A 56,208-nucleotide genomic window follows, 5' to 3' on the forward strand; every position below is an offset into this window, starting at 1 on the left:
ACGGCGTGCGGATGCGCGCGCCGCCAAGGACTGGGCCACCGCGGACGCGGTGCGGGACCGGCTGGCCGAGGCCGGTATCGAGGTCACCGACACCCCCGATGGTGCGCAATGGGCGTTGAAGGGTGAGGCGTGATGGCAGGCAATTCCAAGCGTAGGGGTGCGATTCGCAAGGACGGCACCAAGAAGGGGCAGACCGTCGGCTCCGGCGGTCAGCGCCGCCGCGGCCTCGAGGCTCGCGGTGCAACCCCGAAAGCCGTTGACCGGCCTTATCATCCGGCGCACAAGCGCGCGAAGGCGGCGTCGAAATCGGCGGCAGGACGCGGTGGCGCACGAGCCAAGGACGAGGGTCCCGAGTACGTGCTGGGACGTAACCCGGTGGTGGAATGCCTGCGCGCTGGTGTCCCGGCGACCGCCCTCTACATCGCGACCAACTCCGAACCCGACGAGCGTGTGGCCGAAGCGGTCAAGATCGCAGGCGACTCGGCGATCTCCATCCTCGAGGTCGGCAAACCCGAGCTGGATCGACTGTCCACCAACGGGATGCACCAGGGCATCGCCTTACAGGTGCCCGAGTACGAGTACACCCATCCCGACGACCTGATGGCGCAGGCGAAGGCGAGCGGCACCCCGCCGCTGCTGGTCGCACTCGACAACATCACCGATCCCCGCAACCTGGGTGCGGTGATCCGCTCGGTGGCCGCGTTCGGTGGCCACGGCGTGGTGATCCCCGCGCGCCGCAGCGCCAGTGTGACGGCCGTCGCCTGGCGGACCAGTGCCGGTGCCGCCGCGCGTCTCCCGGTCGCCCGGGCCACCAATCTGACTCGCACGCTGAAGGATTGGGCCGAATCGGGTGCGCAGCTCGTCGGCCTCGACGCCGATGGAGACGTCACGCTCGACGACTACGACGGCAGCGGTCCGACCGTCATCGTGGTCGGCTCGGAGGGCAAGGGCCTGTCCCGGCTCGTCCGCGAGAGCTGTGATTCGATCCTGTCCATCCCGATGGCCGGCGACGTCGAGAGTCTCAACGCCTCGGTCGCGGCCGGTGTGGTCCTCGCCGAGTTCGCCCGACAACGGCGCGGATAGTCCCATCGGCGAGGGGCGGTTCGGTCAGCCCGAAGCCCCGACCGCCACTCCGGCTGCACTCAGCGCCGCCCTCACCGCCTGTGCGTGATGCACGGCTCCCGGGGTGTCGCCGTGCAGGCACACCGACTCCGCCTCGACACCGATCCGGGTCCCGTCGATCGCCGTGATCCGGCCGGTCGTGACGAGTTCGACGACGCGGCGGGCGATCTCGGCGGTGTCGGACAGCACCGCCCCGTCCTCGACGCGGGGGACCAGGGTGCCCTGCGGGGTGTATGCGCGGTCGGCGAAGGCCTCGGTGACGGTCGCGAGGCCGGCGCGTCGCGCCCGGGCGAGTACCTCGGAGCCGGGTAGTCCCATGACCGCGAGTCCGGCGTCGACGTCACGGACCGCGGCTATGACCGCATCCGCCTGCTGTTCGTGGTGGACGACCGTGTTGTACAGCGCGCCATGGGGTTTCACATATGTCACCCGCCCACCGACCGAACGTGCCAGGGCGTCGAGCGCACCGATCTGGTAGACGAGATCGGCGATCAGGTCGGACGTCGTCATCTCCATGAACCGGCGTCCGAAACCGCTCCGGTCGGGGTAGGACACCTGGGCGCCGATCCGCACCCCGGCCGCCACCGCGGCCCGGCACGTCGCGTGCAGATCGGCGGGGGTTCCGGCGTGGAAACCGCAGGCCACGTTCGCGCTGGTGACGATCTCCAGCATCGCGGCGTCGTCGCCGACGCCCTCCCCGAGGTCGGCGTTGAGATCGATGAGGCCGCCGCCGGAGTTCATGAGGGCATTCTAGGGCGCTGTCGCGGCGCCGTGCCCCGGCGATCGCCGGCCGTCAAGGGGGTAGACGAACCGCCCGTTTCGTCTACGGTGGAGACATGGCATTACTGGACAGTAAGGTGACCACCCGCAACGGCGTGGTCGAGGGCGCGCGCGGAAAGCGGCTGCGCCGGGGGACCATCAGCTGGCGCGGAATCCCCTTCGCCGCGCCGCCGGTCGCACATCGCCGATTCCGTGCACCCGAGCCGGCCCACGACTGGCCGGGCGTGCGCGATTGCACGAAGATCGGCAAGGCGGCGATCCAGGAGAAGCGGTTCACGGCGATCGCGCCCGGCAAGTTCGCGCCGATGGCCGAGGACTGCCTGACCCTCAACGTGTACTCGCCGGACTCGGCGTCGTCGACGCCTCGCCCCGTCATGGTCTTCATCCACGGTGGGGCCTTCATCCTGGGAACCGCGGCGACACCGCTGTACGACGGCGCATTCCTCGCCCGCGCCCAAGACGTCGTGGTCGTGACCGTGCAGTACCGTTTCGGCCCGTTCGGTTTCCTCGATCTGAGCCAGTTCGCCACCGACGACCGTCCGTTCGACACCAACGTCGGCCTCCGCGACCAGATCGCGGCCCTGCAGTGGGTTCAGGACAACATCAACGCGTTCGGCGGAGACGCGGGCAACGTGACGGTGTTCGGGGAGAGCGCCGGCGGGTCGTCGGTGCTGTCGCTGTTGTCGGCACCGTCGACCACCGGACTGTTCCACCGGGCGATCGCCCAGAGTCCGGCGCCGGAGCTCATCGTCGAACAAGATGCCGCGACGGTCTACGCCGACGAGTTCGTCCGCCTCCTGCGCGACCCGCAGCGGCGCTCGAGCTCGTTCGAGCGGCACGAACCACCCGTGGACACAGCCGAGGCGCAACGCCTCCTCACCGCACCGAATCCGGCGTTGCTGCTGGAAGCCGGAAACAAACTGATGCGTTTCGCGACGAAGACGGCCGGGGGCTCGATTCCGTTCGCCCCCGTCGTCGACGGCGAATTGCTCCCACGGTCCCCGCTCGCCGCGGCCGCCGGCGGCCTCACCCAGCCGGTGCCGCTGGTGATCGGCAGCAACCGGGACGAGGCGAATCTCTTCGCGAAGCTCTGGAACGTTCTTCCCGACGCCGAGCGGACACTCATGCGGGTCGAGGACGACGAGGTCCGCAAGGAGATCGCCTCGCATTACGAGGACGGCGACCGCGACCGCATCCGGCTGGCGGGTGACTCGATCTTCTGGGCGCCGATGACCGCCTTTGCCGACGGCCACAGCGCCGTGGCGCCGACCTACGTGTACCGCTACGACTATCAGACGAAGATCCTGGAAGCGACCGGCTTCGGGGCGACGCACGCCACCGAGCTGTTCAGCGTCTTCGGTGCCTACCGAGCGCCGATGGGCGCCGGACTGGCGGTGGCGGACTGGCCGGGCAGCGGGCGGGTGACCCAGAACGTCCAGGGCCGATGGGGCGCGTTCGCGCGCACCGGCGACCCCGGACTCGGCTGGCCCGCCTTCACCACCGACGAGCGCAAGGTCCTCGTGCTCGACGACCCCGACCATGTCGAGGCCGACCCCGATACCCTGCGCCGTCAGGCCTGGTATCGGGTGCACTCGCCGGCCTGACCCTTCGAGGCTCGTCGCTTGCGCTCCTCGCACCTCAGGGAGCGGGGGTCGGCCGGGGTCTCGCACCGTTGGAGCGGGGGTCGGCCGGGGTCTCGCACCGTTGGAGCGGGGGGTCGGCCGGGTCTCGCACCGTCAGGAGCTGGTGTCAGCCGAAGTCCCACACCGACGGCGGGTCGGCCGCGAGGAACGACAGCACGAGCGGGTTGAACAGTTCTGGCGACTCCACCGGCAGGATGTGGGTGCCCGGGATGACCGCCAGACGGGCGTGCGGCAGCGTCCGGGACAGCTCGAGTGCGTGCTCGATGCGCACCAGACCACGGTCGGCGACGACGACCAGGGTCGGTGCCTCGACGCCGGCGAAGCCCGCCACCTCGAAGTCGGGTTCCCTGGTGAGCATGCGGACCGCCTTGTCGTACACCACCGGAAAGTGGTCGGGTCCGTCCGGCGACGTGTCGTCGTAGTAGATGCGCAGGTACTCCACCGTCATGGGATCGCGGCGGGCGACCCGGGCGATGAACTCGTCGGCCGTGCGGCCGTCGTTGTTGAGGTAACCGCCGACGAAGACGAGCCTGCTGACGAGGTCCGGCCGGGTCCGCGCGACGAGCAGCGCGACGGCGGCGCCGTCGGCCCAGCCCACCAGGTTCGCCGGGCGGCCGACGACCTCGTCGAGGTAGCGGATGGTCCGTTCGACGATCGTGTCGAAGCTGAACTCGCCCGGAAGGTCGGGGCTGTGGCCGTGGCCGGGGCGCTCGGGCACGAAGATCTGCAATCCGGCGTCGAGGAAGGCGCCGATCTGGGTACCCCACGACGACGCCGAGGCGAACAGTCCGTGCAGCAGTACCGTGGGCGGTCCGGTCGGTTCGCCCGCGGTGAAGTGCCACACGGTCGTGCCGGCGAGGTCGACGTATTCACCGCCGTCGACGCGTTCGCCGGCGTGCACATGCCGCATGTCGCTCCTCGAGTTCGCCCGGATGTCTCGACCTCCGCCATGGTCTCAGAGTTCGACCCGGGTTCGGGCGAACGTTCGCGAATCGACACCGCGGACCGCGGGCGCCGGCAGCCGAGACCGCGGCGCGCCGAAAGGTGTCCGTTTCTCGATCATCCGACAAGTTTTTCTGCGGGGCGGTGCACGGGTCGGGAACACGACGCCGTCGCGTTCTCGATCCCGAAAACCCGAGTCGGGATCGAGGAGACACGTGCCCGCGGTGTGGAGCTACGCCCGCAGCACGAGGTCGGCGGCGTTGCGCTCCCACCCCGACACCCACGCGGACATCCCGCAGGACCTGTTGACGCGCTACACCGAGCTGACCGTCACCTACAACCACGCCGCCGTCCGCGAACAGTGCGGTGAGGGTGTGCGCAGCTCGCTGAGTCTCGACTCGTCCGGTGAGGTCCGGTCCGACCCGCCGACCCGTCCACACCCGGAGGCTTCGCGTCGCTTGAGCCTCGCAGTCCCCAGAGCCTCCGGCGAGTACGGGCAGCACCAGCTGACGATGCCGGGCCGCCGCGGCGAAGACCCGGTCGAGCGGAGCGAAGTCGAGCAGGCCGCTGCGCCCGTGCACCGCGAAGGACGAATAGACGTTGAACCGGGTCAGCGCACGCGGGGGCAGTTTCGCGAAGTACGCGTCGAGGTCGACCTCGGCTCCGCACCCCTCGTTGACCGCCCAGTCGGTGCCCAACTGATAGGCGTTGAATCCGGCGGGCCACCAAGGTCTTCCGTCGAGAACCAGGCCGTCCGGGGTCGCCTGGACCCGCTGCGAGGGCACCGGCCGCAGGGGTCCCGGATCCGGGGTGCGAGCACATCCCGAGAGACACACGAGGACCCCGACGATCGCGGTGACCAGCACGGCGAGCGTTCGCGTCCAGGTGCGTCGGTGGACCACAGATGCAGGCTACTCGTCACCTAGGGTGGCGGTATGTTGTCGGGGTTGGACTGGTCGGGGTCGCACGAGCGCACCGCGCGGCACCGTGCGCGGCGGGCAGCCCGGCGGGGACTCCTCGTCGTGGCCGCCCTGGTGTTGGTGACGCCGATGTCCGCGTGCGGGCAGGAGACGCCGAACTTCCCGACCGCGACGTCGTCGACCTCGGCGGGCTCGCCGATCACCAGCGCGCCCACCACCTCGCCGTACGGACAGGAGTCGTCGGCTCCCGCGCCGATCGTCTACCGCCCGCCCTACATCGACCGGGTCGAATGGACCGACACCGCGGTCGGGCCGAGCCTCTCGGTGTTCCCCACGACCTCCGGCCGCTACACCACCGACGCCGGTGCGATGGCCGCCGCGTGGGCGGAGGTGCTCGACCTCGATGCCACCGCCGACACCCCCGGCATGCAGGCGCAGTTCGACTGCCACTGGCGGTTCGCCCGCATCATCGAGCCCGAGAAGCCCAGCTGGAACCTCGAACCCGGCCGCCCCGTCGTCACCGAGGAGGACATGGTCGGCGCCGGCTGCAACCCCGGCTTCGCCGAGGAATGACCCGTCAGCGCGTGCGATGCACGCCGTGCCTCTAGCGCGTGCGATGCACGCGGCGGTTCCCTAGGATGCGGCACACCGCGTAGATCACGAACGAGATGATCGTGACGAACACCGACACCGGCAGCTTCGGGGCCAGCGACATCAGCAGTCCGCCCACGGAGGCGACCTCGGCGAAGATCACCGAGAGGATCAGCGCCCGGGCCGGGCTCGCGGTGACCCGCGCGGCCGCCGCCCCCGGTGTGATCATCAGCGACATCACGAGCAGCGCGCCGATGATCTGCACACCCTGCGCGGCGGCGAGCCCCATGATGATCGCGAAGACCACCGACAGCGTCCGGATCGGCACGCCCTGCGCCTGGGCCACCCGCGGGTCCGTCGACGCGAACAGCAGCGGCCGGTAGATCACCGCGAGCACCGCGACGACTATGGCGGTGGTGATCGCGATCGCCACCAGGCCGTTGATGCCGACGCTGACCACCTGACCGGTCAGCAGCGCGAACCCGGTGCCGATGCGCCCGTAGAGGGCGAGGAACAGTACGCCGATCCCGAGACCGAACGCCATCACGACGCCGATCACCGAATCTCGTTCGCGCGCCCGGTTGCCGAGAAAACCGAACACCGCCGCGGCGATCACGGCACCGATCACGCCGCCGAGGTTGACGCTGAATCCGATGAGCAGCGCCGCGGCGGCACCCGTCACCGACAACTCACTCGCACCGTGCACCGCGAACGACATCTGCCGCGCGACGATCAGCGGGCCGAGCAGGCCACCGAGGAGACCGAGCAGCACCATCGCGAGCAGCGCCTGCTGCATGAAGTCGTACCCGAGCAGGTCGACGGTCGTCGAGAAGTCCCAGAGGTCGCTGAACTGACGTTCGGCGGCCGACACCGTCGTGATCACGCGAGTCCGCCCGGGAGTCCGGTCGTGGTGGTGCCCGGCGTCGCATCCGCACAGTGGTGGGCGTCCTCGCCGCCGATCACGACGAGACGGCCGTTGACGCGCAGCACCTCGACGTCGCTGCCGTAGAGCTCGCTGAGCGTCTCGGTGGTCATCACCTCGTGTGGCGCGCCGATGCGGAACCGGCCGTCGACGAGATAGAGCACGCGGTCGACGTAGGGGAGTATCGGGTTGATCTCGTGGGTCACGAAGACGACCGCGGTCCCCGCCTCGCGGCGGCGACGGTCGATGAGTTCCACGACCACCTGCTGGTTGGTGGGGTCGAGACTGGCGAGGGGTTCGTCGCACAGCAGGAGGTCGGGGTCGCTCACGACGGCCTGTGCCACGCGCAACCGCTGCTGCTCACCGCCGGAGAGAACACCCAGCGGTGCGTCGGCGTAGGGCAGTGCGTCCACGGCGCCGAGCGCGCGGTCGACCAGCTCGCGTCGGCGCGCCCGTCCCCGCACGCCGATGCCCCAGCGGCCGCCGTCGACGCCGAAGCCGACGAGGTCGCGACCGCGGATCGCCATCGGGTCCGCGTCGTCGTCGGCGTGCTGCTGCGGTATGTAGCCGATCGCATCAGTGGTGGCGACGGTCCCACGGTCGAGTGCGTACTGGCGCAGCAGGACGCGAAGAAACGAGGTCTTTCCGGAACCATTGGGGCCGAGGACTGCGACGAACTCGCCGGGTTCGATGATCAGGTCGAGCCCGTCCCACAGGACGCGGTCGCCGAACCCGAGTCGCGCGCCCGCGAAGGCGACGACCGGTTCCGGCTCGGCGTGCACGGCCGTCACCTGGTTCCGGAGGCCAGCGCCCCGGTGAGGGCGTCGATCTGGCCGTTCTGCCACACCACGTAGTCGGTGACGCCGTCGGGCAGGGTCTCGGTGAACTTCACGACCGGAACGCCCGCCGAACCCGCGACGTCGAGCATCGCCTGCGTCACAGGGTCCACCGCCTGGGTGTTGTAGATCAGCACCTTGGCCCGGCGATCGGCGAGGATGTCCTGCAGCGCGGCACGGTCGGCGGCGGCGGGGGACTGTCCCTCCTCCACGGCCTGGGTGAACCCGGCGGGTGCGATGTCGACGAGTCCGGCCTCGGTCAGCATGTAACCGGCGAGCGGTTCTGTCTGGGCGACCTCGGTGCCCTCGTGCTGCTGCCGGATGGTCGTGAGCTTCGCACGCAGGCCGTCGATGCCCGTGGTGAACTTCTCGGCGTTGGCGCGGTAGGTCTCCGCATTGCCCGGATCCTGCTCGGCCAGCGCGTCGGCGACCTTGTCGGCCACCTGGGCGACGACCGGGAGGTCGTAGAAGACGTGCTCGTTCTGGTCGCCGTGCGCGTGATCGTGGGCCCCGCCGGAGTGCTCCTCTGCGGAGTGGTCACCGCCGGCACCGTGGTCCGCGTGCTCCTCGCCCTCCGCCTCGGCGGCATGCTCGTCACCGCCGAGCAGCGAGTAGGCGTCGACCGCGGTGGCGTCGGAGTTCGCCGCAGCCTCCTCCATGTAGGAGTCGTAGTGGCCGCCGTTGAAGACGAGGATGTCCGCGTCGGCGATCGTCGCGGTGTCCGCGGCCGACGGCTCGAACTCGTGCGGGTCACCGTCGGCGTTGTCGTACAGCGCCGTCACCTGTGCCTTGTCCCCGGCCACCGCTGCCGCCACCGAACCCCAGACGTTGGTCGACGCCACCACGGTGGGCGGGCCGTCGCTGCCGCCGGAGTCGCTCGAGCAGCCGGACAGGACCAACGCGGCGGTGGACAGAACGCCGGCCGCGGCCAGCAGTGATTTCCTCATCGAGCACCTTTACGCAAATGACAATCGTTACCGAAAGCAGTCTAGGGGATGGCTCGGACGGGCGTGCGGGGAGTGGTCCGCCGTGAGGGTCTGCGCCGGAATCCGCGGCGTTCTCTATGGTGGAGACCATGACCTCGAGCCCCCCGTCGTCGTCCAGGGTGCCGCGGCGTGTCGCACTGATCTCCGTGCACACCTCGCCGCTGGCGCAGCCGGGCACCGGCGATGCGGGCGGGATGAACGTCTACGTCTGGCAGACGGCACTCCGCCTGGCCCGGCGCGGTGTCGAGGTCGAGATCTTCACCCGGGCGACCTCGTCGGCCGACGCCCCGTCGGTCGTCGCGGCACCGGGGGTCACGGTCCGTCACGTGGTCGCCGGCCCGTTCGAGGGTCTCGACAAACGAGACCTGCCCGCCCAGCTCTGCGCGTTCACCGCAGGCGTGTTGCGGGCGGAGGCCGCACAGGCGCCCGGTCACTACGACCTGATCCATTCGCACTATTGGCTCTCCGGCCAGGTGGGCTGGCTCGCGCGCGATCGGTGGGGCGTCCCGCTGGTGCACACCGCGCACACGCTCGCCGCCGTCAAGAACGCCGCGCTCGCCGAGGGTGACACCGCCGAGCCGCAACTGCGGGTCATCGGTGAGCAGCAGGTCGTCGGTGAGGCCGACCGGCTCGTCGCGAACACGGAAACCGAAGCGGCCGAGTTGCTCTCGATGTACGACGCCGACCCGGCCCGGATCGACGTGGTGACCCCGGGCGCCGATCTCGACTGCTACACACCGGGATCCGCCTCCGCGGCGCGGGCGGCACTCGACCTCGACCCCGACGAGACGATCGTGACGTTCGTCGGCCGCATCCAGCCGCTCAAGGCCCCCGATCTCCTCGTGGCGGCGGTCGCGCCGCTGATCTCCGAGGCCGCCTCGACCGGACGCAGGCTGCGTCTGCTCGTGGTCGGCGGACCCTCGGGGTCCGGACTCCAGCGACCGACCGCGCTGATGGATCAGGTCGCCGCACTCGGGATCGCGGACTCGGTCACGTTCCTCCCGCCCCAGCCGGCGGATCGCCTGGCGCAGGTGTACCGGGCGTCGGATGTGGTTGCGGTCCCCAGTCATTCGGAGAGTTTCGGCCTCGTCGCGATCGAGGCGCAGGCATGCGGGACGCCGGTCATCGCCGCCAACGTCGGCGGTCTCGGGGTCGCGGTCGACGACGGGCGGACGGGGGTCCTGGTCAACGGGCACGCGGTCGGCGACTGGACCAATGCGCTCGAAAAGCTTCTCGCGCAACCCGATCGTCTGGTCGAACTCGGTGCCAATGCGCGTCGGCACGCCGAACAGTTCTCGTGGGAACACACCGTGGACCAGCTCCTCGACAGCTACGGACGCGCGATGGCGTCGTTCGACGCCCGCCGGGGCGCCGATCAGTCGGGAGCCGGTGCGGCTGCGGGGGCCTCGTCGCGTATGCGTCGCCGATGGCGGCGCCGGCGCCGACGCGTCACCGTCTGATCCGCCGGACGTCGCGACGACGAGTATCCGAGTTTTTCCACAGAGAGGACACCCGTGAGCCGCACCGAGGTCGTCGACCTGCTCGAGAAGACGCTGGACCGCAACGAGATCGCCTACACGCGCAAGGGTGGCGGCGGCGCCGATGTCGACCACGTCGTCGTCGAGTTGCCCGGCGAGCGCAAGCTCAAGACGACGGTGCTGTTGACCGCCAGCGAACACGGCGTCCGGGTGGAGGCGTTCGTGTGCCGGCGCCCGGACGAGAACCACGCCGGCGTCTTCAAGTACCTGCTCAAACGCAACCGTCGCCTCTACGGCGTGGCCTACACCATCGACAACACCGGTGACATCTACCTGATCGGTCGGATCTCGGCCGACGGGCTCACCGCCGACGAGGTCGACCGTGTCCTCGGGCAGGTGCTCGAAGCCGCCGACGGCGACTTCAACACCCTCCTCGAACTCGGCTTCCTCGCGTCCATCCAGCGTGAATGGGCGTGGCGGGTCTCGCGGGGCGAGTCCCTGCGCAACCTGCTCGCCTTCGAGCACCTCATCGACAAGGAGTCGCTCCCCGAGGCGGGCGCACCCCTCGAAGGTCGTTATGTCCCGGGCGAATCCGTCGTCGAAGAGGCCCAGAGCGCGACCGGGGGAGAGTCGGACGGCTCGGACGAGGGTTCGTCGGTCTTCGAAACGGACGAATCGTAGACTCATCGGGAGAGGTCCACGTCACATCGTGTCAACATGCGTTGATACGATGCGGGCGAGAAAATCCCCAATGGAGGTGTCATGAGCTTCAAGAGTCCGTTCCCTGACGTCGAGATCCCCGACGTGAGCGTGTTCGAGTTCCTGTTCGGCGCGGTGGCCGACGCGGACCTGGCGCGCACGGCGCTGGTGGACCCGAAGTCGGGTGCGACGACGACGTACGCGCAGCTGATCTCGCAGATCGATGCGGCGGCGGGTGCGTTGGCGTCGCGGGGGATCGGCGTGGGTGACGTGGTCGGCATCCTGTCGCCCAACATCCCGGCTTTCGCGACCGTGTTCCACGGCATCCTGCGCGCAGGTGGCACCGCGACGACGATCAACGCGCTGTTCACCGGCCCCGAGATCGCCAAGCAGCTCCGCGATTCGGGCGCGAAGATGCTGGTGACCATCTCGCCGATGCTCGAGCAGGCCAAGGCCGCCGCCGACGAGGTCGGGCTGGCGGATGCGGATCTGATCGTCCTCGACGGGGAGGGTCAGGACGCCTCGGGACACCCCAACGCCGCCGATCTGCTGGGGGCGGGACTGTCCGCTCCGGAGGTCTCCTTCGATCCGTCGACGCATGTCGCGGTGCTGCCGTACTCGTCGGGGACGACCGGCAACCCGAAGGGTGTCGCGCTCTCGCACCGCAACCTGGTCGCCAACGTCGCGCAGATCCGCCCGCTGCAGGGCATGGGTGCCGACGACGTGGTCATCGCGGTGCTGCCCTTCTTCCACATCTACGGCATGACCGTGCTGCTCAACGCCGCGCTCTACAACCGCGCGTCGCTGGTCGTGATGCCGCGTTTCGATCTCGTGGAGTTCCTGGAGAACATCCAGAACCACAAGGTGACGATGGCCTACATCGCCCCGCCGGTGGCCGTGGCGCTCGCCAAGCACCCGATCATCGACAACTACGACCTGTCGTCGCTGCACACGATGATGTCGGGTGCCGCGCCGCTCGACGACGAGCTGGGTCAGGCCGTCGCCAAGCGCCTGGACCTGCACATGCTGCAGGGCTACGGCATGAGCGAACTGTCGCCGGTCAGCCACATCATCCCCGCCGACACCCCGGGTCTGCTGGGTCAGCAGGACCCGCCGCTGTCCTCGACGGGCTGGGCGGTGCCGAACTCGGAGAACAAGATCGTCGACCCGGCCTCGGGAGCGGAGATCGAGCTGCCGAGCGAAGGACTGTCGGAGCCCGGTGAGCTGTGGGTCAAGGGCCCCAACGTGATGCTGGGGTACCTGAACAACGACCAGGCCACCGCCGACACCATCGACGCCGAGGGTTACCTGCACACCGGCGACATGGCACAGGTCGACCCGACCGGATGCGTCTACATCGTCGACCGGCTCAAGGAGCTCATCAAGTACAAGGGCTACCAGGTGCCGCCCGCCGAGCTCGAGGCGCTGCTGCTGACCAACGACAAGATCGCCGACGCGGCGGTCATCGGGGTCATCGAGGCGGAGTCGGGTGAGGAGATCCCCAAGGCGTTCGTCGTGCGTCAGCCCGACACGGAGATCAGCGCCGACGAGGTCATGGAGTTCGTGGCGTCGAAGGTGGCTCCGCACAAGAAGGTTCGTGCAGTGGAGTTCATCGAGACGATCCCCAAGTCGGCCTCGGGCAAGATCCTGCGCAAGGACCTCCGAAAGTAAACTGCGTCGGCACCGCCCGACAACACTTGTATGACGTTGTGTCCGGTTTCCGGACACAACGTCATACAGGTTTTGAGGGTATTCAGGGTCCGGGCGCTCGGGTCACGGGATCTCGTGCGGCGGGATGTCGTCGTAGGCGGACGTCGGGGCAGTCCCGCTGCGCTTGTTCCACCAGTAGGTGATCGCCCACAGGACGACGCCGAGCAACAGCAGCCAGCCGGCGACCACATACTGCTCCGGATCGCGGCCGGTGAAGGGCAGCGTCAGGTAACCGCACGTGATCGCGCCGATGACCGCGATCGGCGTGTAGGTGCGGAAGTGCTTGTGTCCCACCTTGTCCTTGCGCAGGACCAGCACCGACACGTTGACCACGGTGAAGACGGCCAGCAACAGCAGAGCCGTGGTGCCGCCGAGCAGGCCGACGATCGAACCCTTCGGGTCGGCGCTGACATATGCGAGCAGGCACAGGGCGATGACGGTGGTGAAGATGATGGCGGCGAACGGTGTCCGACGCCCCGGATGGACGTAGCTGAGGAACTTCGGCAACACGCCCTGCTTGCTCATGCCGTAGAGCAGCCGGCTGGCCATCATCATGTTGATGAGCGCGGTGTTGGCGACGGCGAACATCGAGATCCAGGGGAGCAGGTCCGACATCGGGAAATCCGGTGCGGCGGTCTGCACGACGTCGACGAGCGGGGTCTCACTCTCGGAGAGCACGCCGACCGGGACGATGGCCACCGCGCAGATGGCGATGAGGACGTACACGACGGCGGTGATCCCCAGACCGCTGAGCATGACCTTCGGGAAGATCCGGACGGGATCCTTGCATTCCTCGGCCATGTTGACCGAGTCCTCGAAGCCGACGAGGGCGAAGAAGGCCAGCGACGTCGCCGCGGTCACCGCGATGAAGACGTTCTTGTCGTCGGGACTCTCGAACGCCACCACCGCATCCCAGTGCTCGGCGTTGCCGCCGACGATGAACCAGTAGCCGATGAAGAGGACGAGCAGCAGGCCGGTCAGCTCCACCAGCGTCAGCACCACGTTGGTGCCCACGCCCTCGGCGACACCGCGGAAGTTGATGAACATGACCAGGAGCAGGAAGCCGATGGCGATCGCGAACAGCGCCGGGTTGGTCGCTTCAGGGGCGTCGCCGGTGAACGCGGTCAGCATGTTCACCGCGAAGGCGCGCGACGCGGTGGTCGCCGAGGTGATACCCGAACACATCACCGTGAACAGCACGATGAACGTGATGAAGTGGATCCCGAAGGCCTTGTGCACGTACAGCGCTGCGCCCGCGGCCTGCGGGTATTTGGTCACCAGCTCGAGATAGGAGAACGCGGTCAGCGTCGCGACACTGAACGCGATGAGGAACGGCACCCACGCGGCACCGCCCACCTCACCGGCGACCTGGCCGGTGAGCGCGTAGACCCCGGTGCCGAGGATGTCGCCGATGATGAACAACAGCAACAACTTCCAGCCCAGTACGCGTTTGAGCTCGGGCTGCTTCTGCGCATTCTGGCCGGCCTCGCCGGCATCTGTACTGGCTGTCATGCGCTAACGCTAGACCCGGTCCGGCCGTGGTGCGCGCCGAATCGGTCGCTTCTTCACCATTTCGTCAGCACCGCCCGTCCGGTCGGCCGTGCCGCCGAGTGGGCCGGTGACCGGGGGACGGTGGGATGAGGGCGCCCGGCGTCTGTGGAAAACTATCCGCCATGAGCAACGGCACCCTGATCCTGATGCGTCACGGCGAGAGCGAATGGAATGCGTCCAACCAGTTCACCGGCTGGGTGGACGTGGCGCTGACCGAGAAGGGCAAGGCCGAGGCCGAGCGCGGCGGCGAACTGCTCGTCGAACACGACCTGCTGCCCGACGTCGTCTACACGTCGCTGTTGCGCCGCGCCATCACCACGGCCCACATCGCGCTCGACCGCGCGGACCGCCTGTGGATTCCGGTGATCCGCGACTGGCGGCTCAACGAGCGTCACTACGGCGCGCTGCAGGGCCTCAACAAGGCGGAGACCAAGGAGAAGTTCGGCGACGAGCAGTTCATGCTGTGGCGTCGGAGCTACGACACCCCGCCGCCGGCCATCGAGCCCGACGCGGAATACAGCCAGGTCGGCGACGCGCGCTACGCCGATCTCGCCGAGGTGCCGCTCACCGAGTGCCTCAAGGACGTCGTCGAACGCTTCATCCCGTACTACCTCGAGACCATCGTCGCCGACGTCAGGGCGGGTAAAACGGTCCTGCTGGCCGCCCACGGGAACTCGCTGCGCGCGCTCGTCAAGCATCTCGACGGGATCTCCGACGATGACATCGCCGGGTTGAACATCCCCACCGGCAACCCGCTGCGCTACGACCTCGACGACGACCTCAAGCCGTTGAACCCGGGGGGTACCTACCTGGACCCTGAGGCGGCGGCCGCCGGTGCTGCCGCGGTCGCCGCCCAGGGTCAGAAGTAGTCGGGACGATCGCGCTGCCGAAGCAGCTGAAGAAGAACACATTCGCCATGGCGTCAGTGGTGTGACGCGCGCTACATTAGACGGCATGGCGGATGTGGGCACCCTGCGGATCGAACATTCCCCTGCTCAGGAGCGGTACGAGGCGATCCTCGTCGGCGACCCTTCGAGCGAGGACGAGGTCGTCGGATACCTCGATTACGTATCCGAGCCCTACCAGGTGGTCATCACACACACCGTCGTGCGTGAGCAGTTCAGCGGGCACGGCTACGCCGCCCAACTCGTCCGTGCCGTGCTCGAGGACATCCGGCAGGGCGGCAAGCAGGTCGTGCCGGTCTGCTCCTACGTCCAGCGTTTCATCGAACGCCACCCGGAGTTCGCCGACATGGCGGTCCCGGTGCCGCAGTGACGCCCGCGCGAACCCCGCAGACGGACCCCGCAGCGACTCCGGCCAACACCGCGTGAACAACGGCCGAACACCTTCGTCGGATGTGCGTTCGGAGTTGGTTGGGCCGTAAGCTGCCCATGTGACCGCCGCAATCTCAGCCGCGACGATCGCGTTCGTACTCGCGCTCTGCCTCGGTGTCGTACTCGGTCGACGTAGCCGCGACCGTGACCGGTCCCGGCGATTCGCCTTCGCCGATCTCTTCGCGCGCGGTTCCGCCTCCGGCTCGCACTCCGACGCCGCAGCGCGGGAGGCCGCGCAGACGATGGGACCCCGTGCGGTACCCGCCTCCGCGGAGGTCCGCGACTCCGACATCCAGTCCACCACCGACGACGGCCGCATGACGAAGGCCGGCCTGCTCAGCATGGTCGTGCGCAACACCATGACCGCGATCGCGGTGGTCGACGAGTTCCGTGATGTCGTCCTCTACAACCAGCGCGCGGTCGAACTCGGTCTGGTGCGTGAGATGCTGCTCGCCGACCCGGTGTGGGAAGCGGTCAAGGAGGTCCTCGACAGCGGGGTCGAGCGCCACTTCGAGTTCAGTCCGCCGACGTCGAGCCTTGGATTCGTCTCGACGGGCCGCACCCCGCGTCCCAGCGTCGAGCACGTGCGATGCCACGCGAAGATCGTCGCCCAGGGCGACGAACGCTACGTGGTCGCCTACGGGCTCGACGACACCGAACACAAACGCGTCGAGGCGACGCGTCGCGACTTCGTCGCGAACGTCTCCCACGAACTCAAGACTCCCGTCGGCGCGATCGGCCTGCTCGCCGAGGCGTTGCTCGAGTCCGCCGACGACACCGACTCGGTCCAGCACTTCGGCCGTCGCGTGGTCGGCGAGACCAAACGCATGGGCAACATGGTCAGCGAACTGCTCGCGCTCTCCCGTCTGCAGGGCGGCGACACTCCGGCGTTCACGTGTGTCGACGTCGACTCCCTGATCGACGATGCCCTCGCCGCGTCGACGCTCGCCGCCGAGGCCGCCGCCATCACGCTCCGCGCGGACGAGCCGATCGGTGTCACGATCCGCGGTGACCGGCCGCTGTTGCTGACGGCGCTGAACAACCTGATCTCCAACGCGATCTCGTACTCCCCGTCGGACACGATCGTCTCGGTCAGCCGCCGTGTCATCAAGATCGAGGGCCGTCCGATGGTCGCCATCGCGGTGACCGACCGGGGGATCGGCATCGAACCGGCCGACCAGCAACGCGTGTTCGAGAGGTTCTTCCGCGTCGACAAGGCGCGGTCGCGGATGACCGGCGGCACCGGCCTCGGCCTCGCGATCGTCAAGCACGTCGCGGCCAATCACGGCGGCACCATCAACCTGTGGAGCAAACCCGGCACCGGCTCCACGTTCACCCTGTGTATCCCCGAGGACCTCACCGATACGGGCTGGTCCCCGGAGACCGCCTCGGCACCGGCGCTCGATGCGCCCCGAGGGCACGAAACGACTCCTGGTCACTACAGCGAAGGAAACTAGAGTTGACCCACGTAATGATCGTCGAGGACGAGGAATCGCTGGCCGACCCGCTCGCATTCCTGCTGCGTAAGGAAGGATTCGAGGCGAGCGTCATCACCGATGGTGCGCAAGCTCTCTCGACCTTCGACCGCGTCAGCCCCGACATCGTGCTCCTGGACCTCATGCTCCCCGGGATGTCCGGCACCGAGATCTGCAAGGCGCTGCGGACGCGCTCGAACGTGCCGGTGATCATGGTGACCGCGCGCGACAGCGAGATCGACAAGGTCGTCGGCCTCGAGCTCGGTGCCGATGACTATGTGACCAAGCCCTATTCGGCTCGCGAGCTTATCGCGCGCATACGGGCGGTCCTCCGCCGCGGTGGCGAGATGCCCGACGATGGTCTCGAGATCGGTGTGCTCGAGGCCGGGCCGGTCCGGATGGACGTCGAGCGACACACCGTCTCGGTGAACGGGACGCCGATCACGTTGCCGCTGAAGGAATTCGATCTGCTCGAGTATCTGCTGCGCAATTCCGGACGCGTGCTGACCCGCGGCCAGCTCATCGACCGGGTGTGGGGCGTGGACTACGTCGGCGACACCAAGACGCTCGACGTACACGTCAAGCGGCTGCGCTCGAAGATCGAGCCCGACCCGGCGAATCCCAAGCACCTCATCACCGTTCGCGGTCTGGGTTACAAGCTCGAGGCCTGACCCGGGGACCGCACCCGGCCGCGGTGCCTATTCCGGCGGCTGCAGTTCGTATTTGACGTCGGTCTCCCGGCGCTCGGTCGCGGCCTGCGTCGCCGGGTGAACGGCTATGAGTCCCAGTCCGTTCCGGCGTCGACACGCGGCGGCGAGGGCCTCGTAGGCGGGCTCCCCGAGTAGCGCGGTCAGCTCGGGCGCGTAGGACTCCCAGACCTGCTTGGCGCCGATGTGGACGTCCGGCGACCCCGAGCAGTACCACTTGAGGTCGTGGCCGCCCTCGCCCCAGCCGCGTCGGTCGAACTCGGTGATCGTCGTCTGGAGCACCTGGGTGCCGTCGGGTCGGTCCACCCAGTCCTGCTCGCGGCGAATCGGGAGTTGCCAGCACACATCGGGTTTGACGGTGAGCGGCTCGAGTCCCTTGCGGAGCGCCATCGAGTGCAGCGCGCAGCCGACCCCGCCCGCGAATCCGGGACGGTTGAGAAAGATGCACGCTCCCTTGTGAAGTCGCGTCTTGAGTGCGGGCTCGTCGTCGAGGTCGCTCTCTTCGAGGTACCCCTTCGGGCCCAGCGGGTCCTTGCCCGAACCCTTCTTGAAGTACTGCCAGTCGTCCGGCGTCAGCATCGCGACGCCACGGGCGAGGGTCTCGCGATCGTCGTCGTCGGACAGGTACGCGCCGTGGCTGCAGCATCCGTCGGTCTCGCGGCCCGGCAGGATGCCCTGGCAGGCGGGGGTGCCGAAGACACACGTCCAGTGCGAGAGCAGCCACGTGAGGTCGGCTCTGATCACATGTTCCGGGTCGGCCGGATCGGCGAATTCGTACCATTCGCGAGGAAAGTCGAGTTCGACCTCGGGGGCGGGCTTGATCCGGGGCGCGGACGGCGAGATGGCGGTCACCTGTACACGGTAGCCGGGATAGGCGCTCGTGGAGCGCTGCACTACCGTTGACCCGTGCGCTTAGGAGTCCTCGACGTGGGCAGCAACACAGTCCACCTCCTGGTGGTCGACGCCCACCGTGGCGGTCATCCCACCCCCATGAGTTCGACGAAGGCCGTCCTGCGCCTCGCCGAGCAGATCGACACCGACGGCCGGATGAACGACCGGGCCGTCGCCAAGCTCATCGAATCGATCGACGAGTTCACCCACATCGCGCGCACCTCCGGGTGTGAACAGATGATGGCGTTCGCGACGTCGGCGGTGCGTGACGCGACCAATTCCGACGACATGCTCGACGAGATCGAGCGGCAGACCGGCGTTCGGGTGCTCGTGCTCTCCGGCCGCGACGAGGCCCGGCTGACGTCCCTGGCCGTCCGGCGCTGGCGTGGGTGGAGTGCCGGACGCATCCTCGCCCTCGACATCGGCGGTGGCTCGCTGGAGATGTCCAACGGCGTCGACGAGGAACCCGATGTCGCGTTGTCGTTGCCGCTCGGTGCCGGACGCCTCACGCGCGAGTGGCTACCCGACGACCCGCCGGACCGCCGCCGGGTCGGGGTCCTGCGGGACTGGCTCGACGCGGAACTGCGCGCGCCGGCAAACCAGTTGCTGGCACCCGGTGCGCCGGACCTCTGCGTCGGGACGTCGAAGACGTTCCGCAGTCTCGCCCGGCTGACCGGTGCGGCCCCGTCGAGCGCGGGACCACGGGTGCGGCGGGAACTGACCACGAGCGGGCTGCGGCAACTCATCTCCTTCATCTCCCGGATGACGAAGGCCGACCGCGCCGAACTCGAGGGCGTCAGCTCCGATCGCGCTGGTCAGCTCGTTGCGGGAGCGTTGGTGGCGGAGGCGGCGATGCGGGCGCTGCGAGTCGATACACTGGAAATCTGTCCGTGGGCCCTACGCGAAGGGGTCATCCTGCGCCGGCTCGATGCCGAACAGGCCGACTCGCTGGAGCCCGCACAGACGCAAGGCGTTCACGAGGGCGTCGGCTGAGCCGGAACCTCTGTGCCGCAGCTGCGATGCGGGGTAGGGGTCGAGGTGCCGGACCCGGCGTGTGATCGTCGGAAAGACAAGCGGATGCGCCCGACCCGGCATCCGATCACGCTCGAGGACGGAGAGCCACTTCATGTCGAAGGATTCGGAACCCGAATCTCGACCGATCTCGGTATCGGAACTGCTCGCACGGTCGCAGGGCTCGGAGACGGGCTCCTCGTCGCGATCCCGCGACGGTCGAGGTCGCCGGCGCGCCGGCCGGGACGGGTCCTTCTCGGTCTCTGAGCTCACCGGCGAGATCCCCAAGGTCGCCGACGCACCGTCCGGACGGGACGAGAAGCCGGCCCAGACCCCACCTGCCGCGGCTCGACCTGCCCAGAGCACGCCAGCCCAGACCCAATCTGCCCAGACCCAATCTGCCCAGAGCAAGCCTGCCCAGAGCAAGCCGGTCCAGGCTCCGAAGGCAGAGAACCAGCCGGCCGCGAAGGCCGACACCCGAGCCGAGCGGACCGGAGACGTGCCAAAAGCAGGCGACCGCCCGGCGGCCGACTCGCGCGCGCAGACACGTCCGGCGCCGGACGCGCCGGCCACGTCGTCCGACGCGGGTGCCTCGTTCCCGCGGTCGACCAACCCGGTCGCGCGCCGCCCCGAGGCCGACCAGCCCGTCGTCGACCGGCCCCGTCCGGACCAGTACGCCGCCCGGCCGGGCAACCGCACGGCCAGCGGGATGCCTGCCTACGGTCAGGCCCCACCGCTGGCGACGCGGGACTTCAGCTCGGACGCCGTGGCCAGGCGCATGGGTCAGAACCCGCCCCGCGATGCCGCACCCGTCGACCAGGAATCGGCGAATGCGGTCACCGGGATCATCCCTGTGGTCGGGGAGACGGGTGGGGACCTGTCGGTCGTCGAGTCCGACGACGTCGTGACCTACGACCTCGCCGAGGTCGATCCGCACACCGACGGCCCGCGCGAGCGCCGCGACTCAGGGTTCTCCGAGGTGATGGACTTCGACGCATACCGCAACTTCGCCGACGTGGAGGGCGACGACCGTTCGTCGGCCCGGGGTGGCGCGCGGACCGGCGGTGACGCCGGCGACAAACACACGGGCAAGGGGATCGCCGGGTTCGCGCGGAAACTGTTCGGGAACAAGGGCAAGGACAAGGCCCGGGGGACCGCGGTCGACGACACGTCGACCCCGGACGGTCGCTCGGATGTCGGCGAGACGCACGCCGACTGGGCCGCCACCGCGGCGGCCGCCGCGACCGCAGGCGGGACGACCGCGGCACTCGCGTCGTCGCAGACCGAGCACCCCCGCACCGACGACCGGTTCGCGGACGACCACCCCGCGGACGACCACCCCACCGGGATCATCGCGCCGGTGGAGGGTCCCGCCGACGTCGACCCCCCGTCGGATACCGAGACCGAGGACATCGAGCAAGCCGGCGAGGCCCCGGTCGAACACGACGATGTCGGTGACTCGCCCGACGCGGCGTCGGTCCAGGACACCACCGACATCGACGAGACCGTCGATCACGGACCCGAGGTGCCCGGGCACGAGGCGGCTGTCTGGACCGACCGGGAGACAACCGACCGGAACGAGACGCCCGACAGGACCGGCCGGGAGACCGGGCCGGACGGCGCGGCCTCGGAGACGGACGACCAGGCCAGGGACGACCAGGCCAGGGACGACCAGGACGGGGCCGGGCGCGACGAGGACTCGCGCTCGCCGGCAGTCGCGTGGCTGCTGATCTTCGGTCAGGCCGTCGCCGGCCTCGCGGTCGGCGTCGGTCTGTTCTGGGGCTTCACCGAGCTCTGGCGGTGGAACCCGTACTTCGCCCTGGTGCTGGCGGTGGTCGTCATCTTCGGCATCGTCACGCTCTCGCACGTGGTGCGGCGCACGAAGGACCTCCCGACGACGCTCCTCGCCCTCGGGGTCGGTCTGCTGGTCACCATCGGACCGCTGGTGTTGTTGGCCGCGTGAGCCTGTCGAAACCGGATGACGCCGACGGGACGATGTCGGGCGACGCGCGTCCCCGCGCGGAGATCCCCATCGGGCTCTCCACAGCGTCGGTCTACCCGCAGAACACCGAGGCCGCGTTCGCCTATGCGGCGGAGCTCGGATTCGATGGCGTCGAGCTCATGGTGTGGGGTGATTCGCTCAGTCAGGACATCCGGCACGTCGAGTACCTGTCCGAGCACTACCAGGTGCCGGTGCTCTCGATCCACGCACCGTGCCTGCTCATCACCCAACGGGTGTGGGGCCGCGACCCGATCGTGAAACTGGCCCGCGCCGTCGAGGCCGCCGAGGATCTCGGTGCCCCGACGGTCGTCGTTCATCCGCCGTTCCGGTGGCAGCGCGGCTATGTCTCTGCCTTCGACGACCTCGTCGTCCAGCTGGAAGAGGACAGCGGGGTGGCGATCGCGGTGGAGAACATGTTCCCGATGCGGGCGGACAGGCTGTTCGGCGCGCGCGAGCCGTCGGTGCGGCGTCAGGAGAAGCGCGGGGGAGGCCCGGGACTGGCTGCGTCGGCCTTCGGCAAGTCCATCGACCCGACCGATGATGGTTACGCCCACTACACCCTCGACCTGTCGCACACCGCGACCGCGGGCGTCGACGCCCTCGCCCTGCTCGATCGCATGGGCTCGCACCTCAACCATCTGCATCTCGCCGACGGCAACGGGGCATCCACCGACGAACACCTCCTTCCCGGCGACGGCAGGCAGCCCTGCGCCGAGGTGTGCCGACGACTCGCGGCAAGCGACTTCGGCGGCGCGGTTGTGTTGGAGGTGTCCACCGGGAGCGCTCGCACCAAACCCGAGCGCAGCGCCCTGCTCGCCCGTTCGCTAGATTTTGCGCGGCGGCATCTGAAACGCGAGCCGCTCGCCGAACCCGTCGGCCAGATCGACTGAACCACGGCCGATGAGGCGGTTCGGCGATCGGGCAGAACGAAGGCGGGGACTGTGACCAGCAAGATCACCGAAGTGCAGGAGCTCACCGAGGTGGCGCGTCGGGGTCCCGACTCGATCACCCTGCGCGCGCACATCGACTCGACGTTCACCATCGGCCCCAAGGTCCACGGCGGCAGCCTGCAGATGGTCGTCGCGAGGGCGGCCCGGACCGCACTCACCGCTCTGACTGCGCCTGAGGACAAGCATGTCGAGGCGGCCGCGGCGATGATCCCGGTGGCCATCTCGAGCGATTACCTGACCTCTCCCGACGCCGCCGACATCGATCTCGAGATCACGGTGCGCAAGCGCGGCCGGACCGTCACCGTGCTGTCGGTCGACGCCGTGCAGCTCGGTCGCACCGTCGTGGCGTCGTCGGTGACCATGGCCCGCCCCGACAGCGGGACGCCGCACCATTCCGGTCCGACGGTGCTCGACGGGGTGCCGGTCGAGCCGCCGTCGACGGGTATCCCGCTCGACGGTTCCCCGATCGCCGAGGTCAACCACCTCGGGCCCGCGATCGACCTCGTCCTCGACTCGGAGACGTTCCCGATCGCGCGTGGGGAGACCGGGGAACCCCTGGTCCGTGGCTGGATCCGGCCGAAGGGCGTCGAACCCGACGAGTACTTCTCGGTGCTCGTCTGCGACATCTCCCCGCCCGTGGTGATGAACCTGGCACTGTTCGGGTGGGCCCCGACGGTTCAATTGACCACCTATGTGCGGCGCCGGCCGTCACCCGGTTGGCTGCGGTTCGCGGCGACGAGCTCGGAGGTCGGCCCCGGCATGTTCGAAGAGGACCACCTCGTGGTGGACTCGACCGGAACAGTTGTCGCACAGTCTCGGCAGCTGGCTCTGATCCCTTCAGGAAGGTAGACATTCGTGTCCGAACGCATCGCCATCATCGGCGGAGGCAAGATCGGTGAGGCGCTGCTCGCCGGTCTGATCGGTGCAGGTACCCCGACCAAGGATCTTGTCGTCGCGGAGCGGGTGGAGAGCCGCGCCGCCGAGATCGCCGACGAGTACGGCGTGCTGGTCACCGACGTCAAGACGGCCGCCGAGTCGGCGCAGTACGTGTTCCTCGCGATCAAGCCCGACGACGTGGACTCGATTCTGCGCACACTGGCGTCGGCGGAGGACAACGCCGAGTCCGAACGGGTCACCGTGACCCTCGTCGCCGGGATTCCGCTGTCGCGTTACGAGAGCGCCCTGCAGGCCGGCTCCCCGGTCATCCGCGTCATGCCCAACACCCCGATGCTCGTCAACGAGGCCATGTCGGCGGTGTCGGCGGGGCGCTACGTCGGCGACGAACAGCTGCAGGCCGTGGTGAAGATCCTGCAGACCGTGGGCAGGGTCGCGGTGGTGCCGGAGAAGCAGATGGACGCGGTCACCGCCGTCTCGGGCTCGGGACCGGCCTACGTGTTCCTGTTGGCCGAGGCCATGATCGATGCCGGCGTCGGACTCGGGCTCACGCGCCCGCAGGCGTCGGAGATGGCGGTGCAGACCATCCGCGGTGCGGGAATCCTGCTCAGCGATTCGGGCCTGTCGCCGGTCGATCTCCGCGCGGCCGTGACCTCGCCGGGCGGCACGACCGCCGAGGCGATTCGCGAGTTCGAGGCGAACGGCCTGCGCCATGCCGTCTATCAGGCGACTCGCGCCTGTGCGGCGGCCAGTGCGCGCGGCGGACGTCGAGCTGAAGTCGAGGGTTTGGCGCAGGGACACGCCGTCACAGACACCCCATGAATTGTGGTCGAACGGCCGACAAACCCCAGCATGTAGGGGTCAAGTCACAGGAATCTCAGAAATACCGGTCTCTCACGTCGCTTTTTTCACATCTGCCACGCTAAGCTCCTTTAAGCACGTGCGTGTCTGATGTCCGCAGGAGGGGAAGCCTGCGGCCGCGACGCGTGCACCGGAGGTATGAGTGATTCATGGCACCTGCAGACACTCCTGGTGACAGGACAGGCGCAGTGGGCAATGCGGCTTCGGCTTCGCAGTTCCTCACCGTCGCCGAGGTTGCATCGTTGATGCGCGTTTCGAAGATGACCGTCTACCGTCTGGTCCACAACGGCGAACTGCCTGCCGTTCGGGTCGGGCGCTCGTTCCGTGTGCACGCGAAAGCGGTCCACGACTATCTCGAGACGTCGTACTTCGACGCCGGCTGACCAGCGGCTCGGCGTTCGTCTCGAACAGCTTTTCCGACGAGAACCTCCGTGACCGGCTCTGTGCCGGCCGCGGAGGTTCTCTGCGTGGCGGGGGTGTCGCCGGTGATCCGGCGCGCCCCGTTCAGCGGTTTGTCACCCGCGATTTCCCGATCCGACGCACCGCCCGGTAGGCTCGGTGGTCGCGTACCTGGATGCGTCGGGGAGCACTCCGTGACATGCGGCGCTCGCGTCGCTCCCGGAGCCGTCCGGCCCAGTGCAGACCAGGGTCGATCAAGTTCATCAGTGTCAATCGTGAGGAAGCGCCCCGATGGGTTCAGTGATCAAGAAGCGCCGCAAGCGCATGTCGAAGAAGAAGCACCGCAAGCTGCTGCGTAGGACCCGGGTGCAGCGCCGCAAACTCGGCAAATAAGCCCACTCCGTTTGGCATCAAGAGGACCCGCCCACCGGCGGGTCCTCTTGCTGTGCGCCGACCCCTTTCGGACTCGGCCCGGAGACGGGCCGCCGCCACCGCCTCGACGGGCCGAATCCGGCCGGTGCCGATAACCTCGGAGCATGGCCGAATCCACCCCAGCCCCGCCGCGGGTCGTCCTGGTCACCGGGGCGTCGACCTTCCTCGGTGGTTACCTGGTGGCGCGCCTCGCCGCCAACCCCGACGTCGAACGGGTTCTGGCGGTCGACTCGCGAGTTCCGCGAAAGGACCTGCTGCGCCGGATGGGCCGGGCCGAGTTCCTGCGGATCGACATCCGACGGCCGACCATCGCGAAGGCGCTCGCGACCTACGACGTGGACACCGTGGTGCACGCGGCGACGTCGATCGCCGACACGGCCCCGCACTCGGCCGCGATCAAGGAGTTCAACGTCGTCGGCGCGATGCAGGTGTGCGCGGCCTGTCAGCGGACCCCGTCGGTGAAGCGTCTGGTGTTGCGGTCCTCGGCCATGGTCTACGGCGCCAGCGGTCGCGACCCGTCACACTTCGCCGAGGAGACCCGGGCGCGCCGGGAACCCACGCGCGGATACGGTCGGGATCTACTGGACGTCGAGGGTTATGTGCGCGGTCTCGGCCGGCGTCGCCAGGACATCGACATCACGATCGTGCGCCCGCAGGCGATGCTCGGCCCGCGCATCAACACCCGGATGAGTTCGTATCTGTCGCTGCCGGTGGTGCCGACGGTCATCGGGTTCCAGCCCCGCCTGCAGTTCCTGCACGAGGAGGACGCCCTCGCGGCGATGGAGCACGCGACCCTGGCGGGAAAACCGGGAACATTCAACATCGCCGGTGAGGGCGTGGTGACCCTGACCCAGGCGATCCGCCGCGTCGGACACGTCGAACTGCCTGTTCCCAGTAGTCTGCTGGCACCCGTCGCCGGTGTCTTCCAGGACCTGCGGTCGGCCAAGCTGCGGTCGTCGCAGACGGAGTTCCTGACCTACGGCCGGGTGCTCGACACCACCCGGATGCGCACCGAGCTGGGGTTCGTCCCGCGGTACACGACCCTCGAGACGCTCGACGATTTCGTCGAGCGCAGCGGGGTGTCGCCCGTCATCGGGGCCGATTCGTGGAAGTCGCTGGAACGGCGGCTGGTCGCCGCCGCGCATCAGCTGCAGTGAAAATCCGGGTCACGAAGGAGGCGATGTCGCCGTGAGCATGCGCAACGGAACTGCAACCTCTAGACTTGGACGCCAGACCCACATCGCGCACGGCCCGGCGACGACGGTACGGAGGCGAGTCCCGGCGAACGTCCGGATTCGACGGCCCAGGCCGATCATCCCGCCGGCGTCTCGTGGCATCGACATCAACGCAGACCCGCGGCCGCACCGGTTCGGGTCTCGAACCGAGGACACGGACTAGGGGTGAGCACCTTGGCAGGTGGCGGAGCGACCGATGCACGTACCGCGAAAGTCATTCAGCTCTACACGTCGCCGTCGGGTCCCGATGGTGTCGGTGACTCACGCGAGTCCGGGCGCCGTCGTCACCCGAGTCAGCTGCCCGGTGGTCGTCCGAGAGCGTCTGTGGCACAACGACAATCGCCGAACCATGTCGGTCATCCGAATACGGACGGTTTCGGACGCGAACCCGCCCGGGTGACCCCGATCAGCGACGAGATCACCCTGCCCGAGGAGGCGCTCGGACCCGAGCACCGCGGGCCGTCGAAGTCGAGCCCGCTGTTCAGCCTGGGCGGCCTGCGCGGCGCGGTCGCCGACACACTCACCTCGACCGCGGGGTTCATCCGTGAACGCATGGCCGGGGAGTACGAGGTCGACGAGTTCGGTTTCGATCCGCATTTCACCGAGTCCGTCTGGTACCCGGCGCTGCGGCAGGTCTACGAGAAGTGGTTCCGCGTCGAGGTCACGGGTATCGAGAACCTGCCGCTCGAAGGCGGCGCGCTGCTGGTCGCCAACCATGCGGGCACCATCCCGGTCGACGCGGTCATCACCTCGCTCGCGGTCCGCGACAATCACCCCGACGGTCGGTACCTCCGCGTCCTGGCCGCGGACATGGCCTTCGAGACCCCGGGCATCAGCGAGGTCGCCCGTCGTATCGGCGCGACCCTGGCCTGCACAAACGATGCCGATCGGCTGCTGCGGGCCGGTGAGCTGACCGCGGTGTGGCCCGAGGGTTTCAAGGGGATCGGCAAGCTCTACAAGGACCGTTACAAGCTCCAGCGCTTCGGCCGCGGCGGCTTCGTCACCACCGCGCTGCGCAACGCGGCGCCGATCATCCCGGTCTCGATCGTCGGCTCCGAGGAGATCTATCCGATGCTCGCCGACCTCAAGCCGCTGGCGAAGGTCCTGGGCCTGCCCTACTTCCCGATCACGCCGTTGTTCCCGTGGCTCGGGCCGCTCGGCCTGGTGCCGCTGCCGTCGAAGTGGCACATCCACTTCGGCCGTCCCATCGAGACGGGCTCCTACGACGAGTCGTCGGCCGACGATCCGATGGTGGTCTTCGATCTCACCGACCACGTCCGCGAAGAGATCCAGCAGACCCTGTTCCGGATGCTGAGCCGACGCGGCAGCGTCTATTTCGGCTGACACGCCCCGACGCCTGGGCGCGTTCGGCGCCGCGGCACGCCCTCGGCTGCTACGCATGGAGCCATGCGTGCAGTCGTGTGCCGAAACGGTGAGCTGACGGTCCAGGAGATCCCCACCCCGGAGCCGGGAAGGGGACAGGTCTTGCTCAGGGTGCTCCGCTCCGGGATCTGCGGGTCGGATCTCCACGCCCGCGTGCACGGCGATGCCACGGCGGAGGTGTCCGCAGAGGTCGGCTACGACGCGTTCATGCGTTCGGAGCAGTCGGTGGTCATGGGGCACGAGTTCGCCGGCGAGGTGGTCTCCTACGGGCCCGGATGCCGCAAGCGGTGGGCGCCGGGGACGCCGGTCGTCGCGCTGCCGATGATCAGGCACGGTGACGAGGCCCATCTGACCGGACTGTCGGAGTCGGCGCCCGGAGCGTATGCGCAGTTCGTGCTGGCCGCCGAGGACATGACCTTCGAGATCCCCGACGGGTTGTCGCCCGAGCACGCCGCCCTCACCGAACCGATGGCAGTCGCCCACCACGCGGTCCGGCGCGGCGAGGTGGGCCGCCGGGATGTGGCGGTCGTGATCGGCTGCGGTCCGATCGGGCTCGCGATCGTCACGATGCTCAAGGCCGACGGCGTGCGGACGGTCATCGCCAGCGATCCGTCACCGGGCCGGCGGGTGCTGGCACACCGGGTGGGCGCCGACATCGTCGTCGATCCCGCGGTGACCTCGCCGTTCGATCGGTGCGCCGAGGCCGGCAAGTACGTGACGCAGGCGCAGGAACTGCTCGGCGCGGCCTTCGACGCGATGCGCACGTTGCGTCGAATCCCGCTGGCGCCGTGGCAGTCTCTGTTCCGGGTGGCGGACCGGTTGGGGGCGACCCCCAAGGGGCCGGTGATCTTCGAATGCGTGGGGACACCGGGGATGATCGAACACATCGTGTCGAAGGCGCCGTTCCGATCACGCATCGTCGTGGTCGGCGTCTGCATGGAACCCGACACCTTCCGCCCCGCGATGGCGCTGAACAAGGAGCACGAACTGCGGTTCGTGTTCGTCTACGATCCGGCCGAGTTCCACGAGACCTTGCAGATGATCGCCGACGGCACGGTCGACGTCGCGCCGATGATCACCGCGACGGTCGGCCTCGACGGCGTGGCGGCGGCCTTCGACGCGCTCGGCACCGCCCAGCATCACGCCAAGGTGCTCATCGATCCGATGAGCGAGGTCGACGCGCTGTAGGCGACGGGTCAGCTCCTCGCCGGCGCAGGCGTGCGCGTCGAGGCGAGAGTCGGCGTCAACCGCAGGCCCCTCGGCATCGACGTGAGACGTTCGGTGGTCCGGAGGCGGTAGCCCGGCTCCGGGTCGAGGTCATAGCGGCGGAGGACCGAGGCGAGGACGAGCACGGCCTCGTGGATGGCGAACTGGCGTCCGATGCACGACCGCATACCGGTGCCGAACGGCTTGTAGAGATGGGCGGGGCGATCCCGGACACGTTCGGGGAGAAAGCGATCCGGGTCCAGCAACTCGGGTTGATCGCCCCACTGCGGATCGCGGTGCAGGCCGCCGACGAGGACGAGGAACCAGTCGCCGGCGCGCACGCGATGCCCGTCGGCGATCGTGGTGTCCGCGCGCGCGACGCGGAAGTACCCCGGGACGGTCGGATGCAGACGCAGGGTCTCGTCGAAGATCCTTCGGACGCAGCGCAGTTTGGCGATCTGCTCGAAGTCCGGCGTCGGGGTGTCGCCCCACACCTCGTCGATCTCGGCGCGCGCCGCGCGTACCAGGTCAGGGCGGGTCGAGAGGTGGTGGAGTGCGAACGACAGTGCGCCCGATGTGGTTTCGTGCCCGGCGATGAGGAACGTGATCATCTGGTAGCGGATGTTGTCCTCGTCGAGCACTGGTGTCCCGTCCTCGCCGGGTGCGAGCATTGTCGACAGCAGGTCGTCCGGCCACGGCGTCGGCGTTCGGCGGCGGGTCACGATGATGTCGTCGACGATCCGGGCCATCCGGTCGCCGTGGAAGCGGACTCTGCGGCGCGCCACGTCGGAGGTCCACCGGGGCAGCCAGGACTCGCGCAGGAAAGATTCGACGAGGCTCCCGCGAAGGGTGCCGACCATGTGCCGGATGAAGGGGTCCGGGATGCTGCGGCCGAAGATGTCTCGGCGAGTGTCGAATCCGCCGAATCCATGGCCGGCGGTGGCGCGTCCGATCGTCTCGAGTGCGGTGCGTGTCATGTCGGCGGTGACGTCGACTGGTCTGCCGATGGAACGGTCCCAGTGTTCGATGAGCTCGCCGACGACGTCCAGCATCACTCCGTGGTAGCGGCGCATGGCCTGGCGACTGAATGCCGGTGCGAGGAGCTGATGCGCGTCGGCCCACTGCGGATCGTCGCTGTCTGCGGTGAAGAGTCCGTTCCCAACCGCGGGGCGGAGTCCGACGAGTTCCGGGCCGACGTGCTTGCCGAACCGTTTCTCGTCGTTCAGTTCGGCGACGACGCCGGCGCCGGCGGCGACGGTGTAGGTGGCGCCCAGCGTCGACGTCTCGAACAGCGGTCCGACCCGTCCCGCGACCTCGACCAGGGATTGCATCGGTGTCCGGGCGTCCAGGCCGGCGAGGTCGCCCAGCACGGGCACCCGCCGTGGTGGATGTGGTAGCGGCGACATATGACCCCCCTTAGTAGACAGCTGTGTAGTAACCAGCATGGGCTACTGTTCAACACGTGTCAACAAAGGCTGAGGGTGCGACGACACGGCGACGGTTGACCCCCGAGGCCCGGCGAGCCGAGCTGATCAGCGCGGGGGAGCGTCTCTTCGGCGAGTCGCCCTACGACGAGGTCCGAATGGACGATGTCGCGAGCGCCGCCGGGGTCTCCCGTGCGCTGATGTACCGGTACTTCCCGGACAAGCGTTCGCTGTTCGTCGCCGTCGTCGACGCGCTGTCGGAACGGATGATCGCCCGAACCGTCGTCGCGATCGATCCGCGCGCCACCCCGTTCGAGAAGATCCGCACCGCAGTTCTGGGCTACCTGGACGCGTACGCCGAGCATCCCCACGCGGCGGACTCGATCGTCCTCGGTGCCGGCGCGTCCGAACCGCGAGTCCGGGACCGTGACCAGGCCGACCGGGCCCGATTGCGAGAACTGATCGTCGAGCAGTTCCGGATCGAGCTCGCGACACCGCTACCCGAGGGGACCGCGAGTCTGTTGCGGGCGGTGGTGGGCGCCTGGCTCGCCTACACGCAGGAGTTCATCCGGGAGTGGGTCATCGATCGCGAGCTCGATCGGGACCGGATCGCCGATCTGTGTGCCCACACACTTCTCGACACCGTCGTCCGCCTGCCGGGTATCCCCGCGGACCTGACGATCCCGTAGCGAACATGCGCGCAGGGACCGCATTGCTGCTACGAAATCCCGTGTGGCGGAATCCAGGTCAACGCTGACGGAGGTACCGCGCGGCGGCCGCGGCGCCGCCGCCCGCGGCGCCGAGGACGATCGCGGTCCCGGCACCGTATTTCGCGGCCTTGCGAGCCGTGCGGAAGTCGTACATCTCCCAACCGCGGACCTTGGCGACGTCGCGGAGGTCGGTGTCGGGGTTGATGGCCACTGCCCGGCCCACCAACGACAGCATCGGGACGTCGTTGTGCGAATCCGAGTACGCCGTACAACGTTTGAGGTTGAGGCCTTCCCGGATGGCCAGGGCGCGCACCGCATGCGCCTTGCCGGGGCCGTGCAGGATGTCGCCGACGAGACGTCCGGTGAAGACCCCGTCGACGCTCTCGGCGACCGTGCCGAGGGCGCCGGTGAGGCCGAGTCGGTCGGCGATGGTCTGCGCGAGTTCGACCGGGGTGGCGGTCACCAGCCACACCTGTTGCCCGGCGTCGAGGTGTCGTTGGGCGAGGGCGCGGGTGCCGGGCCAGATCTTGTCGGCGATGTAGTCGTCGAAGATCTCCTCGCCGAGTTCGACGAGTTCGGACGTCTGCCGGCCGGCGATGAAGGACAACGCCTTCTCGCGGCCCTCGGCGACGTCGCGGGCGTTCTCCTTGCCGGTGATGCGGAACTTCGCCTGGGTCCAGGCGAAATCCATGATGTCGCTGTAGGAGAAGTACTTGTGCGCGGCGAGACCCCGCGCGAAGTGCACGATCGAGGCGCCCTGCACGAGGGTGTTGTCGACGTCGAAGAAGGCGGCGGCGGTGAGGTCGCGGCGCGGCTCGCCGGGGATCTCGGAGGTCTCGCGGGACCGCAGCGAGTCGACGGCCGCCTTGGCGCTGGCCTCGCCGGCGAGGGTCTGCCGCAGCTCGTTCGCCGTCTGCCGGAAACGTCCCGTCGCGGCGCTGGCGCGCTGCGAGATCCAGTTGGTGACGCGATTGGTCTCGTCGTCGGCGAGCGCGTGGAGTTCGGCGTCCTCGTCGAAGTCGTCGGTGAACTCGACGTCGGCGGCGTGGGTTTCCCAGTCGTCGCCGGCGAGCGCATCACTTGTGTCGGGGGCTTCGCCTGCGTCGTCCGGATGGGGGCTCGGCGGTCGGGAAGTGGCGTCGCGGGGCGTGTCGGCTTCGGGGGTGTCACCGTCGGGCGTGTTGTCGGTCTGTCGGTCTTCCGGGCCCGGGATCTCGCCCACTGCCCACCTCCCACGCGGTTGCGCCAGCACTGCCTGCCGGTCCAGCCTAGCGGCCGCGGTCGCCGATGCCGCAGTCCCGGATGCACCCCTCACGAGAGGGTGTCGAATCGCACATCCAGGCCGGTGCTCACCCGGGTGCAGGCGCGATCGCGACGCTGCCAGGATGGTCGGTATGACGGTGGAACTGCTGACCCGGGCGGGATGTCAGGCGTGTGCGGCGGCGCGCGCCGACCTGACGCGCATCTGCGGCGATCTCGGCGTCGGGTTCACCGAGGTCGACGTCGACCTCGCCGCCGCCGACGGCCGTCCGGAGATCCGCGCGGAGTTCGGCGACCGGTTGCCGGTGATCCTGCTCGACGGGGACGAGCACAGCTACTGGGAGGTCGACGAGCCGCGGTTGCGCGCCGACCTCGCCGAGCGGGCCTGATCCGCTGCCGATCCCTTCCGCGCGCCTAACACAGGCTCCCCGGGTGCAGGGGGCCGTGTGAACAGATTCACAGGGAAGTTATATCCTCGACCTCGTCGTGGGAAGTCGGGATGTGTAGGGGTGAGTGTGGGCGCGCAACGTGCGAAGTCGGCCGACGCCGATCCTCCCGCGTCCGCCCTGTCGCCCTCCGAGACCGACCCGGCGCCGGTGATCGATGCCCCGCCCGTGATCGATGCGGCCGACATACCCGCACCGACCGTCACGAGGCTCGCCACGTACCTCTACGTGCTGCGTTCGTTCAGCCGGCGCGGCGTCCTGATCGCCTCGAGCGGTGAGCTGGCCACCGCTGCCGGCGTCAATCCCGCCATCCTGCGCAAGGACCTCTCCTACGTCGCCGCCAACGGTGTCCGCGGGGTGGGATACGACGTCGCCAGGCTGACGGCCCGCATCTCGATGACCCTGCACACCGACAGCATCCACACCGTCGCGCTCGCTGGCGCCGGGACGCTCGGTCGGGCCTTGCTGACGCACACGGGCTTCGGCCGCGGATTCCGGGTCGCCGCCATGTTCGACGACGATCCCGCGCTGGCCGGTGTGTCGCTGGAACCCGGCGGACCGGTGGTGGCGCCGCTGTCCGACATCGCGTCGGTGTGCGCCCGGGTGGCCCCGGCGATCGAGATCGCGGTGATCGCGACCCCCGACGACGACGCCCGGCGCGCATTCGACGCGTTCGTCGCCGCGGGGGTGACGCAAGTGCTCAACGTCACGCCGGTGTCGCTCTCGGCGGAGTCGGATGTTGTCGTCAGACAAGTTGATCTAGCCTTGGAACTACAGGTGTTGGCGTTCCAGGCCTCTCGTGGCACGGCACAGGCCCCGCGGAACGACCTTCGCGAACCGCCACGCAGCCCCGTCGAGGAGCCGCGCGGGGGCAAGGCGTCCGACGCACGCCAGGGAAACGCAATGGGTGAAGAAACGGTGACAGCGTGAGTGTTCTGTTGTTCGGGGTATCGCACCGCAGTGCGCCCGTCGAGGTGCTCGAGCGGTTGGCGGTCTCCGACCACGACCGCCCCAAACTGGTCGACGAGCTGCTCTCCTCGCGGGCGATCTCCGAGGCGATGCTGGTCTCGACGTGCAACCGCGTCGAGATCTACGCGGTCGTCGACGCCTTCCACCCCGCCCTCGAGGCCGTCGGTGCCGTCCTCGGCGACCACTCGGGCATGACGGTGAACGACATGACCCGCCACGCCTACGTCCGCTACTCCGAGGCCGCGGTGGAGCACCTGTTCACCGTCGCCGCCGGGCTCGACTCGCTCGTCGTGGGCGAGCAGCAGATCCTCGGGCAGATCCGCAACGCCTACCTCAACGCCGACGCCAACGACTCCGCCGGACGCGTCCTGCACGAACTCGCACAGCAGGCGCTGCGTGTGGGCAAGCGGGTGCACACCGAGACCGGTATCGACCGTGCCGGGGCCTCGGTCGTGTCCGTCGCCTTGCACCGCGCCAAGTCGTTGCTCACCGATCCCGCAACCGGTGCGCACCGCCTGCGTCGCGCGGTCGTCGTCGGCGCGGGTGCGATGGGCGGCCTGGCCACCGCGCAGCTGGCCCGCGAGGGTGTGACCGAGATGGTCGTCGTGAACCGCACCGTCGACAAGGCGGCGCACCTCGCCGGCAACATCGCCGCGAACCACGGCATCAGCGTCCGGGGCGTCGGACTCGACGACCTGCCCGAAGCGATGGCCACCGCCGATGTCGTCGTCACGTGTACGGGCGCGATCGGTGCGGTCGTCGGCGTCGGGTCGGTGCACTCGGCTCTCGCCGCCCGCGACACGAATCTGGCGCCACTCGTCATCTGCGACCTCGGTCTCCCGCGCAACGTCGACCCGGCCGCCGCGCGACTGCCGGGCGTGCACATCGTCGACATCGAGGGGCTGCGCGGGGACTCCGAGACCCAGGCCGCCGAGAACGACACCCTGGCAGCCCGGTCGATCGTCGCCGCCGAGCTCGCCGACTACTTGACCCATCAGCGCCAGGCCGAGGTCACCCCGACCGTCGCGGCACTGCGCCAGCGCGCCGCCGACGTCGTCGAGGCCGAGATCCTCCGTCTCGAGACCCGACTTCCGGACCTCGAGGGTGCCCAGCGCGACGAGGTCGCCAAGACCGTCCGCCGCGTCGTCGACAAGCTCCTGCACGCGCCGACCGTCCGGGTCAAGCAGCTCGCGTCGACCCCCAACGGGGACCACTACGCCGAGGCGTTGCGAGAGTTGTTCGAACTCAAGCCCGGTGCGGCCGAAGCGGTTTCGGCTCCCGATCATCTCGGAGGCCTGCCCGCGGGCGAGGCGACCGGCGATCTGGGTGACCGATGAGCGCACCTTCTCCCGCGCCGATCCGGATCGGGACGCGGGGTTCGCTGCTGGCCAGGACCCAGTCGCAGACCATCGCCGACGCACTGACCGCCGCCGGCCATCCCGCCGAGCTGGTCATCATCAAGACCGCCGGTGACGCCTCGGCCGCCCCGGTCGCCGAGATCGGTGTCGGGGTGTTCACCACCGCGATCCGCGTGGCCCTGCGCAACGACGAGGTCGACGTCGCGGTCCACTCGTACAAGGACCTCCCGACCGCGCCCGAGGACGACCTCACGATCGCGGCGGTTCCGACACGCGTCGACCCCCGGGATGCACTGGTCGCCCGCGACGGACTCGTGCTCGGCGAGCTGCCGCCCGGCTCCGTGATCGGAACCTCCGCCCCGCGGCGGGCGGCGCAGCTTAGAGCATTGGGTCTCGGTTTGGAAATCCGCCCCCTACGAGGCAACCTAGATTCTCGGTTGGGCAAAGTCGCCAGCGGCGAACTCGACGCAGTCGTGGTCGCCCGCGCCGGACTCGTGCGGATCGGACGGACCGAAGTGGTCTCCGAGGCGCTCGAACCGGTGGTCATGCTGCCGGCTCCGGCGCAGGGTGCACTCGCTGTGGAGTGCCGCTCCGACGATGCCGAACTGGTGAGAATTCTCGCCGAGTTGGACGACCCGTCCACCCGCGCGGCCATCGAGGCCGAACGGGCGGTACTCGCGGCTCTCGAAGCCGGATGTACCGCACCGGTCGGCGCGATCGCCGAGGTGGTCGAGTCGATCGATGAGGACGGGCGCATCTTCGCCGAACTGTCGCTGCGAGCGGCGGTGGCGGCCGAGGACGGATCGGACGTGATCCGCGCTTCGGCGGTGGGTCCGGTCGATCGTGCCGTTCAGCTGGGCAAGGATCTCGCCGCCGAACTGCTGGAGCTGGGAGCGGGCGAACTCGTCAACTCTCCCTAGCAGAGAACGAACTGCAGCCCTCCCCGGAGGGCAGGAGAGTGCGAACCCATGAGCCGTACGAAGAAGGCAAATCCCGGACGGATCCTGTTCGTGGGGTCGGGTCCCGGTGACCCCGACCTGCTTACCGTGCGGGCACGCACCGTGATCACCAACGCGACCACGGCCTACATCGATCCCGATGTGCCGGCACCGGTCGTGTCGCTGATCGGTAGTGCGCATCGCGACGAACCCACCCCAGACACTCGTCGGTCCACCAGAAAGGCCGACAAACCCGCAGACGACGCCCCGGCGGACGGTTCGACGCCGGCTGCCGCGGACGGTTCCGTCCCCGACGCCGCTCCGGCTGAACCGAACACCGCCGCGGATGCCACCCCCGCCGACGAGGAGTCGGTGGTCCGGCCCGCGCTCGGCGATCCGGCCGAGGTCGCCAAGACCCTCGTCGCCGCCGCACGCAATGGCGACGACGTGGTCCGCGTCGTGGCCGGCGACCCCCTGACCACCGATTCGGTACTGGCCGAGGTCAACGCCGTGGCGCGGACATCGGTCACCTTCGAGGTGCTGCCGGGTCTGCCCGCCGCGTCGGTCGTCCCGAGTTACGCGGGCATGCCGCTGGGCTCGACCCACACCGAGGCCGATGTGCGCGGTGAGGTCGACTGGGCGGCGCTGGCCGCCGCCCCGGGCCCGTTGGTGCTGCACGCGACGTCGGGTCACCTGGCCGAGACCGCGAGCGCTCTCACCGAGCACGGCATGGCCCCGCAGACCCCCGCCGCCATCACCATCAACGGCACCACCTGCGCACAGCGGACCATCGAGGCCACGCTCGCCACCCTCAACGAGCAGGGCAACGCGCTCACCGGCCCGTTGATCGTCACCGTCGGCAAGGTCGTGGGTGCGCGCGGCAAGCTCTCCTGGTGGGAGTCGCGCGCCCTGTACGGCTGGACCGTGCTGGTTCCGCGCACCAAGGATCAGGCCGGCGACATGAGCGAACGGCTCGTCAGCCACGGGGCCATGCCCAAGGAGGTGCCGACCATCGCGGTCGAGCCGCCGCGGAGCCCGGCGCAGATGGAACGCGCCGTCAAGGGTCTCGTCGACGGCCGCTACCAGTGGGTCGTGTTCACCTCGACCAACGCCGTGCGCGCCGTGTGGGAGAAGTTCGCCGAGTTCGGTCTCGACGCCCGCGCGTTCTCCGGCGTGAAGATCGCCTGCGTCGGCGAGGCCACCGCGGAGAAGGTGCGTTCCTTCGGGATCAACCCCGAACTCGTGCCGTCGGGTGAGCAGAGCTCGCTGGGCCTGCTCGACGAGTTCCCGCCCTACGACGACGTCTTCGATCCGGTCAACCGAATCCTGTTGCCGCGTGCGGACATCGCCACCGAAACGCTCTCCGAGGGATTGCGCGACCGCGGCTGGGAGATCGACGACGTCACCGCGTACCGCACCGTGCGTGCGGCCCCGCCGCCCGCCGAGACCCGCGAGATGATCAAGACCGGCGGCTTCGACGCGGTCTGCTTCACCTCGAGCTCGACGGTCCGCAACCTCGTCGGCATCGCCGGAAAGCCGCACGCGCGCACCATCGTCGCGTGTATCGGCCCCAAGACCGCCGAGACCGCAACGGAATTCGGGCTGCGGGTGGACGTTCAGCCGGAGAACGCCTCCGTGATCGAGTTGGTCGACGCGCTCGCCGAGCACGCCGCCCGGCTGCGGGCCGAGGGTGCACTTCCGCCTCCGCGCAAGAAGTCCCGCCGTTCGCGTTCGTGAGTGAGCATCCCGCCCCCTGAGGCGCCGCCCTGAGGTGTGAGGAGCGCAGCGACGAGCCTCGAAGGGCCCGTGAGACGAAGGAGACGACATGCCACCCGTGATCCGGCCGCGACGTTTGCGCACCACCCCGGCGATGCGTCGGCTGGTCGCCGAGACCTCGCTCGAGCCGCGGCATCTGGTGTTGCCGATGTTCGTCGCGGACGGCATCGACGAGCCGGTGGCGATCTCCTCGATGCCCGGCGTCGTCCAGCACACGATGGACTCGCTGCGGGCGGCGGCCGCGGAGGCGGTCGAGGCCGGCGTCGGCGGACTGATGCTGTTCGGGGTGCCACGACCGGCGGACAAGGACGCGACCGGCTCGGGTGCGGACGCCGAGAACGGCATCCTCAACCGCGCTCTGCGCGCCCTGGCCGATGATCTCGGGGACTCCACCGTCCTGATGGCCGACACGTGCCTGGACGAGTTCACCGACCACGGGCACTGCGGCGTGGTCGATGAGCGGGGGCGCGTGGACAACGATGTCACGCTCGACCGGTACGTCTCGATGTCGTTGGCCCAGGCGCGCGCGGGTGCGCACCTGCTGGGCCCGAGCGGGATGATGGACGGGCAGGTCGCCACGATCCGGGCGGCGCTCGACGCCGAGGGGTTCACCGACACGGGCATTCTCGCGTACAGCGCGAAGTACGCCTCGGCGTTCTACGGTCCGTTCCGCGAGGCCGTCGGGTCGTCGCTGCAGGGTGACCGCCGGACGTATCAGCAGGACGCGGCCAACCGCGTCGAATCGCTGCGCGAGGTTCGCCTCGATCTCGAGGAGGGCGCCGACATCGTGATGGTGAAGCCGGCGATGAGTTACCTCGACATCGTGCGGGATGTCGCCGAGATGAGTGATGTGCCGGTGGCGGCGTATCAGATCAGCGGCGAGTACTCGATGATCACCGCGGCGGCCGAGCGCGGATGGATCGACCGGGACGCCGCCATCCTGGAGTCGCTGACCTCCATCCGCAGGGCCGGTGCCTCGGTCGTCCTGACCTACTGGGCTGCCGAGGTCGCGCAGCGACTTTCCTGATCCGGGGCGCAGCGATTCTCGTGGCACCGCGTGCGGCGGTTGCCGCGGCCCGGGTTCACTAGGCTGGTCCCATGTCCTCCCCGTACGACCCGCCGCACCCGCAGAACGCCGCGGCGTCGCGCCCTCCGATCCCGGATTCCGTGTCCATCGCCGTCGAATTGTGGGCGGTGGCGATCGTGGGGCAGATCGTGGCGCTCTTCGCGCAGACCGGCACGTTCGTCGACATCGTGCGCGATCAGGTCCGTACGGCCCCACCGGAGGGTGTCTCGGCCGATCAGCTCGAGTTCATGACGTCGTCGGGCTTCGTGGTCGGCGTGCTGGTGGCGACGTCGGTGTTCCTCACGGCGATCACGGCGTTGGTCGTCTGGTTCACGCGCAAGGGCTACAACTGGGCTCGCATCGTGTTGTCGGCGATGGGTGTCTATGTGGTGGTGAATCTGTTGTTCTCGTTGTTCGGGGACACGTCGCCGGCGTGGGCGATGATCCCGCTGGTGATCAGCGGGGTCGCCGCGCTCGGCGCGACCGTCCTGTTGATGCGCGGCGAGTCGGAGAAGTACTGCCGGGAGATGGCGACCGCACGGAAACCGCAGCCGGTGCATCCGGCCGCGCCGCCCTACCCGTATCCCTACGGCCAGAACCCGTACAGCCAGAACCCCTACGGCCAGAACCCGTACGGCCAGAACCCGTACGGGCAGAATCCGTATGGCCAGGATCCGTCCGGGCAGAGTCCCTACAGCCAGAATCCGTGCGGCCAGAACCCCTACGGGCGGGGGCCTTCCGACGACGAGTCCCAGCGCCCCCCGGCCGCGGGGGACAGGCCGTATGGTGACAGCGAAGATCGGAGTCCGGGCGTCGACCGCCACCCGGAGAACCACAGCGAAGGACCGAAGAACCAGTGACCAGTCCCGACCCGGCACAGCGTCCGAAACTCGTCGTCTGGGCCTACCGATGCTGGCTCGTCTCCGGCTCGCTGCTGGTGGCACTCGGCGCGCTCGTGATCGTCTTGTCGGCAATCGACGACTCGGGAACGGTCGCGTCCGGCGTGCTCGGCGCGATGGTCGCGGTGGTCGGCGTCGCGTTCATCCTGCTGGGTAGCAAGGCCTTCACCGGCGATGCGAGATGGCGATCGTCGTTGTCCGCGCTGACCCTCGTCGTCGTCGCGATGCTGTTGTTCCTGAGTGTCGGGCTCGGGTCGCCGGTGTTCGCGATCGCCCTGATCGCGGGGATCATCGGTCTGTTCGGTTCGTTGCTCGCCTACAGGCCGCCGTCGGAGACCTGGTACACGGGTAAGGCACCCGCCCAGAAGAACCGGCCCGCGCGCAAGAAGCGATCGTGAGCGACGGGGCCCCGGACGATGCAACACCGGACGACGCAACACCGGACGACGCAAGCCCGGACGACGCAAGTCCGGACAATGCCGGACCAGACCGCGAGGCACCCGTCGGCGAGGTCCTCTTCTACGAACCCGGCGGCAGCTGGTGGGTGGTCCTCATCGGCCCGTTCCTGGTCGGCGGGGTCCTCGCCATGGAGATCGCGGGTCCCGGACAGGTGCACTGGCCGGTGCTGGCGATCTTCTTCGTGATCCTGCTCGGCTTCTCGGTCGTGCAGGTCTCCGCCGCACGACGCCACGTCAGCGTCGAGCTCACCGAGACCACCCTGCGGCAGGGAGCGGTGACCATCCCGCTCTCCGACATCGCCAAGATCTTGCCGCCCAATCACAGCGCGGCCCCCGAGGACTGGGAGAGCGCGTCGGCCCTGGGCGAGTTGCACGGGGTGCCGCGCCGCCGGAAGGGCATCGGGGTGGAGATGGTCTCCGGCACGCTCGCGCAGGCGTGGGCGCGCGACGTCGAACGGTTCCGTGGCGAGCTCAGCCAGGCCCACGAGGCCGTGCGTATGGGGTTGCCGCCCCGGTCGGCCAAGCGCTCCCGTCCCCAGCCGGGCCCTCAGGACGAGACCGAGTGACGTCCGGTCCTGCTGTCGCGGTAGGCGCGGCGGCGTAGGTCACCGAGCCACGACGGCGCGAAGTCGACGCTCTCCGGCCGGTGCAGGATCGGGTCGAAGTCGACGTCGAGTCCGGTGAGTACGTGGTCGAGTTCGATCCGGACCACGGGCACGAACCGTCTGGCACCCGCTTCCAGCACGATCACGATGGGCTTGTTCTGGCGCAGGCGTGCGGCCAGGTCTTCGATCGACAGGCCCGACGACTCGGCCGGCTCGATGATGCGTGCCCGTATCCAGTAGAGGTCGCCGTCGTGCCGGTACGGCGTCAGGCTCGACACCGCGGTGGCCCAGTGCGTCGTCGGAAGCGGTACGGGCAGCCGGCCGGCCAGCGGGGCCGGACCCGCGAGCAGGAGATCCCAGGCGCCGGTGGCATTGGTCGACGGTGAGACACCGCCGCCGCCGACGGTGCCCGGGTCGGTCGCCGGGAAGCGGATCGCCAACCCGACGATGTCGGGCAGCCCGCCAGGGGTGCCGATCCCCTTGGACACGCGCACCGACACCGGGCCGCTACGGAAGGGGAGGGGGTGGTCGGCGGACAGTGAGGCGCGTCCCCCGCACAGCAGACCGTCGGGATGGAACACGCGTGCATGCCGTAGCGCGCCGAGCCATTTGAACGGGGTCGTGATGAGGTCGGGTATTGAGCTCATGGAAACTCCGGTGATCGAGTGGATGCACACGCGCCCGGTGGCGAACCTCGTCGGTTCGCCACCGGGCCGCGTGCGTGGAACACGTGCCGGTCTATCCGGTCGGGTCCGGATCGACAACGTCCTTGATCTTGCCGATGACGCCCTTCTCCGTGCCCAACTGCGGCTTCTGGGGGGTGCCCATCGCGCCGTCGTAGGTGGCGTAGAGCTTGGGGTCCGGGGGCGGGCCGGACTGCCGGTCGCCGAGCGGCTGCGGGTCGGCGAGGAACTTGAACTCGTGTGCCCCGTCGGGAGTGGGTCCGCTGGCCCAGCCGCCCTTGTTCGAGTCCTCCCCGTCGGACAGATGCCACAGGGTGCTCGCGTGCTCGCTGTACTCCTCGTCGAAGAGGTCATCGGGCGCGATGGTGCCTTCCAGCCCGTCTTCCTTGAGCTCCTCGATGCCCTTGAGCCACAGGTTCTGGTGGAAGGTGTCGCGCGCGAGATTGAACCGCAGCATGGCCTTCACGCCCGGATCGTCGGTCATGTGCCACAGGCGGGCGGTCTGGACGCGGCCCTGGGCCTCCGCGGTCACGTTCGCGTGGAAGTCGGCCAGCAGATTGCCGCTGTGGGTGATGTACCCGCTGTTCCACGGCACGCCGTTGCTGTCGGCGAGACGCGGTCCGCCGCCGGCGAAGATCGCCTGGGTCGGGTCGGTGCCACCGAGAACCGCGGCGACGACGGGGTCGCCGAGGGCGTTTGCGGTCGAGTCGGTCACGGGCGCACCTTCGAGCAGCCGCGCGACCATCGTCGCGATCATCTCCACGTGACCGATCTCCTCGGTCGCGATGTCCATGATCATGTCCTTGTACTTGCCCTTCATGCGGCAGTTCCAGCCCTGCATGAGGTACTGCATGGTGACGGTCATCTCGCCGTAGGCGCCACCGAGCAACTCCTGGAGCTTGCGTGCGTAGATGGGGTCAGGCTTCTCCGGCTTGACATCGAACTGCATGTAATCGGTATGGCGGAACATGTATTCCCCTCACAGATCGGATCGAGTCGCTCGTCGCCGGGTTGCGTTGCGGCGCTTGGGATATCGCGCAGCCCGCTACCGCGGGCGACGGGCCGTTGTGTGCGGGACGGATCGTGATGCCGGCCTGACCGGACGCGAGGCCTGCACGATCTCGTCGTGCGTCGCGGCGTGGTCTTCACTGCGGCGTCGGCGGCAGTATGCCCGGGACGAGACAGTTCAAACCCCGGTGTCCGCTCGAGGTGTCCGGATGCAGAAAGGGCGCGACCTGACCGCGGTGTCGCGGTCGGGTCGCGCCCTTTCTGGGGGCGGGTGAGATCAGCCGTTCTCGAGCATCGGCGCCCGCAGCAGTTCCTCGGGGACACCGAACGCGTCGACCAGCGACCGCGCGTGAGGCCGCAGGTCCTGGCACAGCTCGTTGACGCCGCGGCGGATCGCTTTGGCGCGCTCGACCGAGATGTGCCGGTGCATCAGGAACCATGAGAGGTCGTCTTCGAGCGCGGAGTAGACGAACAGGTCGCACACCTTGCCCAGAAGATCTGCGGCCGAACGGGAATCACAGGCCTCGATGGCTTCGACGAATGCCTCGAGCACCACCCGCTCGATGTGCGCGTGACCCACACGCAGCAGATGATCCTGCGCATTGTTGAAGACCTCGAATGCGTCGTTGTCGTCGTCGAGCGCACGACGCAACCGCTGCGCGCAGGTACGGACGAGATGGTCCTCGCGGTTGCGGAACAACCGGATCTGGGTGCTGCGGTCGGTCAGCGCCGACTTCTCGGTGTCCTCGTCCGACCCGTCGAGCAGGGTCTGCACGACCTGGCGCACCGCGGTCTTCTCGGCGACCACGTCGCGCGCCATCCCGGCGATGAACCGTACCCAACCGCCCGCGGACAGTCCCTGCACGTCTTCGGAGTAGGCGGAGAGCAGTTCCTTGGCGATCAGCTGCGTCATGATCGTGTTGTCACCCTCGAAGGTGGTGAACACGTCGATGTCGCCCCGCATGATCGAGAGCTGGTTCTCGTCGAGATAGCCTGCACCGCCGCATGCTTCGCGGCTGACGTTGATCGCGTGGGAGGCATGCCAGGTGGCGTAGGCCTTGAGGCCCGCGGCCTGCCCCTCGAGCTGGCGCTGCCGTCCCGCGTCGGAATCGTCGGGTGCCACCGACTGCACCTCGTGCAGCTCGGCGACGATCTCGTTCTGCGCGAACCCGATGGCGTACGACTTGGCGATGAGCGGCAACAGCTTTCGCTGGTGGCCCAGGTAGTCCATCACCGTGATCTCGTCGGTGCCGTCGGGTGCCTCGAACTGCTTGCGGATGAGGCCGTAACGGGTCGCCAGGGCGAGTGCCTTGCGGCCTGCGGCTCCTGCGGTAGCGGCAACACTGACCCGGCCGCGGATCAGCGTGCCGAGCATCGTGAAGAAGCGGCGGTTGGTGTTCTCGATGGGTGAGCTGTAGGTGCCGTCCTCGGCGACGTCGGCGTACCGGTTCAGCAGGTTCTCCGCGGGGATACGGACGTTGTCGAACATGATGCGGCCGTTGTCGACTCCGGCCAGACCGCCCTTGTAACCACAATCGCTGGTGGTGACGCCGGGCAGGTCATTGCCGTCCTCGTCGCGGATGGGAACCACGAAGCAGTGCACGCCACGACCCTCGGGCTCCTCGCCCGGTCCGCCGGTGACGAGCTGTGCGAACACGGCCGCGAAACGTGCGTGTTCGGCCGCCCCGCCGATGTAGTCCTTACGCGACGACGGAGTCGGGGAGTGCACGACGAACTCGCGGGCCTCGGGGTCATAGGTTGCGGTGGTCTCGACCGCCTGCACGTTGGAACCGTGTCCGGTCTCGGTCATCGCGAAACAACCGAGGACGTCGAGGTCGATGATTCCCGGCACGTACTTCTCGTGATGTCGCTTGGTGCCCAGGTTTTCGACGGCGCCGCCGAACAGGCCCCACTGCACCCCGGCCTTGACCATGAGTGACAGGTCGGCGTAACCGAGCATCTCGATCGCGGTGATCGACGCACCGATGTCGCCGGTCCCGCCATGATCGGCCGCGAAGCCCGCGGCCGCGAAACCCTGCGACGCGAGTTCCCGCATCACCTCGAGGGTGTGCGCGCGGGCCTCGTCGAGCGTGCGGGACGGGTCGGGCAGCAGATCGGCACGATTGGAGTTCTCGCGCACGGTTTCCCTCGTGGCGCGCCAACGCCCGTCGAGGACGAAGCGCAGGTTGTCGACGAGCAGGGCCCGCTCCTCCGCCGACAGCTCGCCGTCGGCGGACACGTCCGCCGGGGCGACCGGATCGTCGATGGTGGGTTCGGTGGCGATGGGGGTTGGACTCGTCGTGGAAGGAGTCTTCGCGGCAGGGGTCTGCTCGTCGGGAGTCGCGGAGGTGGGGGTTGCCATGGGTCCACCGTACGTAGTGCATCGGCGTCGGACCTAGCTTTTGTGGCGCCCGCTACGACGCTGGGGGAGACACCAATCCGATCACCGATCGGCGTCGAACCCCTGTTCCGGAGGGCTCGTGGCGACGCGTTCACCGCGCCGCGTCGCCGGTGTGGTGATACTTGACCCATGTCAGTCGCGGATACCGACCCGGCCGCCTTCCGGACGCGTGTCGTCGCCGAGTCGATCCGGTTGTTCAGCGAAAACGGGTACGAGTCGACGACGGTCGACCAACTCGCGGCCGCCGCGGGGATGTCCCGCCGTACGTTCTTCCGGCAGTTCGGGTCCAAGGAAGACGTGATCTTCGCCGATCACGAGTCGTTGCTGGCCCAGGTCGGTGAGCGGCTGGCCGACTCTGACGACGACCCTTGGCTGGCAGTCTGTGGCGCGGCCGAACTGGTCTTCGGCCATTTCGTACGCGACCGGGACCTCGCGGTGCGTCGCGCGCAGGTGGTGCAGGAGGTCCCGGCGCTGCGCGACCGGGAGCTGGTGACCACCTATCGCTACCAGGGCGCATTCGAGGAGTTCCTCCGTCGTCGTCTGCCCGCCGAGAGTCCGGTTCATGTCGTCGCCTACGTCGCGGCGGTCACGGGCACCCACAACTACCTGCTCCGCCAGATGATCCGAGGCGACGCCGACGCGACCCTGGCGCAGCTGCGCGTGGAACTCTCCCGGGTGGCGGTGGCACTCGGTGCCGAGGATGGGCACCCGCGGGTGGAACGGGACCGGCAGGTCACCGTCGTCACTTATCCGACCGGCACTTCACCGGCCGAAGTCGCACGTCGCGTGGCTGAATCCCTCGGCGAGGGCTGACCCGGCGCGCGGTCGCGGGACACGGGCCGCCGATTCCGGGACAATCGGTGGTCAGAGGTCCCGCGCGCATTGACATGGCACTGAGTGCCGTGGTGCACTGGGTGTCGACATCTGCCGGTACATGCGTGCCGGGAAAGAACAGGCACGAACAAGCCGGCACTGCAGGTGCCGTGAGGAGTTGTCATGGGCTACGGAAATCCCGACTTCAACGTCTTCGAACTCCCGGAAGAGCACATCGCGCTGCGTGAGGCGATCCGTGCGCTGTCGGAGAAGGAGATCGAGCCCCACGCCGCGGACGTCGACGAGAATTCCCGATTTCCGCAGGAGGCCCTCGACGCCCTCGTCGCGTCGGGTTTCAATGCCATCCACGTGCCCGAGGAGTTCGGCGGCCAGGGTGGCGACTCCATCGCGGCCTGCATCGTCATCGAGGAGGTCGCCCGTGTCGACGCCTCGTCGTCGCTGATCCCGGCCGTCAACAAGCTCGGCACCATGGGCCTGATCCTCAACGGCTCCGACGAGCTCAAGCAGCAGGTGCTCCCGTCCATCGCCTCCGGTGAGGCCATGGCGTCGTACGCACTGTCCGAGCGTGAAGCCGGCTCCGACGCGGCGGGCATGAAGACCCGTGCGCGCAAGGACGGCAACAACTGGGTGCTCAACGGCTCCAAGTGCTGGATCACCAACGGCGGCAAGTCGACCTGGTACACCGTCATGGCCGTGACCGACCCGGAGAAGAAAGCCAACGGCATCTCGGCGTTCATGGTCCACAAGGACGACCCCGGCTTCACCGTCGGACCGCTGGAAAAGAAGCTCGGCATCAAGGGCTCGCCGACCGCGGAACTGTACTTCGAGGACTGCACCATCCCGCTCGACCGCATCATCGGCGACGAGGGCACCGGCTTCAAGACCGCGCTGCAGACCCTCGATCACACGCGCCCGACCATCGGCGCGCAGGCCGTCGGCATCGCGCAGGGCGCACTCGACCAGGCAATCGCATATGTCAAGGACCGCAAGCAGTTCGGGAAGCCGATCAGCTCGTTCCAGGGCGTCGAGTTCATGATCGCCGACATGGCGATGAAGGTCGAGGCCGCGCGCCTCATGGTCTACACCTCGGCCGCCCGCGCCGAGCGCGGCGAGAAGAACCTGGGCTTCATCTCCTCGGCGTCGAAGTGCTTCGCCTCCGACGTCGCGATGGAGGTCACCACCGACGCCGTCCAGCTCTTCGGTGGCGCCGGCTACACCCGCGACTTCCCCGTCGAGCGGATGATGCGCGATGCCAAGATCACCCAGATCTACGAGGGCACCAACCAGATCCAGCGCGTCGTCATGAGCCGCGCGCTGCTTCGCTGATCACTTCTCCTCTCACGGGTTCGCCCCGTCGGCTTCGGCCGGCGGGGCGAATCTTATTCGTACCCGCCCGTATCCGTCCGTCCCCGCCCGTCCCCGCGCGTCCCCGCGCGTCCCCGTCGACTGTGCGTCGTTTCGCGTTGACCGTGCGTCGGATTACGTCGGCTGTGCGTCGGATTACGATGATCGTGCGACTTCCCGCGTCGACTGTGCGTCCGATTCCGTCGGCTGTGGGCTCTCGGGTCGTGAGGCTACGTTCGACCGTGGCCGTGCGCGGGCTGGTACATGAAACCAAGATGGCCCCCGCTGCGTCCGATTGTGTATGACGACTTTCGCAACCGGCCCCGTTTCCCTGACCACGCGCAACGAGGTGGTGCTCCGGACAGGGATGTCGGACCAGTTCGACGCCGGATTCCGGCATCTGCGTGGCAGCAACTTCATCGAGCGGTCGACCTTGCTCACCGCCCGTCAGCGAATCCTCGGAGTCGCTGCGAGTGCGCAAGGGGAGCCCGTCGTGGCGGGGATGGCGGCGTCGATACTTCTCGGATCGGCCTGGTATGACGACGACTTCACCATCGAATTCGTCCGACCGGCGACCGGATCAGGACGACCCGCCAAGGGAACAATCACTCACCGATTCGACATCGACGCGTCGGATTGGTGCGTTGTCGATGGCGTGCGGGTCACGACACCCCTTCGTACGGCCTTCGACATCGGTCGCATGCAGCCGGCGTGGCGCGCGCTCGGTCATCTCGACGCCCTGGCCAGGGCCACTGATCTGGACAACCTGGCCCTCGCCCGCTACGCCGATGCTCAACGGAGACGACGCCACGTCCGTCAGATTCGTGAGCTCGCACCTCTGATCGACGGCCGAGCCGAGTCTCCACCCGAGAGCTGGTTGCGGCTCCTCATGTTCCGGTCGGAACTTCCCACACCGGATCTGCAGATCGCCGTGGCCAATCGAAGCGGAAACCCCTACGCGCGAATCGATCTGGGATACGAAGCGCTGAAGATAGGCATCGAGTACGACGGCGAGGACTTCCACTCGTCACCGGAGCAAAGCGCTCGCGACGAAGCGCGGGACGCTTCACTGCGTGAGCAGGGGTGGATCATGATCCGCGTCGACCGGCGCCGCCTTCGTGACGAGCCGTTCGGGATCATCGTCGAGATCATCAAAGCGATGAAGGCACGAGGTGCGTATTGATACCTGCCTGAACGACTCGCGGCGCACACTGGATGGATTGTGACGCACGGTCGGCGGGATCGGACGCACGGTCAACACGATCGGACGCACGGTCAACAAGATTGAGCGCACAGTCGACGGGATCGGACGCACGGTCGACGGGATCGAGCGAAACCGGCCTCAGGCGTACGCCGACCGGAATTCGATCCGGGCGCCCTGCTGCCGGGCTGCGTCGCGGAAGTTCTTCATCGCGCGTTCCATGTGGAAGCCGTTGGTCACGATGATGGCACCGTTGGCGCCCATGTGCTTCAGCATCCGCACCGTGTTCTGGGCGTTCTGCACCGTGGAGGTGGAGGCGCCCTCGTTGACCATCTGCCACATGGGGATTCCGCGTCGGATGAGACCGAGGTTCATGAACTGGGCCTCGGTGACGGGCAGCCAGTGGGTGTCTCCGCCGGAGACGATCATGCGGTTGAACGGGTGCTTCTTGCCGAGGTTGGCGGCGACGTCGAGTCGGCGCTTGAGGACATCCGGAGTCTGGCCGAGAACGCCGAACTTGGCACCCAGTACGACGATGTAGCGAGTGGGCGGGCTCTGCCACAGGAAGTTGCTGTTGGGTGTGCCGAGCTCGGAGCTGCCGAGATCGACACTTCCGAAATCGGTGCTGATCGCGGCGTTTTCGACGCTCGTGGTGGGCGCGGACGGTGCGACCGCGATCGCCACCGCGGCGGCCGTGGTGACCGCGGCAGCAGCCATCGCGGACGTGAGGGTTCTACGACGCATGGTGTCCGAGTGTAGGGATCTGTACGGGCGTGCAGGTGTCGAATCGATAACACCTGTATCACTAGTCACTTACGTAACAGTGCGTTGCGGCCGATGGTTCCCGGGGTCGGCGGCGAACGGTTGAGTGCCGTGCCACCTGGGCCCGTCGACGTAGGCCGAGAGGTGTGTGCGTCCGCTCACATACTTCGTTCCCGCTCACCAGATTTCGGTGAGCGGGAACGGACCCGGTGAGCGGGAGCGGGTCGGCGTCAGCGTTGTCTGATGAATGTCAGGTCAGAGCGATGTACTTCACGGACAGGTATTCGTTGATGCCTTCGCTGCCGCCCTCGCGTCCGATGCCGGATTGCTTGATGCCGCCGAACGGCGCTGCGGCGTCGGAGATCACACCGCGGTTCACCCCGACCATCCCGGAGTCCAGTTTCTCGGCGACCCGCATGCAGCGCTCGATGTCGCGGCTGTAGAAGTACGACGCGAGGCCGTACTCGGTGGAGTTGGCGGCCGCGATGCCGTCGGCCTCGTCGTCGAAGGCGCTGATGATCGCGACGGGACCGAAGATCTCCTCGCGGGTCACCGACGCGTACGGGTCGACGTTGTCCAGAACCGTTGCCGGATAGAAGAATCCGCGACCGTCGGGTCGTTCGCCGCCGAGACGTACCCGGGCGCCGTCGGCGACCGCCTGTTCCACGGCCTCGGCGACCTTGTCCCGCTGGTCGGCGTTCACCAGCGGGCCGAGCGTCACGCCGTCGGCGTAACCGGGTCCCATGCGGACCTCGGACATCTTCTCCACCAGCTTCGCGGTGAACTCCTCGACGACCCCGGATTGCACCAGGAAGCGGTTGGCCGCGGTGCACGCCTCGCCCCCGTTGCGCATCTTGGCGGCGAACGCGCCCTCGACCGCGGCATCGACGTCGGCGTCGTCGAACACCAGGAACGGCGCGTTGCCGCCGAGTTCCATCGAGGTGCGCTGGATGCGGTCGGCCGCCTGGCCGAGGAGGTTGCGACCGACCGGGGTCGAACCGGTGAAACTGATCTTGCGGATGCGATCGTCGGTGATCAGCGCGGTCGACACGTCCCCGCTCGAACTGGTCGGCAGCACTGACAGCACGCCGGGCGGCAGCCCCGCCTCGGCGAAGGCCTCGGCCAGGGCGAGCATTGTCAGTGGCGTCTCCCGCGCCGGCTTCACGATCATCACGTTGCCCGCGGCGAGCGCCGGCGCGATCTTGCGTGTCCCCATCGCGAGGGGGAAGTTCCAGGGCGTGATCGCCAGACACGGCCCGACCGGCTGGTGGGCGACCAGAATCCGTCCGTTGCCCGCGGGCGCGTGGTTGAATCGGCCGCCGATCCGCACTGCCTCTTCGGCGAACCAGCGCAGGAACTCGTTGCCGTAGGTCGTCTCGGCGCGGCTGTCGGGCAGGGCGCGTCCGAGTTCGAGGGTCATCAGCATCGCGATATCGTCGGCCCGATCGGTGAGCAGTTCGAAGGTTCGGCGGAGGATTTCCCCGCGTTCGCGGGGTGCGGTGGCCGCCCACTCGTCCGACGCGGCGACTGCGGCGTCGAGCGCGGCACGGGCGTCCTCGACGCCCGCGTCGGCCACCGACACCAGCGCCTCCTCGGTGGCCGCATCGAAGACCTCGAAGCTTTTCCCCGACGCCGCGGGGACGGATTTCCCGTCGATCCAGAGCCCGGTCGGCACTGCGTCGAGCACGGCCTGCGGGTCGAGAAGGTTCGTGTTGCCGGTGTCGTCGCCACTCATCGGAAGTCACATCCTCACTCGTCGGTTTGCTATCCGAACCCTACTCCCGACCTCGCGATCGACCCGCTGAGCAGCGGTGTTGCCGAGCAGTCGAGATGCGGTGACGATGGCGTCGTGGCGAAACCAAGGCTGTTGGCGACCGTGACCGCACTCGTCGCGGCGGGTGCGATCCTCGCGGGCTGTGCCCAGTCGACGGAAGCGCCTGCCCAGTCGACGCAAAACGACGCACGGTCGACGGAAACAGCAACCCAGTCGACGGGAAACGACGCACGGTCGACGGAAACGCCTGCCCGGTCGACGAAGTACGTCAACCTCGGTGACAGCTTCAGCGCCGGCACCGGCGTCCGCCCGCTGGAGGCGGACTCGCCCATCTACTGCCTGCGGTCGTCGAAGAACTTCGCCCACCTCCTCGCCGAGCAGGAGGGCGTCGAACTGACCGACGTCAGCTGTGCCGGCGCCGACACCGAGGACTTCCGCGCACCCCAGCATCAGGGGGTGCCGGGCCAACTCGAGGCCCTCGACGCGGACACCGACTTCGTCACGCTGATGATCGGCGGCAACGACAAGGAGACCTACAGCCGCGCGATCCGGCTGTGCGGCGAGGTGGCCGACACCGACCTGACCGGTTCGCCGTGCACCGACCGCTACGGCCGATCGCTGATCGAGCCGGTGGCGACCGAGATCTACCCCGCCCTCCGGCAGGCCCTGCGCGACGTCCGGGACCGCGCCCCGAACGCGAAGGTCCTCCTCGCCGGGTATCCCTGGCTGCTTCCGCCGACCACCGGCTGCTACCCCGTGATGCGGATCGCCGCGGGCGACGTGCCGATGATCCGGGAGCTCCAGACGGCCCTCAACACCTACGGCAGCCGCGCCGCCGGGGAGGAGGGCGTGCGCTGGGTGGACATGTCGCAGGTGTCCGAGGGGCACGACGTCTGCGCCGGCGACCAGCGCTGGATCGAACCGATGACCACGCCGGGTCCGGGGGCGGTGCACCCCAACGACCGGGGCCAGGAGGCCATCGCCGAGCAGGTGCGCAAGGCGCTCGCGGAGTAGGGTACCGGTCCGCCAGATGGGCCGCTGAACCACGGCGCAGGCCTCCGACCAGCGGGGATTTGGGTCACCCGGTGCCGTTTGGAACACTGTAGGCCGTGACCCCTTCCGCTGATGCCACCTCCGCTCCCGGTACGGACGCCTCGGCCGCACTCTTCGCGCGCGCGACGCAGTCCATCCCGGGCGGCGTCAACTCTCCGGTCCGCGCGTTCTCGGCGGTCGGCGGCACGCCGCGGTTCATCGCGAGTGCATCCGGCTGCCGGATGACCGATGCCGACGGCGCCGAATACGTCGATCTCGTCAGCTCCTGGGGTCCGATGATCCTGGGGCACGCGCATCCGGCCGTCGTCGAGGCGGTGCAGCGTGCGGCCACCGGCGGACTGTCCTTCGGCGCCCCGACCGAGGCGGAGATCGAGCTCGCCGAGGAGATCATCGGCCGCGTGGACCCCGTCGAGCGGGTCCGCCTGGTGAACTCGGGCACGGAGGCGACGATGTCGGCGATCCGCCTGGCCCGCGGTTTCACCGGCCGGTCCAAGATCATCAAGTTCGCCGGCTGCTACCACGGTCACGTCGACGCCCTCCTGGCCGCGGCCGGTTCGGGTGTCGCAACCCTCGGACTCCCGACGAGCCCCGGCGTCACCGGCGCCTCGGCCCACGACACGCTCGTCCTCCCGTACAACGACCTGACCGCGGTTGCCGACGCCTTCGCCGCCCACGGCGACGACATCGCCGCCGTCATCACCGAGGCCGCGGCGGGCAACATGGGGGCCGTCGCCCCGGTCGAGGGCTTCAACGCGGGCCTGCGGGATCTGACCCGCAGGCATGGTGCGCTGCTCATCATGGACGAGGTCATGACGGGCTTCCGCGTGAGCCCGAGCGGCTGGTACGGCCTCGAGGGCGTGGCCGGTGACCTCTACACGTTCGGAAAGGTGATGAGCGGCGGCCTGCCCGCCGCGGCCTTCGGCGGCCGCGCCGACGTCATGGACCGGCTCGCGCCCACCGGCCCCGTCTACCAGGCGGGCACGCTGTCGGGTAACCCCGTCGCCGTCGCGGCGGGCCTCGCGACGCTGCGTAACGCCGACGTGGACGTCTACCGCAAGCTCGACGCCAACGCCGACCGGCTCGCGACACTTCTCACCGAGGCGCTCACCGAGGCCGGGGTCGCCCATCGGGTGCAGAAGGCGGGCAACCTGCTGAGTGTGTTCTTCGCTACCGACCCGGAGATCCCGATCTTCGACTACGCGGGCGTGTCCGCGACGCAGACCTGGCGGTTTGCCCCGTTCTTCCACGCGCTGCTCGAACGCGGCGTCTACGCACCGCCGAGCGCCTTCGAAGCCTGGTTTGTGTCCGCGGCGCTCGACGAGGATGCTTTTTCGCAGATCGCCGATGCGTTGCCCGCGGCAGCGCAGGCAGCCGCGACCGCAGCCACCCCGGGGGACAACGCCTGATGCACACGATCGTCCACATGATGCGCCATGGAGAGGTCGACAACCCCGACGCCATCCTCTACGGCCGGCTCCCCGGGTTCCGCCTGTCGGGCGCGGGCCGGGCGCAGGCCGACAAGGTCGCCGCAACCCTGGCCGACCACGACATCAAGGCCGTCTTCGCCTCCCCGCTGCAGCGGGCGCAGGAGACCGCCACCCCCATCGCCGCCGCGCACGGTGTCCCCATCGTCACCAACGACGACCTCATCGAGGCCGAGAACGTCTTCGAGGGCCTCAAGGTCTCCGTCGGCGACGGCGCGCTGAGCAAGCCGCGGCACTGGCCCAAGCTCCGTGACCCGTTCACCCCGTCCTGGGGCGAGCCCTACATCCAGCTCGCGCACCGGATGCTGGCCGCGGCCAACAAGGCGCGCGACGCCGCCCGCGGGCACGAGGCGGTCTGTGTCAGCCACCAGCTCCCCGTCTACACGCTGCGCCGCTTCCTCGAAGGTCAGCGTCTCTGGCACGACCCGCGTCGCCGCCAGTGCTCGCTGGCCTCGCTGACCAGCCTCATCTACGACGACGACGCCCTCGTCGACATCATCTACTCCGAGCCGGCCGGTGCTTCCGACCCGCTGGCCACCGGTGCGTGACACAAAGGTCTGACGTAGTGCGAAAGTTTCTCCTGCCGGCAGTGCTGTCGGCCCTGGTCATCATGATCGCGGGCTGCAGTACCGGCGACGACGCGGTCGCCCAGGGGAACACCTTCCAGTTCGTCTCGCCCGGCGGACAGACGGTCATCACCTACCCCGTCGAAGACCGCAAACCCATCGCCGACCTCGGTGGCGAGGACCTGGTGACCGGGCAGCCGCTGTCGCTGTCGGACCCCCGTTTCGTCGGCAAGGCAGTGGTGATCAACGTCTGGGGATCATGGTGCGGGCCCTGCCGTGGCGAGGCCGACGACCTCGAACGCGTCTACGAACGTCACCGCGACGCCGGTGTCGAGTTCCTCGGCATCAACCTGCGCGACGACCGTGAGTCCGCCAAGGACTTCGTCATCGACCGCAACGTCGGGTTCCCGTCGATCTACGACTTCCCGGGGATGTCACTGGCCGCGCTGACCACCCCCACCTCGGTGGTGCCGACCACGATCGTGCTCGACCGCAGGCACCGCCCGGCGGCGGTGTTCCTGAAGGCGGTCTCCGACGCCGAACTCGACGAGGTCGTGCAGCGCGTCTCGGCCGAACCGGCGGGCCCGATGTGATGAACGCCTCGACCACCATCCTCGCCGCCTCGATCGGCGACACGTTCGCCGACACCGTGTCCAGCGGGCCGCTGCTGCTCGCGTTCGCCGCGTGCCTGCTCGCGGGGCTCGTCTCGTTCGCGTCGCCGTGCGTCGTGCCGCTCGTCCCGGGCTACCTGTCGTATCTCGCGGGCCTCGTCGGGGCCGAGGCACCCGCGGTGAAGGTCGGCGAACAGGCCAAGAGCGGTCGGTCGCGCGTCGCACTCGCCGCGGGTCTGTTCGTGCTCGGCTTCACCGTCGTCTTCGTCGCGGCGACCGCCACCGTTCTCGGCGTGACGAGCACCTTCGTCTTGAATCGTGAACTGCTGCAACGCATCGGCGGCGTCGTGACGATCGCCATGGGTCTGGTGTTCATCGGCCTCATCCCGGCGCTGCAGCGTGAGGTCCGATTCGAGCCCCGCCGCGTCTCCAACATCGTGGGCGCACCCCTGCTCGGCGCGGTCTTCGCGCTCGGCTGGACGCCGTGCCTCGGGCCGACCCTGGCCGCTGTGATCGCCACGGTCAGCGGAACCGAGGGGTCGACGGCAGCCAAGGGCGTGACACTCATCGTCGCGTACTGCCTCGGGCTCGGACTCCCGTTCGTGATCCTGGCGTTCTCCTCGGCCTGGGCGCTGCGGAGTCTCGGCTTCCTGCGACGTCACGCCCGCACGATCCAGGTCGTCGGCGGCGTCCTGCTGATCGGCGTGGGCGTCGCCCTGCTGACGGGCTGGTGGGACCAGTTCATCGTCTGGGTCCAGGTCCGATTCGTCACCGACACCCAACTACCGATCTGAGTGCCAGTTCCATGACCGATGTGACCGACCGCCCGCAGGTGGACACCCCCGAGCCGGCCCGCAAGCCCCACTGGGCGCGACGCCGGGTGCTGTGGCCGCTCCGCAACCTGTGGCGCTCGCTCACCTCGATGCGCACCGCGCTGATCCTGCTGTTCCTGCTCGCCCTCGCCGCGATCCCCGGTGCTCTGCTCCCGCAGCGCGAACTGAACGAGCAGAAGACCCTCGAGTACATCGCCGCCCGCGGTCAGCTCGGGACGTGGATGGACAGACTGCAACTGTTCGACGTCTTCTCCAGCGTGTGGTTCACCGCCATCTACGTCCTGCTGTTCGTCTCGCTCGTCGGTTGCCTCACGCCGCGGATGGTGGAGCACTTCCACAGTCTTCGGGCCAGGCCGGTCGCCGCGCCCCGCAACCTGTCGCGGTTGCCGCGGCACGTCACCCACACCGTCGACGGCACCCCCGAGGACGTCGCCCGACGCGTCAGCTCCCGATTGCGTGGATGGCGTCGGGAGGTGGTCGTCCGCGAGCCCAGCAAGGCCTACCCCGACGGTTGCGTCGAGGTCTCCGCGGAGAAGGGGTACCTGCGCGAGTTCGGCAACCTGGTGTTCCACTTCGCATTGCTGGCCCTCCTGGTGTCGATCGCGGCGGGCAAGATGTACGGCTACGAGGGCACCCGCAGTCTGGTCGCGGACGGCGAACAGGGGATGTGCAACACCTCCACCGCCGTCTACGACTCGTTCCGCGCCGGCAATCTCGTCGACGGCACCGACCTGTCGCCGTTCTGCTTCCGCGTCGACGACTTCTCCGCGACCTTCCTGCCGAGC

54 protein-coding genes and 1 pseudogene (2 of these 55 running past the window's edge) are annotated in these 56,208 nt (G+C 68.7%); 40 read left to right on the forward strand and 15 right to left on the reverse strand.

Features of this window, described 5'->3' with window-relative positions:
* Both cysS and rlmB read left to right on the forward strand, forming a co-directional pair.
* Window positions 1–133 carry the end of a cysteine--tRNA ligase gene (cysS, locus tag ACSUZC_RS04695; protein ID WP_439031742.1) on the forward strand. It extends 1,259 nt beyond the left edge of the window, so only the last 133 of its 1,392 coding nucleotides appear in the window; its start codon lies off the left edge, out of view; its stop codon occupies window positions 131–133.
* Window positions 133–1,083 carry a 23S rRNA (guanosine(2251)-2'-O)-methyltransferase RlmB gene (gene rlmB, locus ACSUZC_RS04700; RefSeq protein WP_439031743.1) on the forward strand — a complete coding sequence of 317 codons (951 nt, stop codon included), beginning with the start codon at window positions 133–135 and terminating at the stop codon, window positions 1,081–1,083. The genes cysS and rlmB overlap by 1 nt, the downstream gene beginning before the upstream one ends.
* A gap of 24 nt (window positions 1,084–1,107) precedes the next feature.
* Here the strand turns inward: rlmB and ACSUZC_RS04705 are convergent, their stop codons facing one another.
* Window positions 1,108–1,863, reverse strand: a complete 756-nt coding sequence (locus ACSUZC_RS04705; protein ID WP_439031744.1) for a LamB/YcsF family protein — start codon at window positions 1,861–1,863, stop codon at window positions 1,108–1,110.
* Window positions 1,864–1,958: 95 nt separating this feature from the next.
* Between ACSUZC_RS04705 and ACSUZC_RS04710 the strand changes: the two genes are divergently transcribed.
* On the forward strand, window positions 1,959–3,506 hold the full coding sequence (locus tag ACSUZC_RS04710) for a carboxylesterase/lipase family protein (protein ID WP_439031745.1): 1,548 nt from the start codon (window positions 1,959–1,961) through the stop codon (window positions 3,504–3,506).
* A gap of 145 nt (window positions 3,507–3,651) precedes the next feature.
* Here the strand turns inward: ACSUZC_RS04710 and ACSUZC_RS04715 are convergent, their stop codons facing one another.
* Window positions 3,652–4,455, reverse strand: a complete 804-nt coding sequence (locus tag ACSUZC_RS04715; protein WP_439031746.1) for an alpha/beta fold hydrolase — start codon at window positions 4,453–4,455, stop codon at window positions 3,652–3,654.
* A gap of 496 nt (window positions 4,456–4,951) precedes the next feature.
* Window positions 4,952–5,389, reverse strand: a pseudogene (locus ACSUZC_RS04720) (beta-mannosidase); the annotation flags it as partial.
* Between the two features lie 33 nt (window positions 5,390–5,422).
* On the opposite strand from ACSUZC_RS04720, the gene ACSUZC_RS04725 reads away from it, so the two are divergent.
* The gene (locus ACSUZC_RS04725) at window positions 5,423–5,980 is read left to right on the forward strand and encodes a DUF2599 domain-containing protein (protein WP_439031747.1); all 558 of its coding nucleotides are present in this window, start codon (window positions 5,423–5,425) and stop codon (window positions 5,978–5,980) included.
* A 31-nt stretch (window positions 5,981–6,011) separates the two neighbouring features.
* Here ACSUZC_RS04725 and ACSUZC_RS04730 read toward each other — a convergent pair whose 3' ends face one another.
* The 3 genes from ACSUZC_RS04730 to ACSUZC_RS04740 are packed head-to-tail and all read right to left on the reverse strand — an operon-like array spanning window position 6,012 to window position 8,703.
* Window positions 6,012–6,881, reverse strand: a complete 870-nt coding sequence (locus tag ACSUZC_RS04730) for a metal ABC transporter permease (protein ID WP_439031748.1) — start codon at window positions 6,879–6,881, stop codon at window positions 6,012–6,014.
* Window positions 6,878–7,702 (reverse strand): metal ABC transporter ATP-binding protein, encoded by an 825-nt coding sequence (locus ACSUZC_RS04735; protein ID WP_439031749.1) that lies wholly within the window; start codon window positions 7,700–7,702, stop codon window positions 6,878–6,880. Before ACSUZC_RS04735 ends, ACSUZC_RS04730 begins: the two co-directional genes overlap by 4 nt.
* A gap of 5 nt (window positions 7,703–7,707) precedes the next feature.
* A complete protein-coding gene (locus ACSUZC_RS04740; RefSeq protein ID WP_439031750.1) occupies window positions 7,708–8,703 on the reverse strand; it encodes a metal ABC transporter solute-binding protein, Zn/Mn family in 996 nt (331 codons plus the stop codon).
* 128 nt (window positions 8,704–8,831) lie between these two features.
* On the opposite strand from ACSUZC_RS04740, the gene mshA reads away from it, so the two are divergent.
* The 3 genes from mshA to ACSUZC_RS04755 all read left to right on the forward strand — a co-directional run bounded on the left by mshA (window position 8,832) and on the right by ACSUZC_RS04755 (window position 12,590).
* On the forward strand, window positions 8,832–10,202 hold the full coding sequence (gene mshA / locus ACSUZC_RS04745; RefSeq protein WP_439031751.1) for a D-inositol-3-phosphate glycosyltransferase: 1,371 nt from the start codon (window positions 8,832–8,834) through the stop codon (window positions 10,200–10,202).
* Between the two features lie 54 nt (window positions 10,203–10,256).
* Window positions 10,257–10,901 (forward strand): YbjN domain-containing protein, encoded by a 645-nt coding sequence (locus ACSUZC_RS04750; RefSeq protein WP_439031752.1) that lies wholly within the window; start codon window positions 10,257–10,259, stop codon window positions 10,899–10,901.
* Window positions 10,902–10,982: 81 nt separating this feature from the next.
* Window positions 10,983–12,590 (forward strand): 4-coumarate--CoA ligase family protein, encoded by a 1,608-nt coding sequence (locus ACSUZC_RS04755; protein ID WP_439031753.1) that lies wholly within the window; start codon window positions 10,983–10,985, stop codon window positions 12,588–12,590.
* Between the two features lie 102 nt (window positions 12,591–12,692).
* On the opposite strand, the gene ACSUZC_RS04760 is transcribed toward ACSUZC_RS04755, so the two are convergent.
* Window positions 12,693–14,141: an APC family permease gene (locus ACSUZC_RS04760; RefSeq protein WP_439031754.1), complete on the reverse strand. Its 1,449-nt coding sequence runs from the start codon at window positions 14,139–14,141 to the stop codon at window positions 12,693–12,695.
* Window positions 14,142–14,302: 161 nt separating this feature from the next.
* On the opposite strand from ACSUZC_RS04760, the gene ACSUZC_RS04765 reads away from it, so the two are divergent.
* From ACSUZC_RS04765 to ACSUZC_RS04780, 4 genes are all read left to right on the forward strand, one after another.
* Window positions 14,303–15,049: a phosphoglyceromutase gene (locus tag ACSUZC_RS04765; RefSeq protein ID WP_439031755.1), complete on the forward strand. Its 747-nt coding sequence runs from the start codon at window positions 14,303–14,305 to the stop codon at window positions 15,047–15,049.
* Between the two features lie 85 nt (window positions 15,050–15,134).
* Window positions 15,135–15,455, forward strand: a complete 321-nt coding sequence (locus tag ACSUZC_RS04770; protein ID WP_439031756.1) for a GNAT family N-acetyltransferase — start codon at window positions 15,135–15,137, stop codon at window positions 15,453–15,455.
* Window positions 15,456–15,573: 118 nt separating this feature from the next.
* Window positions 15,574–16,971 (forward strand): sensor histidine kinase, encoded by a 1,398-nt coding sequence (locus ACSUZC_RS04775; protein WP_439031757.1) that lies wholly within the window; start codon window positions 15,574–15,576, stop codon window positions 16,969–16,971.
* 2 nt (window positions 16,972–16,973) lie between these two features.
* A complete protein-coding gene (locus ACSUZC_RS04780) occupies window positions 16,974–17,660 on the forward strand; it encodes a winged helix-turn-helix domain-containing protein (RefSeq protein ID WP_439031758.1) in 687 nt (228 codons plus the stop codon).
* A gap of 27 nt (window positions 17,661–17,687) precedes the next feature.
* On the opposite strand, the gene ACSUZC_RS04785 is transcribed toward ACSUZC_RS04780, so the two are convergent.
* Window positions 17,688–18,548: a hypothetical protein gene (locus ACSUZC_RS04785; protein ID WP_439031759.1), complete on the reverse strand. Its 861-nt coding sequence runs from the start codon at window positions 18,546–18,548 to the stop codon at window positions 17,688–17,690.
* Window positions 18,549–18,602: 54 nt separating this feature from the next.
* Here ACSUZC_RS04785 and ACSUZC_RS04790 point away from each other — a divergent pair, with 54 nt between their 5' ends.
* The 10 genes from ACSUZC_RS04790 (at window position 18,603) to ACSUZC_RS04835 (ending at window position 28,942) form a co-directional block, all read left to right on the forward strand.
* Window positions 18,603–19,580: a Ppx/GppA phosphatase family protein gene (locus ACSUZC_RS04790; RefSeq protein WP_439031760.1), complete on the forward strand. Its 978-nt coding sequence runs from the start codon at window positions 18,603–18,605 to the stop codon at window positions 19,578–19,580.
* A 133-nt stretch (window positions 19,581–19,713) separates the two neighbouring features.
* Window positions 19,714–21,561 carry a hypothetical protein gene (locus ACSUZC_RS04795; protein WP_439031761.1) on the forward strand — a complete coding sequence of 616 codons (1,848 nt, stop codon included), beginning with the start codon at window positions 19,714–19,716 and terminating at the stop codon, window positions 21,559–21,561.
* 32 nt (window positions 21,562–21,593) lie between these two features.
* The gene (locus ACSUZC_RS04800; RefSeq protein ID WP_439032991.1) at window positions 21,594–22,490 is read left to right on the forward strand and encodes a sugar phosphate isomerase/epimerase family protein; all 897 of its coding nucleotides are present in this window, start codon (window positions 21,594–21,596) and stop codon (window positions 22,488–22,490) included.
* Window positions 22,491–22,541: 51 nt separating this feature from the next.
* On the forward strand, window positions 22,542–23,399 hold the full coding sequence (locus ACSUZC_RS04805) for a thioesterase family protein (RefSeq protein WP_439031762.1): 858 nt from the start codon (window positions 22,542–22,544) through the stop codon (window positions 23,397–23,399).
* A 6-nt stretch (window positions 23,400–23,405) separates the two neighbouring features.
* Complete coding sequence (proC, locus tag ACSUZC_RS04810) at window positions 23,406–24,266, forward strand: pyrroline-5-carboxylate reductase (RefSeq protein WP_439031763.1); 861 nt, start codon at window positions 23,406–23,408, stop codon at window positions 24,264–24,266.
* Window positions 24,267–24,454: 188 nt separating this feature from the next.
* Window positions 24,455–24,688, forward strand: a complete 234-nt coding sequence (locus ACSUZC_RS04815; RefSeq protein ID WP_238421434.1) for a helix-turn-helix domain-containing protein — start codon at window positions 24,455–24,457, stop codon at window positions 24,686–24,688.
* 307 nt (window positions 24,689–24,995) lie between these two features.
* A complete protein-coding gene (locus ACSUZC_RS04820) occupies window positions 24,996–25,097 on the forward strand; it encodes a 30S ribosomal protein bS22 (protein WP_003402602.1) in 102 nt (33 codons plus the stop codon).
* A gap of 143 nt (window positions 25,098–25,240) precedes the next feature.
* A complete protein-coding gene (locus tag ACSUZC_RS04825; protein WP_439031764.1) occupies window positions 25,241–26,293 on the forward strand; it encodes an NAD-dependent epimerase/dehydratase family protein in 1,053 nt (350 codons plus the stop codon).
* Window positions 26,294–26,536: 243 nt separating this feature from the next.
* Complete coding sequence (locus ACSUZC_RS04830; RefSeq protein ID WP_439031765.1) at window positions 26,537–27,715, forward strand: lysophospholipid acyltransferase family protein; 1,179 nt, start codon at window positions 26,537–26,539, stop codon at window positions 27,713–27,715.
* Between the two features lie 63 nt (window positions 27,716–27,778).
* Window positions 27,779–28,942: a zinc-binding dehydrogenase gene (locus ACSUZC_RS04835; protein ID WP_439031766.1), complete on the forward strand. Its 1,164-nt coding sequence runs from the start codon at window positions 27,779–27,781 to the stop codon at window positions 28,940–28,942.
* 8 nt (window positions 28,943–28,950) lie between these two features.
* Here the strand turns inward: ACSUZC_RS04835 and ACSUZC_RS04840 are convergent, their stop codons facing one another.
* Window positions 28,951–30,366, reverse strand: a complete 1,416-nt coding sequence (locus ACSUZC_RS04840) for a cytochrome P450 (RefSeq protein ID WP_439031767.1) — start codon at window positions 30,364–30,366, stop codon at window positions 28,951–28,953.
* Between the two features lie 56 nt (window positions 30,367–30,422).
* Here ACSUZC_RS04840 and ACSUZC_RS04845 point away from each other — a divergent pair, with 56 nt between their 5' ends.
* The gene (locus ACSUZC_RS04845) at window positions 30,423–31,073 is read left to right on the forward strand and encodes a TetR/AcrR family transcriptional regulator (RefSeq protein ID WP_439031768.1); all 651 of its coding nucleotides are present in this window, start codon (window positions 30,423–30,425) and stop codon (window positions 31,071–31,073) included.
* A 58-nt stretch (window positions 31,074–31,131) separates the two neighbouring features.
* On the opposite strand, the gene ACSUZC_RS04850 is transcribed toward ACSUZC_RS04845, so the two are convergent.
* On the reverse strand, window positions 31,132–32,316 hold the full coding sequence (locus ACSUZC_RS04850) for an HAD-IB family hydrolase (RefSeq protein ID WP_439031769.1): 1,185 nt from the start codon (window positions 32,314–32,316) through the stop codon (window positions 31,132–31,134).
* A 172-nt stretch (window positions 32,317–32,488) separates the two neighbouring features.
* Between ACSUZC_RS04850 and ACSUZC_RS04855 the strand changes: the two genes are divergently transcribed.
* From ACSUZC_RS04855 to ACSUZC_RS04895, 9 genes are all read left to right on the forward strand, one after another.
* Window positions 32,489–32,743, forward strand: a complete 255-nt coding sequence (locus ACSUZC_RS04855) for a glutaredoxin family protein (RefSeq protein ID WP_439031770.1) — start codon at window positions 32,489–32,491, stop codon at window positions 32,741–32,743.
* A gap of 126 nt (window positions 32,744–32,869) precedes the next feature.
* Window positions 32,870–33,730 carry a redox-sensing transcriptional repressor Rex gene (locus ACSUZC_RS04860; RefSeq protein ID WP_439031771.1) on the forward strand — a complete coding sequence of 287 codons (861 nt, stop codon included), beginning with the start codon at window positions 32,870–32,872 and terminating at the stop codon, window positions 33,728–33,730.
* The gene (locus ACSUZC_RS04865) at window positions 33,727–35,106 is read left to right on the forward strand and encodes a glutamyl-tRNA reductase (RefSeq protein ID WP_439031772.1); all 1,380 of its coding nucleotides are present in this window, start codon (window positions 33,727–33,729) and stop codon (window positions 35,104–35,106) included. Before ACSUZC_RS04860 ends, ACSUZC_RS04865 begins: the two co-directional genes overlap by 4 nt.
* Window positions 35,103–36,047 carry a hydroxymethylbilane synthase gene (hemC, locus tag ACSUZC_RS04870; RefSeq protein ID WP_439031773.1) on the forward strand — a complete coding sequence of 315 codons (945 nt, stop codon included), beginning with the start codon at window positions 35,103–35,105 and terminating at the stop codon, window positions 36,045–36,047. The genes ACSUZC_RS04865 and hemC overlap by 4 nt, the downstream gene beginning before the upstream one ends.
* Window positions 36,048–36,095: 48 nt before the next feature.
* Window positions 36,096–37,802 carry a uroporphyrinogen-III synthase gene (locus ACSUZC_RS04875; protein ID WP_439031774.1) on the forward strand — a complete coding sequence of 569 codons (1,707 nt, stop codon included), beginning with the start codon at window positions 36,096–36,098 and terminating at the stop codon, window positions 37,800–37,802.
* 88 nt (window positions 37,803–37,890) lie between these two features.
* Window positions 37,891–38,868, forward strand: a complete 978-nt coding sequence (gene hemB / locus ACSUZC_RS04880) for a porphobilinogen synthase (RefSeq protein WP_439031775.1) — start codon at window positions 37,891–37,893, stop codon at window positions 38,866–38,868.
* A 71-nt stretch (window positions 38,869–38,939) separates the two neighbouring features.
* On the forward strand, window positions 38,940–39,767 hold the full coding sequence (locus tag ACSUZC_RS04885; protein WP_439031776.1) for a hypothetical protein: 828 nt from the start codon (window positions 38,940–38,942) through the stop codon (window positions 39,765–39,767).
* Complete coding sequence (locus ACSUZC_RS04890) at window positions 39,764–40,204, forward strand: hypothetical protein (RefSeq protein ID WP_439031777.1); 441 nt, start codon at window positions 39,764–39,766, stop codon at window positions 40,202–40,204. Before ACSUZC_RS04885 ends, ACSUZC_RS04890 begins: the two co-directional genes overlap by 4 nt.
* Window positions 40,201–40,830, forward strand: coding sequence for a DUF3093 domain-containing protein (locus ACSUZC_RS04895; protein ID WP_439031778.1), 630 nt, complete (start codon window positions 40,201–40,203; stop codon window positions 40,828–40,830). The genes ACSUZC_RS04890 and ACSUZC_RS04895 overlap by 4 nt, the downstream gene beginning before the upstream one ends.
* Here the strand turns inward: ACSUZC_RS04895 and ACSUZC_RS04900 are convergent.
* The 3 genes from ACSUZC_RS04900 to ACSUZC_RS04910 form a co-directional block, all read right to left on the reverse strand.
* Window positions 40,812–41,516 (reverse strand): hypothetical protein, encoded by a 705-nt coding sequence (locus ACSUZC_RS04900; RefSeq protein ID WP_439031779.1) that lies wholly within the window; start codon window positions 41,514–41,516, stop codon window positions 40,812–40,814. The two genes, ACSUZC_RS04895 and ACSUZC_RS04900, sit on opposite strands and share 19 nt — an antisense overlap.
* Window positions 41,517–41,607: 91 nt before the next feature.
* Window positions 41,608–42,522: a manganese catalase family protein gene (locus ACSUZC_RS04905; RefSeq protein WP_439031780.1), complete on the reverse strand. Its 915-nt coding sequence runs from the start codon at window positions 42,520–42,522 to the stop codon at window positions 41,608–41,610.
* Window positions 42,523–42,837: 315 nt separating this feature from the next.
* Window positions 42,838–44,922, reverse strand: a complete 2,085-nt coding sequence (locus ACSUZC_RS04910; protein ID WP_439031781.1) for an acyl-CoA dehydrogenase family protein — start codon at window positions 44,920–44,922, stop codon at window positions 42,838–42,840.
* A gap of 168 nt (window positions 44,923–45,090) precedes the next feature.
* Between ACSUZC_RS04910 and ACSUZC_RS04915 the strand changes: the two genes are divergently transcribed.
* The 3 genes from ACSUZC_RS04915 to ACSUZC_RS04925 all read left to right on the forward strand — a co-directional run bounded on the left by ACSUZC_RS04915 (window position 45,091) and on the right by ACSUZC_RS04925 (window position 48,322).
* Window positions 45,091–45,774, forward strand: a complete 684-nt coding sequence (locus tag ACSUZC_RS04915; RefSeq protein WP_439031782.1) for a TetR family transcriptional regulator — start codon at window positions 45,091–45,093, stop codon at window positions 45,772–45,774.
* 183 nt (window positions 45,775–45,957) lie between these two features.
* Window positions 45,958–47,121 carry an acyl-CoA dehydrogenase gene (locus ACSUZC_RS04920; protein ID WP_439031783.1) on the forward strand — a complete coding sequence of 388 codons (1,164 nt, stop codon included), beginning with the start codon at window positions 45,958–45,960 and terminating at the stop codon, window positions 47,119–47,121.
* A 319-nt stretch (window positions 47,122–47,440) separates the two neighbouring features.
* Window positions 47,441–48,322 carry an endonuclease domain-containing protein gene (locus ACSUZC_RS04925; protein WP_439031784.1) on the forward strand — a complete coding sequence of 294 codons (882 nt, stop codon included), beginning with the start codon at window positions 47,441–47,443 and terminating at the stop codon, window positions 48,320–48,322.
* A gap of 159 nt (window positions 48,323–48,481) precedes the next feature.
* Here the strand turns inward: ACSUZC_RS04925 and ACSUZC_RS04930 are convergent, their stop codons facing one another.
* Window positions 48,482–49,084: a YdcF family protein gene (locus ACSUZC_RS04930; protein ID WP_439031785.1), complete on the reverse strand. Its 603-nt coding sequence runs from the start codon at window positions 49,082–49,084 to the stop codon at window positions 48,482–48,484.
* A 268-nt stretch (window positions 49,085–49,352) separates the two neighbouring features.
* Window positions 49,353–50,837 (reverse strand): NAD-dependent succinate-semialdehyde dehydrogenase, encoded by a 1,485-nt coding sequence (locus ACSUZC_RS04935; protein ID WP_439031786.1) that lies wholly within the window; start codon window positions 50,835–50,837, stop codon window positions 49,353–49,355.
* Between the two features lie 114 nt (window positions 50,838–50,951).
* Between ACSUZC_RS04935 and ACSUZC_RS04940 the strand changes: the two genes are divergently transcribed.
* The 6 genes from ACSUZC_RS04940 to resB form a co-directional block, all read left to right on the forward strand.
* A complete protein-coding gene (locus tag ACSUZC_RS04940) occupies window positions 50,952–51,890 on the forward strand; it encodes an SGNH/GDSL hydrolase family protein (protein ID WP_439031787.1) in 939 nt (312 codons plus the stop codon).
* A 95-nt stretch (window positions 51,891–51,985) separates the two neighbouring features.
* Complete coding sequence (gene hemL / locus ACSUZC_RS04945; RefSeq protein ID WP_439031788.1) at window positions 51,986–53,335, forward strand: glutamate-1-semialdehyde 2,1-aminomutase; 1,350 nt, start codon at window positions 51,986–51,988, stop codon at window positions 53,333–53,335.
* Window positions 53,335–53,961: a histidine phosphatase family protein gene (locus tag ACSUZC_RS04950; protein ID WP_439031789.1), complete on the forward strand. Its 627-nt coding sequence runs from the start codon at window positions 53,335–53,337 to the stop codon at window positions 53,959–53,961. The genes hemL and ACSUZC_RS04950 overlap by 1 nt, the downstream gene beginning before the upstream one ends.
* A gap of 17 nt (window positions 53,962–53,978) precedes the next feature.
* Window positions 53,979–54,572, forward strand: coding sequence for a TlpA family protein disulfide reductase (locus ACSUZC_RS04955; protein WP_439031790.1), 594 nt, complete (start codon window positions 53,979–53,981; stop codon window positions 54,570–54,572).
* Entirely contained in the window at window positions 54,572–55,384 is an 813-nt protein-coding gene (locus ACSUZC_RS04960) for a cytochrome c biogenesis CcdA family protein (protein ID WP_439031791.1), read from the forward strand. The genes ACSUZC_RS04955 and ACSUZC_RS04960 overlap by 1 nt, the downstream gene beginning before the upstream one ends.
* Before the next feature lie 11 nt (window positions 55,385–55,395).
* On the forward strand, window positions 55,396–56,208 hold the 5' portion of the coding sequence (gene resB, locus ACSUZC_RS04965; RefSeq protein ID WP_439031792.1) for a cytochrome c biogenesis protein ResB. Its footprint extends 945 nt past the window's final position; the window shows 813 of its 1,758 coding nt (coding positions 1–813); it begins with the start codon at window positions 55,396–55,398; its stop codon lies off the right edge, out of view.

It is taken from the genome of Gordonia terrae (assembly GCF_051789125.1).
Lineage (GTDB): Bacteria > Actinomycetota > Actinomycetes > Mycobacteriales > Mycobacteriaceae > Gordonia > Gordonia terrae_A.

Bases quoted from the DNA above. Each gene is read 5' to 3' on its own strand.
- rlmB (WP_439031743.1), top strand. From the start codon at position 133: ATGGCAGGCAATTCCAAGCGTAGGGGTGCGATTCGCAAGGACGGCACC.
- ACSUZC_RS04705 (WP_439031744.1), bottom strand. From the start codon at position 1,863: ATGAACTCCGGCGGCGGCCTCATCGATCTCAACGCCGACCTCGGGGAG.
- ACSUZC_RS04710 (WP_439031745.1), top strand. From the start codon at position 1,959: ATGGCATTACTGGACAGTAAGGTGACCACCCGCAACGGCGTGGTCGAG.
- ACSUZC_RS04715 (WP_439031746.1), bottom strand. From the start codon at position 4,455: ATGCGGCATGTGCACGCCGGCGAACGCGTCGACGGCGGTGAATACGTC.
- ACSUZC_RS04725 (WP_439031747.1), top strand. From the start codon at position 5,423: ATGTTGTCGGGGTTGGACTGGTCGGGGTCGCACGAGCGCACCGCGCGG.
- ACSUZC_RS04740 (WP_439031750.1), bottom strand. From the start codon at position 8,703: ATGAGGAAATCACTGCTGGCCGCGGCCGGCGTTCTGTCCACCGCCGCG.
- mshA (WP_439031751.1), top strand. From the start codon at position 8,832: ATGACCTCGAGCCCCCCGTCGTCGTCCAGGGTGCCGCGGCGTGTCGCA.
- ACSUZC_RS04755 (WP_439031753.1), top strand. From the start codon at position 10,983: ATGAGCTTCAAGAGTCCGTTCCCTGACGTCGAGATCCCCGACGTGAGC.
- ACSUZC_RS04760 (WP_439031754.1), bottom strand. From the start codon at position 14,141: ATGACAGCCAGTACAGATGCCGGCGAGGCCGGCCAGAATGCGCAGAAG.
- ACSUZC_RS04765 (WP_439031755.1), top strand. From the start codon at position 14,303: ATGAGCAACGGCACCCTGATCCTGATGCGTCACGGCGAGAGCGAATGG.
- ACSUZC_RS04770 (WP_439031756.1), top strand. From the start codon at position 15,135: ATGGCGGATGTGGGCACCCTGCGGATCGAACATTCCCCTGCTCAGGAG.
- ACSUZC_RS04795 (WP_439031761.1), top strand. From the start codon at position 19,714: ATGTCGAAGGATTCGGAACCCGAATCTCGACCGATCTCGGTATCGGAA.
- ACSUZC_RS04800 (WP_439032991.1), top strand. From the start codon at position 21,594: ATGTCGGGCGACGCGCGTCCCCGCGCGGAGATCCCCATCGGGCTCTCC.
- ACSUZC_RS04815 (WP_238421434.1), top strand. From the start codon at position 24,455: ATGGCACCTGCAGACACTCCTGGTGACAGGACAGGCGCAGTGGGCAAT.
- ACSUZC_RS04820 (WP_003402602.1), top strand. From the start codon at position 24,996: ATGGGTTCAGTGATCAAGAAGCGCCGCAAGCGCATGTCGAAGAAGAAG.
- ACSUZC_RS04825 (WP_439031764.1), top strand. From the start codon at position 25,241: ATGGCCGAATCCACCCCAGCCCCGCCGCGGGTCGTCCTGGTCACCGGG.
- ACSUZC_RS04835 (WP_439031766.1), top strand. From the start codon at position 27,779: ATGCGTGCAGTCGTGTGCCGAAACGGTGAGCTGACGGTCCAGGAGATC.
- ACSUZC_RS04840 (WP_439031767.1), bottom strand. From the start codon at position 30,366: ATGTCGCCGCTACCACATCCACCACGGCGGGTGCCCGTGCTGGGCGAC.
- ACSUZC_RS04855 (WP_439031770.1), top strand. From the start codon at position 32,489: ATGACGGTGGAACTGCTGACCCGGGCGGGATGTCAGGCGTGTGCGGCG.
- hemC (WP_439031773.1), top strand. From the start codon at position 35,103: ATGAGCGCACCTTCTCCCGCGCCGATCCGGATCGGGACGCGGGGTTCG.
- ACSUZC_RS04875 (WP_439031774.1), top strand. From the start codon at position 36,096: ATGAGCCGTACGAAGAAGGCAAATCCCGGACGGATCCTGTTCGTGGGG.
- hemB (WP_439031775.1), top strand. From the start codon at position 37,891: ATGCCACCCGTGATCCGGCCGCGACGTTTGCGCACCACCCCGGCGATG.
- ACSUZC_RS04885 (WP_439031776.1), top strand. From the start codon at position 38,940: ATGTCCTCCCCGTACGACCCGCCGCACCCGCAGAACGCCGCGGCGTCG.
- ACSUZC_RS04900 (WP_439031779.1), bottom strand. From the start codon at position 41,516: ATGAGCTCAATACCCGACCTCATCACGACCCCGTTCAAATGGCTCGGC.
- ACSUZC_RS04905 (WP_439031780.1), bottom strand. From the start codon at position 42,522: ATGTTCCGCCATACCGATTACATGCAGTTCGATGTCAAGCCGGAGAAG.
- ACSUZC_RS04910 (WP_439031781.1), bottom strand. From the start codon at position 44,922: ATGGCAACCCCCACCTCCGCGACTCCCGACGAGCAGACCCCTGCCGCG.
- ACSUZC_RS04915 (WP_439031782.1), top strand. From the start codon at position 45,091: ATGTCAGTCGCGGATACCGACCCGGCCGCCTTCCGGACGCGTGTCGTC.
- ACSUZC_RS04920 (WP_439031783.1), top strand. From the start codon at position 45,958: ATGGGCTACGGAAATCCCGACTTCAACGTCTTCGAACTCCCGGAAGAG.
- ACSUZC_RS04925 (WP_439031784.1), top strand. From the start codon at position 47,441: ATGACGACTTTCGCAACCGGCCCCGTTTCCCTGACCACGCGCAACGAG.
- ACSUZC_RS04930 (WP_439031785.1), bottom strand. From the start codon at position 49,084: ATGCGTCGTAGAACCCTCACGTCCGCGATGGCTGCTGCCGCGGTCACC.
- ACSUZC_RS04935 (WP_439031786.1), bottom strand. From the start codon at position 50,837: ATGAGTGGCGACGACACCGGCAACACGAACCTTCTCGACCCGCAGGCC.
- ACSUZC_RS04950 (WP_439031789.1), top strand. From the start codon at position 53,335: ATGCACACGATCGTCCACATGATGCGCCATGGAGAGGTCGACAACCCC.
- ACSUZC_RS04960 (WP_439031791.1), top strand. From the start codon at position 54,572: ATGAACGCCTCGACCACCATCCTCGCCGCCTCGATCGGCGACACGTTC.